Here is a 42,720-nt window from a genome sequence, read left to right as displayed (position 1 = left end):
TTCCCTGCATTGAAATGAAGAACTGCATTGCCTGGCAACCGATCTTCCTGAGAGCCTCTTGAACGGATCGCTCGGTCTGATCGAACGACTGTCCTTGCTTGGCAGCCTCACGAACCCCAGCACGCAGTTGATCGCCAAGTTGCTGCCGTTGCTCGGCAAGCTGCTCAGGTGATTGCGGGATATTTGTCGTGGAAGTGGGGTTGCCATTCGTGTTTGAATGCTCGACGCTCATCTTAGCGGCCTCCTGCCTATGTGATTCGGATGTTCAGAACCCAGATCATGGCAGGTTGGCCGCTTTTTCGTTACCCAGATTGCCAATCGCTTAAAAAGTGACCGGCGGAACGCCGGTCACACCCGTTCAAAAATGCGTCCCTGACGAACAAACGCTCGCCAGGGACCGACAACACCATTGGCGTACCGTCGACCGAGATATCCCTTGCCAAGTCAGCACCTCTGCAGAGCTCGGCTCCGTTTCTTCCGGCAGTGCCAGTCTAACATTGATAATCACATCCCACAAATAAATCCTTGGATACGGGAGCCATGCCTTGAAAACCTCGCGCACGCTTCCGTCGGATGAGTCTTAAAAACTGCGTGATTTGTGTCACCCGCTGGGGGAGCTACTCGGAGCCCTACGACCCTCGGCTCACCACTGCGGGGCCAACGTCGATTAGATCGACAAACAGTGACACCACCGGCAGGATGGTTAACGGTAACAAACGCAAAGTTGTTAGGACGCAATGGCGCAAGCTTCGAAGTATTGCCGTGTGGACGGTCTCAGCTGACGATTTGCTCCAACTTATCGAGAGCATGGGACTGCCGCCCTTTTTCTTGTCCCTTAGGGACGCAACTGTTGTGGCAGGAAGCGACATCGTGCTCGTGCTCCGATTCGAGTCGGGCACAGCGATGTCATGGCTAATCCCGGCGTCGAGTACAATACCGGGGCCGAGCACCACGTCAGGAGCAAGGCTTGGGGGAAGCGAAAGAAGTTTCCCCTGTCGCTTTGAGAGATCCCCACAAACTAGCTGGAAGACAAGTGAATCAAGCAGTAATCGCAGGCCTGGTGGCTGTGTTGACTTTGCTCAGTGTATTGGACGCCAATGCAGTCGACGACACGAGCAAGCCCAACATCCTGTTTGTCTACGTGGATGACCTGGGGTACGAGGCACTGAACTCCTATGGCGGGCTGGATTTCTCAACACCGAATCTTGATCAGATGGCGGCCGAAGGCATTCGTTTTACCCGGGCATACGCTAGCGGCGTCTGCACACCTTCACGCGTCAGCATGCACACAGGCCTCTATGCGAGTCGCCACCAGCAGACCGGAGTGTTACCGGTTCATCGCGGCACGAAAAAGATTGTTGACTTTCAGAGGATGCCGACGTTCGCCCAGCGGTTGCGTGCGAGAGGTTATCGCACCACCGTCACGGGAAAGTGGCAGCTGGGCACGCTCGAAATTCACCCTGAGCATCCTCGCGATTCAGGCTTCGACTCGTGGTGTCTGTGGCAGATTTGGAAGACCAATCCCGAGTCGGGCAGAGGGGAGAAGACGACGCGGTATTGGAACCCGACTTTTAACCAGGATGGCGTCATCCGCAATGACATTGCAGATAGCTTTGGTCCTGACGTGCTCGTTGACTATGCCATCGATTTCATGCGGCAAGCCCAGCAGGCTGACGAGCCATTTCTGATCGTGCACAACGAGATGATGCCCCATTGGCCGGTGATCCAGACACCTGACGACCGGGCGGCAACGCCACAACGTGAGGCCAGCCTGAGCGGCATGGTCGCCTACCTCGACAAGCTGGTCAAGCGACTCCTCGATGCGGTCGATGAGCTGGGGATCCGAGAGAACACCTATGTCGTTTTCATGGCCGATAACGGGACCAACGAGCCTGACTTTGCTAACCCGAAAGTCGGCCAACCCGGCGAACGGGCTCATACCCGGCATACGAAATTTGGAAACGTCAACGGTGGAAAGTTCTCGGTCACCGACGGTGGAACCCACGTTCCCATGATCGTTTGGGGGCCGCCGGCCGTTCCCGTCGGTACGATTTGTGATGACCTCGTGGACGTTGTCGATCTCTTTCCAACATTCTGCGAATTGAGCGGCGCGAAATCTTCCGACGGGCTCTCTCTGGACGGCCACTCGCTTGTTCCCCAGTTCCACGGTCGACCCGGCAGATCACACGCCTATACCTACGGTGTCGTCGACAGCAAAGAAGCGGTTTTTAACGGCCAGTGGCGCCTGAAGAAGACCGGGGAGCTGGTCGATGCGCGGAACCTTCCTGCCGAACCTATTGCAGACGAAGCAGACGGGGACGCGAGAGCCGCTCGGAGCGAACTTCAGGACATCCTGGATGAGCATCAGTCTGAGAAAACATCCGTCACTGCTGCACACTCGAAGCCTGAGAAGTCAAACGAGGCTGAGGCGCGAGCCGATGCCGCCGAGCCCACAATCGCTGGCGATGTTGCTGCCGATATCGTCGTTTATGGTGACGGCGCAGGCGGTGTTACGGCTGCGGTCCAGGCTGCGCGGATGGGCAAGGACGTCGTTCTGATTTCGGACCATCACGGCCACCTCGGCGGCCTGACGTCTTCCGGGCTGGGATGGACCGACATCGGCAACAGAGCCATTCTCGGTGGTCTTTCCCGAGAATTCTATCACCGCGTTTACCAGCATTATCAAGATGACTCGGCGTGGGTTCAGCAACAACGCAGCGAGTTCCCGACGCGCGGCCAAGGAGCCCCGACCTTCGATTCGTCAACGCAGCTCGCCAGTGTCTTCGAGCCGAAAGTCGCCGAGAAGGTATTCCAGGACATGGCTGCGGAAGCCGGTGTGGCAATCTTGTCAGGTCGTATCGACCAGGCACGCGGGATTCAAAAGCATGGCACGACGATCACACAACTCCGGCTCGAAGATGGCAGGACCATCCAGGGGCAGATGTTCATCGACGCCTCTTATGAAGGCGACCTGATGGCGGCTGCAGACGTCTCGTTCCGCATGGGCCGTGAATCAAACGCGGAGTTTGATGAGACTCATAATGGCTTTACCAGCACGAGCCACGGGAACCAGATCACGGTTAGGATCGACCCTTATGTCATTCCAGGCGATCGTGATTCGGGTTTGATTCGAGGTGTGACCAACTCCAACCCGAACGCACCGAAGACTGTCGCAGGTGCCGGTGACGACCGTTTTCAGGCGTACTGTTATCGTCTCTGTTTAACCGATGTGCCCCAGAATCGCATCACCATCGAGAAACCCGCAAGCTATGACGAAGCCGACTTTGAGCTGGTCCTTCGTGCCGCGGAGGCCGGAAAGTCAGCAAAGTATTTCAAGACTTCCCCCATCCCCAATCGCAAGACCGATGCCAATAACGCCTCGGGAGTTTCGATGGACTACATCGGAATGAACTATGGGATCGACGAAGAGGGGGAGCCGTGGAACTGGGCGACACTGACACATCGCCAACGCGACGCCCTCGCTGACCGACACGCGTACTGGCAACTCGGCCTCATCTGGACGATCCAAAATCACTCGCGAGTTCCCGAGGACGTCCGCAGAACGTGGTCCAAGTGGGGGCTCTCCAAAGACGAGTTTTCCGACAACGAAGGTGTCCCCTACAACCTCTACGTACGCGAAGCCCGCCGCATGGCGTCACCGTTCGTCATGACCGAGGCTCACTGTCGCAACGAGACACCCATCAGTGATTCCATCGCCATGGGGGCCTACACCATGGACTCGCACAACGTCCAGCGTCTGGTGGACAATGGATCCGTGAAGAACGAAGGCGACATCCAAAAGCCGCTCCGCAACAAGGGGCCGTACCCTATCTCTTACCGGGCGATCGTCCCGCCGCATGACGAGTGTACCAACCTGCTTGTACCCTGGTCGCTCTCTTCCACACACATCGCTTTCGGAAGTATTCGGATGGAACCAGTCTTCATGTGCCTCGGCCAGGCTGCTGCTACCGCCGCGGCTCAGGCCATCGACGCAGATATCTCAGTGCAGGACGTCCCCTACGACTTGCTACGGAAACGCCTGATAGAAGATGGTGCCCAGCTCGAGGTAGCAGCGGCCGATCCGACTGAGCAATCCGCTACGATCGGTCTGAATCCCGACAAACTTTCTGGGCTCGTCTTGGATGACGAACAGGCAGAACGCAGCGGCACTTGGACCCGCAGCACACGCACCGGGGAATCGCTGGGCCTCGGCTACTTTCACGACGGTGGTCTTGGAAACGGTCAATGCTCCGCCACCTACACCGCCCGGCTTCCCAAGCGCGGCCGATATGAGGTTCGTCTTGCCTACACGACCCATGACAACCGAGCCACCAACGTCCCCGTTTCGATCGTTCACCTCAACGGAACCGCCAACGTCCAGGTCAACCAACGTCAGAAGCCGCCTATCGAAGGACTGTTCATCTCGCTGGGGCAATTCGAATTCAGTCAACAATCCCAGCTTACGATCACCAACCGCGACACGGACGGACATGTCATCCTCGACGGTGTTCAGTGGCTACCGGTGGATTGAGCCGCTGCACACGCTAACTGCCCTTTTAGAAGAGCCCCCAGTGTTGGCCCGATTCAAATGTGGCTCCTGGGTGCGGGATCGTCCGACTGAAGAAATGAACCCATCCGACTATCTTCTGCCGAAGCCTGACATCAACTGGACCGCGGCGCTCGTCGAATGGGGCTGGCTGCTTCCACCGAAATGTATCCCGATATGCGTTACTTGTTTTGGTGACGTGTTCCTGACCGCTGAGTCTGGCGTCTACTTGCTTGATCTCGAAGAGGCGGCATTTGATCGCTACTGCGAAACCGAATCGTCACTACTTCGGACGCTCAGCCAAGACGACGATGCCGACGTGCTTTTGTACTCGAGCCTAGTCGACCGACTTCGCTGCGTCGGCCTCAGTATCGATCCCCTGCGTTGTTATCATTTCAAGATGCCGACAATTCTCGGTGGCGAAGTTGATGTGGATAACGTCGGTACGAACACTATCGACGAAAGGGTCCGATTCTGTGGTGATCTCCATCGTCAGATCAAGGACTTGCCCGACGGTACGCCTGTTCGATTCCGCGTGACCGACTCGTAGTTTGACATCTCCGACGGCGTTCGCGACGCTCGAGTGACCGGCTGTTTTGTAAAGCGTCTTCGGCGTAGAGCGGTTGGTGGGTGAACGACAGCGTCATCGCTGCGGGTTCCCACTGTCACGGCATCGGTCCCGTGGCCTGAGACCAATCCCCGGTCGCGGTGAGTTCGCTGGCGGGCCAGTTCTGGTAGCAGACTGGGCGTAGGAAACGTTGGAGGCTGGCGTATCCGACCGAGGTGCTGTTGCCGTCCAAGCTCGCTGGGTAGGGGCCACCGTGCTGCGTCGCGGGCCCGATCTCCATTCCTGTGGGCCAGCCATTGTGGATGATGCGGCCAGCGAAGCGTTCCGCGAGGGGCAGCCAATCCGCCGTGAACTCGCCGTCGGCTTCGCTGGCGTGCAAGGTCGTTGTCAGCGAACCGCTGAATTGTCTCGCCATCAAGAGCATCTCCGACTCGTCCTGGCAGAGAACCAATAAGGATGCCGGCCCGAAGGTTTCGCAGTGCAACAGCGATTCAGCTTGCAGGTCCGGGCAGCCGATCGCGGTCGCCGGATCGGTCGCGAACCAGTGTGGGCCGCGATGCCAGGGGCCGTCTGCTGGTCCGCCCCGTCCGCCGTCATAGAGCGTTTGCACGTCGGGCGTCGATCGGTACCTGGCGATACTTTGATCGAAGGCCTCTGCAATGGATTCACTCAGGAGTGGCAGTGGCGGTTGCTGCGACATCACGCGCGTGACCTGTTCGATCCAAGGGCCGCTCTGGCGCTCGAGCATGAGCACCACGCCGGGTTTGGTACACATGTGACCATTTCCGAAACGCAGCGACTCAGCAAACCCGGTCGCAATCGATTCGCCCCGGCTCTCGATCGCGCCGGCGGCCAAGAAGACTGGGTTGGTGCTGCCGAGTTCAGCGAACAGGGGGATGGGGTGCGGGCGATGCAGGACCGCGTCGGCAAGGGCCCGGCCGCCCTTGGGGCTGCCGGTGAAGCCCACTGCGGCAATCGCGGGGTGCTCGACGAGTCGCCGGGAAGTCTCGGGGCGGCGGCCGTGCAGGAGCGCAAACGTGCCGCTGGGGAAGCCAAGTTCCTTCACCGCTTCGGTAGCGACCTGGCCGAGCAGTTCACAGGTGCCAGGGTGGGAGGGATGTGATTTCACGATCACGGGACAGCCAACCGCGATCGCGGCGACAAACTCGTTGCCGATGACCGAGATCGCCAAGGGGAAGTTGCAGGCGCCGAACACGGCGACGGGGCCGACGGGCACGAGCCGTCGCCGCATTTCGGGTCGGGGGCGAGCGATGCCAGTACCGATGCCACGGTCGGGATCGGCGGGATCGACTTGACGCTCGTCCCACCATGATTGGCGGGCGAGCTGGGCGAAAAGTTTCAATTGCCCGGTGGCACGCTGGAACTCGCCAATCACCCGCTCGGCAAGGTATCCCGTTTCGAGTGCACAGCGTTCGACAATTTCCTGTTGTCGCTCGATCAGCCCCGCCGCGACGCGGTCGAGCAGTTCGCCGCGGCGGCGTGGCGAACTGCTACTCAGCCACAGCGAGGCGTCGGCGGCTGCCTCGGCGGCTGTCTCGATCTGCTGCTCGGTGGCTTCTGAGAATCCGGGGGAAATCGGTTCACCCGTGCCCGCGTTGAAGGCGTGGAAATCATCCGTATCGTGGGGTTTTTCAATCATGGGGGGCTCATTGAGGGGGGAAAACGATCAGTGGTGATCCATGGCTAGAAGACATTTCGGGCAATCGCTGTTAAACTCAGGTAACTACGCTAGCTTTTGCCATTCTATGAAGGAAACCAACCAGTGACTGCGGATTTATTCGGTGCACGCGAACAGTTCGAAACCGGCTCGGGCAAAGCGGCCCTGTATCGTTTGGAAACGTTGCAGAAACAGGGGTTGGGGCAAATCGACCGTTTGCCGTTTTCGATCCGCGTGCTGCTCGAGGCGGTGTTGCGAAATTGTGATGACTTCCAGATTTCGCAGGACGACGTCAAGAACCTGGCGAGCTGGCAGGCCTCGGAGGTCGCCCCTCACGAGGTGCCATTCAAACCCTATCGCGTGGTTCTGCAGGATTTTACGGGCGTTCCCGCTGTAGTGGACCTCGCCGCGATGCGATCGGCGATGCAGCGAATTGGTGGTGATCCGAACAAGATCAACCCGCTGATTCCCGTCGATCTGGTGGTTGATCACTCCGTCCAAGTCGACTTTTTCGGTAGCGAAGGGGCACTGATTCGCAATGTCGAAATGGAGTTCGAGCGGAACAAGGAACGCTACGAGTTTCTGCGCTGGGGGCAGAACGCATTCGATAATTTCACCGTCGTGCCGCCCAACGTGGGCATCGTCCACCAAGTGAACCTGGAATACCTCGCTCGCGTGGTCGCGATCTCCAATGACGACCAGGGCCCCGTCGCCGTCCCGGATACCTTAGTGGGAACTGATTCTCACACCACGATGATCAACGGGCTCGGCGTCCTCGGCTGGGGTGTCGGCGGAATCGAAGCCGAAGCCAATATGCTCGGCCAGCCGCTGTATATGCTGATGCCCGAAGTCATCGGATTCGAATTGACTGGCGAAATTCCTGCTGGCGCGACCGCGACGGATATGGTGTTGCGGGTCGTCGAAATCCTTCGCAACGAAGGGGTTGTTGGCAAGTTCGTTGAGTTCTTTGGAACGGGCATGAACGCGATGAGCGTGGCCGACCGGGCGACGATCGCAAACATGGCGCCGGAATACGGGGCCACGATGGGATTCTTCCCCGTCGATGATGTGACGCTCGAGTACCTGCGGCAAACCGGACGCAGCAAACAGAACGTGGAGCTCGTCGAGCGATATTGCAAGGAACAAGGTTTGTTCCGTGTCGATGACGGACCGAAATTGAACTACACGAAAACCCTCTCGCTGGACCTGTCGACTGTCGTGCCGAGCTTGGCGGGACCGAAGCGCCCTCAAGACCGCATTGAGCTGGCGAACATGAAGAACGAGTTTGAGAAATCGTTGACTGCACCTGTCGGCAAGTCCGGCTTCGGTTTGGATGCTGCTGCACTCGATCGAGTGGGCAAGGTGTCCGGCGACGGACAAAGCAGCGAGATCACCCACGGCGCGGTCGTGATCGCTGCGATCACTTCCTGCACCAACACGTCCAATCCATCGGTGATGGTGGGGGCCGGATTGGTTGCCAAACGGGCTGCCGAGCGAGGACTGAAAGTGGCCTCGCACGTCAAGACGTCGTTGGCACCAGGGTCCCGTGTCGTGACGGACTACCTCAATCGTGCTGGGCTGACCGAAGCCCTCGACCAGCTCGGGTTCAACACGGTCGGATATGGATGCACGACCTGCATCGGCAACTCCGGCCCCTTGCCCGAGCCTGTTGCCAACGCGATCAAGGAAGGTGATCTCGTCGCCTCAGCCGTGCTCAGTGGGAACCGCAACTTTGAAGGCCGCGTCAATCCGATGACCCGGGCGAACTACTTGGCGAGCCCACCGTTGGTTGTCGCTTATGCACTTGCCGGAACGACGGACATTGATCTCGTCAAAGAGCCACTCGGTCAAGGCACCGACGGCAAAGATGTCTTCCTCAGCGACATCTGGCCAACCGCCGATGAGATCCGCGACACCATCGCGGCCTGCATCAAGCCTGAGATGTTTACCAAGGAATACGACGCGGCGGTTAAAGGAAATGAGTTGTGGAATGCCATCGATATCGCTGGCGGTGCCCTGTATCCATGGCGTGAAGAGAGCACCTACATTCACCACCCACCATTCCTCGATGGGGTCACCGGAGAGGCGGTTCCAGACATTGGCCCGATCACCGGCGCCCGGGTGCTGGCTCTGTTGAACGATTCAGTCACGACCGACCATATTTCTCCCGCGGGCGCCATCGCGTCGGACGGGCCTGCCGGGCATTACTTGCAAGAGAACGGCGTTCCCGTTCGCGAGTTCAATTCGTTCGGTTCGCGGCGCGGTAACGACCGCGTGATGGTACGGGGCACATTCGCCAACATCCGGATTCGCAATCGGCTCGCACCGGGTACCGAAGGCGGCGTGACACGTTACCTGCCGACCGACGAAGTGATGAGTATCTACGATGCTTCGATGAAGTATCAGGCAGACGATGTCCCACTCGTTGTTCTGGCAGGCACGGAGTACGGTACCGGCAGCAGCCGTGACTGGGCTGCCAAGGGCACGATGATGCTAGGCGTCAAAGCCGTCATCGCTGCGAGTTTTGAGCGGATTCACCGTAGCAATCTCGTCGGCATGGGTGTCTTGCCGCTGGAGTTTGCCAACGACGCAACCTGGGAATCGCTGGGGATCACCGGTGAGGAAAGCTTCGATATTGTGGACTTGTCTAATGATCTCGAGCCGCGATCGCTGATTGCGGTGACTGCGACTGACCCTGCGGGCAAGAAAACGCAGTTCGATTGCCGTGTCCGGATCGATACGCCCGTGGAACTGCAGTACTACCGCAACGGCGGTATCCTGCCCACGGTCCTGCGAAACCTGCGCGGTTAAATCATAGCGCCGCATTCATGAGCGAACTTTCGATGCGCGCCTTGTTCGTGCCACTTTGGGAAAAAATCCGTGCCTCCTACTGGTTCGTTCCTTCGCTGATGGCCATCGGTGCGATCATTCTGTCGCTGGTCACGACGACCATCGACAGCCGGATCGGGGCGGGATGGATAGACGATATCGATTGGCTCAATGCGAACCAGCCGGCGGGGGCACGGGCGGTGCTGTCGACGGTCGCGGGGTCCATGATCACCGTGGCGGGCGTGACCTTCTCCATGACGATCCTGTCGATTTCGTCAGCCACGAGCCAGGTCGGTCCCCGACTGCTCAATAACTTCATGGCTGACAAAGCCAATCAGTTCACTCTGGGCGTGTTCATCGCCACTTTCTTGTATTGCTTGATGGTACTTCGTACGGTCCGCAATGCCGAATCGCTCCCTCCAGGGGTGCAGAGCGAAATGGATTTAGCCTCTGCCTTCGTGCCGCACCTGTCGGTGATCGTGGGCGTGTTGATGGCGATCGCGAGTGTGGGTGTATTGATCTTTTATATCCATCACATTCCCGAGACCATTCACGTTTCCAATATCATTGCCAATGTTGGAAGGGAACTCGATCGTCAAATCGATGGGCAGTTTCCCGCCCGCCTCGGCGATCCTCAGTCGGCCGATTCCGACGACCAACGCGTTGCCACGCTGCCGCCTCTGTTTGATGAATCGGCGGCACAGGTTTGCTCCAACGGCACGGGGTACCTTCAGTACGTCGATGGCGATCGGCTGATGGAGATTGCTCAGGAGAAGGATTTGGTTCTACATCTGCAGCCGAGTCCGGGCGATTTTGTCACCCGGTCGAGCGTCCTTCTACTGGCTTCGCCCTGCGATCGCGTCGACGAGCACTTGCAAGGGAAACTGGCAGCGTTATTTGTCTGCGGGGCCCAGCGATCGGCGACCCAAGATTTGCGTTTTCTGATCGATCAGTTGGTCGAGGTCGCCATGCGGGCGTTGTCGCCGGGCGTGAACGATCCCTTCACCGCGATCAGTTGCTTGGAATGGCTGCAATCGGCCCTGGAAACTCTGGCGGAGCGTGAGTTGCCTGAATCGGCTCGCTACGATGAGCAGGAGCGACTGCGGATCATCGTGGCACCGGTCACGTTCGCAGTCTTTGCCTCGCTCGTGTTTGACCAATTGCGAACCTATGTCGCCGCGGATCGAAACGCATCGGTCATGATGATGGAGATGATCGGCAATCTCACGGCCCTGGTTTCTAGCTCCAGCGATCGGCGACTACTGGCGCGTCACGCCTGCGCTCTGCGGCGGGCCTGTCGCCACCACCAAGTCGATACGCGAACGCTGGCTCTGATCTCCCAACGGTATCGCGGCTTACTGCGTTTGCTGATCGATGAGGATTTTCGGGATCGGGCTCGGCAGACCGGGCACTGGATTCGCTGAGCACTTGTTCGCATTGGCATACCGCTTGCATTAGAATGGCGGCGTCCTGTCCAACACCTAGCGGAGAGTTTCGATGAGTTTCAAGGTTTGCCTGCTACTGAATTCCTGTCTGGCCGCCCTGGTGGCCATGCCCCTTGCCCCGACGCACGCTCAAGACACCGGCCCGGGAACGGGAACGCGTCCGGCACAGCCGAGTGCCGCTTCCCCGAGCGGCGTCAGCGACTGGGCGTTGGCTGGAGTGGTCTGGAGCGATGCGAGCTTGACCCGAAAATTGGCTGCCGATTCGCTCCGCCAGGCCCAGAGCGAAGGCGCCGATCAATCCACTCAAGCAGCACTGCAACAGCTCGCCGACCAATCTCAGCAGATCATTAAGGCGCTCGAGCAATTCGGTTGGTCGCACAAGCAATCCGCTGGCTCGGAGGCGGCACCAGATTCTGCTGCTCCCACTGCCAATCCCGCTGCCGCCGCCGCTGAAAATGCTCCGGCGTCGACCCAGGAGATCATGGCAGAGAAGATGGAGGCGGCTCGAGCCCGGGGGCAAGCCCAGGCGGAGGCAGCCAGCCCGCTCAAGCCCCTGCCGCGGGCATCGAGCCGAATGAGCGAACGCGATGGACAAACTCTCTCCGACACGCTCCCCTATAGCGCCGGCTCGATCTATGATCACGGGAGCTACCAGCCGGGTGGCAATTATCTCGACGACGCTCCCATGTCCGTGGGCGCATCGAAAGTCTACAGCGGCGAGCTGGACGAGATCGAACGAGAGGTCAACCGAGAGGAGTCTGCTGCACAAGCTCGAGCCGAAAGTGAAAGCCAACCGAAGGTCGACCCACGCGTGACCGCCGGCCTGCTCCGCCGAATTGCAATGGACGATTACACGACCACTCCCCAGTCAGAGTCGGAATCGGGGGCGACGGGGACCTCCGATCACGCCGACGCCCGTTGGGTCCAGTTCCGTCTCGATGCCAATCAGTGGACCTATTCGCACGTCCAGCCCAACGAGCGAATGCCCGCGGCCCGGGCGGCTCTGCGTCAACTGAAATCGACCGCCATGGTCGCGGGACGATCGACGCAAGACGAATCGCTGAAACAGATCCTGGCGCCGATCTTGAAATTGTCGCTGTAGACATGGCCAGGATCGGCCGGGGCGACCGCCCCGGCGATCAAGATCCAGGCTCTGCGCAGGGAGGGTTCGACCGCATCGCTCGCGCTCGGTCTAGGAACGCGCTGACGTAGTCAACTTCCAAATCGGCCTGACGCAGTCCGAGAAAGATTTGCTTCGATAGCCCGTTCTCGCCCAATGGCAGGGGGACGAGGTCAAAGTGTTTGCCTTGTTCGACAACCAGCCAACGCGGGAGCGCCGCGACGCCGCGGCCGCTTGCGACCATCTGCAACATGATGTCTGTGGTTTCAATCCGCTTGTGACGCTTCGGAACCATTCCGGCCGGCGTTAAAAATCGGCTGAAGACATCGAGTCGGTCGGCTGAAACCGGATACGTGATGATCGTCTCGCCAGCGAGATGGGCGGGTGTGACGAACTTTTCCCCGCATAGCGAATGGTCGGGGCCGACAACCAAGACGTGTTCATAGTCGAATACCGGCTCGAATACCAAACCCGACCTCCGAACCGGGTCCGGTGTCACGAGCACGTCGATCTCGTGATCGTCGAGAGCATCGACGCCACCAAACTGGAACTTCTGCTTCACGTCCAGGTCGACCCCCGGCCAGGCCTCCAGGTACGGCGCAACGATTTTCAGCAGCCATTGATAGCATGGATGGCATTCCATCCCGATGCGCAGGACGCCTCGTCCGCCTTCGGCAAACTGCTCGAGTTGCAGTTCGAGTTGCTCGAACTGCGGCAATATGCGCTGGGCGACCGACAGCACGTACTCTCCCGCCTGGGTCAACCTCAACGATCTGCCTTCGCGCGTCCAGACCTGGAGGCCGATCGACTCTTCGAGCTTGCGAATCGAATGACTCAGGGCCGGCTGGGTGACATATAAACGCTCGGCTGCCGCTGTCAGCGACCCTAACTCGTCGACGGCGCGGACAATCTCTAAATGGATGCGTTCGATTGAATTCATGGTGTAGTTGTCTATGAGTAATATTCATGGATGTATCAAATCATATCATTTCTACTCATGCTAATGCAGTGATACTGTTTGCCCATCGACGATACTCATTACCGCTTTCAGAGAGATTTTCACGATGGTCAAGACGCACAACTTGGGATTCCCGCGTATCGGGGCAGCCCGTGAGTTGAAGTTCGCCTTAGAAGCCTATTGGAAGGGCCAATCTACGCTCAGTGAGCTAGAAGAAGTGGGTGCTGATCTCCGCCAACAGAACTGGCGGACCCAGTCGCGGCTGGATTGGGTGCCGGTCGGAGACTTTTCGTTCTACGATCAAGTGCTCGACATGAGTTTCCTCTTGGGTAATCTTCCCAGGCGTGTGCGGGATTTCAGCGGTGAGTCGCGAGATCTGTACTTCCGGGTTGCCCGTGGCCGGTCGGCACCATCGGCCGATCGACACGACGGTTGTTCCCTCGGCATCGCTGCGGGAGAGATGACGAAGTGGTTTGACACCAACTACCACTACATCGTCCCCGAGTTCGACACCGATACCGTGTTCTCACTTCATGCGGCCGAGTTGTTGGCTCAGGTTCGCGAGGTGCGGTCGCGGGTGTTCGACGCCAAGCCTGTCCTGATCGGACCGTTGACCTACCTCGCCCTGGGTAAATCCAAGGACGCGACGGACAAGCTCTCGCTGCTACCTCGGCTGTTGCCTGTGTACGCGGAGTTGCTGCGCACGCTCGCCGCCGAGGGCGTGCAGTGGGTGCAGATCGACGAACCGATTTTGGCGATGGATCTTGATCCGGAATGGAAAGCGACCTTTGCTGCCGCCTACGAATCGCTCCGTGGTACAGGTGTCAAGATGATGCTGACGACCTACTTCGGTCCGTTGCAGGACAATCTCGCGGCTGCTGCCGCTCTGCCGGTAGATGGCGTCCATCTCGACGCCGTTAATGCGCCCAGTGAGGTACGCGACTTAATCCGCCAGGCACCTGAGGATCGAGTTATTTCGCTGGGTGTTGTCAACGGCCGCAATATCTGGAAGGCAGATCTGAACGCAACCCTTGATTGGCTCGAACCCATCGCAGAGCAGTTGGGTAATCGACTGTGGATCGCTCCCTCCTGCTCGCTGCTGCACGTGCCTGTCGACTTGGCATTGGAATCGAAATTGGATAGCGAGGTCCAGTCTTGGTTGGCTTTCGCTACCCAGAAACTGGAGGAGCTCCAGATTCTACAGACAGCTCTCAACCGCGGCCGCAGCTCGGTGCAGGCTGCACTCGACGCCAACGCCGCAGCGGTGCAATCGCGACGGGGCTCACCTCGGGTGAACAGTCCAGCCGTCCGGGCCGCCGTTGCCAAGATCGATGCGCAGCTCGGCAAACGCAGCAGCGCCTACGCGGAGCGAGCGAAGGTTCAGGCAGGCGTGGTGCCGCTGCCACTCTTTCCCACGACCACAATCGGTTCCTTCCCGCAAACCCCTGAGATTCGCCGCGTGCGAAGACAGTTTAAGTCGGGAGCGATAACAGAGACCGCCTACCGCGACGTGATGCAAGCCGAAATCGCGCACTGCATCGCCGAACAGGAATCACTCGGACTCGACGTGCTGGTCCATGGCGAGCCCGAACGAAACGACATGGTTGAGTACTTCGGCGAACAGCTCGATGGTTACGCCTTCAGCGAGTTGGGCTGGGTCCAATCCTATGGCTCACGCTGTGTCAAACCACCGGTTCTCTTCGGTGACATCAGCCGCCCTCAACCGATGACGGTGGCGTGGACGACCTATGCCCAATCGCTCACCGACCAGCCCGTGAAAGGCATGTTGACCGGCCCGGTGACGATCTTGAATTGGTCCTTTGTGCGGGACGACCAACCGCGTTGGGTCTCTTGCCAACAGCTCGCGTTGGCGATTCGCAGCGAAGTGCAGGATCTCGAGAAAGCCGGCGTGCGTATCATTCAGATCGATGAAGCTGCCCTACGTGAGGGCTTGCCCTTGAGACGGTCCCAATGGAAGGTCTATCTAGACTGGGCCATCGAGTCTTTTCGAATTGCCGCGAATGGTGTCGCCGATGCAACACAAATTCACACGCACATGTGCTACTCCGAGTTCAATGACATCATCGAATCGATTGCCGAGATGGACGCCGACGTGATCACAATCGAAACATCGAGATCGGACATGGAGCTGCTCGAGGCGTTCCGTCGCTTCGATTATCCCAACGCCATCGGGCCGGGCGTCTACGACATCCATTCGCCCAACATCCCCACACAGGAACAAATCATCGGGCTGATGCAAAAGGCGGCCGAACGAATTCCTTATCAGCGACTGTGGGTAAATCCGGATTGCGGTCTGAAAACCCGTCGCTGGGAAGAGGTTGTTCCCGCTCTCGAGCAGATGGTCACCGCCGCAAAAGAATTGCGGGCGGCTGCTTCGTTCACGCGGAGATCGAGACCGCTGCAGTGAGTTCATGCTGGCGCGATTGACTACTGACGGCGGGGCCGGGACAATCAATCACGTTGTTGATCGATCCTGTGCACGAAGATGGACTGTCCGGCCACGTCATGAATATTTGCTCGCAGCTTCTTCGTTATGCTGGTATTGGTGTGTTTGTTTGCCTCGTCGGGATGCGGGGAGCCACCGCTGCAGGTCCAATTCCGCTATTGAAACTGCAGCTGCGCGATCCCGCAGGCCAGGCGATCACGTTGCCGCCGAGCGAGTTCACCGTCGTCTGCTTTCTGGGCACGGAATGCCCGTTGGCGAGACTATACGGACCGCGACTGGAGCGACTGAAGGACAGATTTGGCGATCAAGGAGTGACGTTTGTTGGCGTCGACAGCAACGCTCAGGACTCACCGGCTGAAATCGCTGACTATGCCAAGGACGTGGGTCTGACCTTTCCTATCGCCAAAGACGCCGATCAGTCGGTCCTTGCCGTCTTCGATGCCGAGCGGACGCCTGAGGTTTTCGTTGTCGATGCAGCGGGACGGGTTCGCTACCGAGGCCGCATCGATGATCAATACGAGCCGGGATTGGCTCGGGCGAAACCGACGCAGCATGACCTGCGTGAGGCGATCGAATCGTTGCTCGCAGGCGAAACCGTTGAGCATCCACAGACACCTGGTGTCGGTTGTTTGATCACGAAGATCCCTCACCCGAGCGGAAAGGATGCAGACGCAGCCACGGTGACTTTCACTGCGGACGTGGCACCGATCTTGAATCAGCACTGCGTGGAATGTCACCGCGACAGTGAGATCGCGCCATTTGCCTTGACCGATTATGACGAGGTCGTGGGATGGGGGCAGATGATGTTGGAGGTCATCGATCAGAAACGCATGCCGCCGTGGCATGCCGACCCGACGATCGGACATTTCGTCGGCGAGCGGAAGATGCCCGAGCAGGCCCGCGATACGATCGCCCGCTGGATCGACCAGGGCATGGCCGAGGGAGATGCGGACGACCTGCCGCCGACACCAACGTGGAACTCGGGGTGGCATCTGCCGACGGATCCGGAACTGGTGATCCCGATGCGGGACCGCCCTTTCCATGTTCCCGCAGATGACGTTGTCGATTACCAATACTATGTCGTGGACCCCGGATGGGAGGAAGATCGTTGGGTCCGGGCCGCCCAGGTCGTGCCGGGCAACGCCCGCGTGGTCCATCATGCGATTGTATTTGTCCGCCCACCCGACGGCAGTGATTCGCGCGGTATCGGTTGGCTCGGGGCCTACGTCCCCGGCCAGCGAACGGCGATATTGCCTCCTGACCATGCTCGCCGCATCCCAGCTGGATCAAAGCTGATTTTCCAGATGCACTACACGCCCAACGGACGCGCCAGCGACGATATCTCGCGCGTCGGCGTTTGGTTTGCGGAGCCGGCCGACGTGACCCATGAGGTGTTCACGCGCGTGGCTATTGATCACGACTTCGAGATCCCGCCGCGAACCGAAGACTACGACGTGCACATCTCACTCGATCGGTTCGATCCTGAGAGCCGGCTACTCGGAGTGACGCCTCACATGCACCTGCGTGGCAAGTCGTTTCAATTGAAAGCGCAGCGGCGCGGTGGCGAGGTAGAGGATCTGCTGCGGGTGCCTCATTACGATTTCAATTGGCAGCACTACTACCAATTTGCTGAGTCTCTTCCGCTTGATGAGATCGAATCCTTGGACATGACGGTGACATTTGACAACTCCGCGGCCAACCCAGCCAATCCCGCGCCGGAGGAGTACGTCACCTGGGGCGATCAAACCTGGGAGGAGATGGCGATCGCGTTTCTGGATGTCGCCCGGCCGCGACACCGCACCCGCACTGTTGCCCGGCGGGAGGAGGCTGGCGACGTGCCGACGGCGCAATCCGGTTCGTCGGCCGGTGGCCAGGATGACGATCGATTGGCCGCCGACCAGGCAATCCAAAGCCGGGTGCGGAAGTTCTTGGCGGCGATGGACCAAGACGGCGACGGCCGGATCCTCCGTGAAGAAACTCCGTTGACTTTTCAGAAGTTTGGGTTTCGCAAAATGGATCGAAACCGGGATGGTGTTTTGGATCATGAGGAAGTCGAGACCGCGGCGGCGGAGCGGTAATGCCTCCAAGTGAAAATGAAAACGCCGCAGGCCGCCCGGGTCTGGCCACTCGGTTGTTCTATGGATGGGCCGATCGCCCGATCTTACAAGTGATCGTCGTCGTCGTGATGTCGACGATCGCGTTGATCGGATACATCCAACCATCGCTCATCCTGGACTGGGTCACCCCACCGGTATCCCAGACCGAGCCGGCTGCTGAGACGCATCGCCGCAGTCAACCGAAGCCAAAGAATGTTTCGCGTCAGGCATCGAGAGTCAAACCGTTCCAGGTCGCTGGTGGTGAATGCGTACTGGTGGCGCGCAGTGACGGGTTCTTCACCGAGGCTGGATTGACGGCGATGCGCCATGTGACCGAGCAGTTGCAAGCATTGCCACAGGTGAGCAGCGTCTTGTGGCTCGACGACATTCCGGACTTCAACGTTTTCGGGCTTTCAGGAACTCTATTGCCGAGTTCGCATGCGTCGCCCCGCCAAATGCAAACCGCCCGCGACGAAGTCCTCCGCAATCCACTGGCCGTGGGGCAGCTGATCTCTTCCGATGGCAAAACCTTGCTGTTGCACCTGCAGCTCGATTGGTTTTTCGTCACCGACGATGCTGCGGCGACGACCGAGATTCGCGAGCAGGCCGAGCGGGCAGCGGCGCAGATTGCTGGCGCGGATATCGACGTCCAGTTGACCGGCCCGGTCCCGCTGCACCTGATGACCGTCGAGAATCACGTGGTCAATTCACGTCAGTATCAGTTGCTCGGCTATAGCATCATGCTGCTGTCGGCTTTGTTTCTCTTCCGCGGGTTCGCCGCTGTGCTGTTGGTCGCGGTAGCCCCGGCGATGGGGGTGTTCTGGACGATGGGTGTGCTGCACTTCTTTGACTTGCAGGACAATCCTTTTAACGACATCATCGTCCCGATCCTGATCAGCCTGGTGGGCTTGACCGATGCGGTGCATTTGATGGTGGAGATCCGTAGCCAACGCGCCGCTGGACTGAGTGTTCGCGACGCCACACGCCGGGGGCTCGCCCGCGTCGGATTGGCCTGTCTGTTGACCAGCCTCACGACCGCGATCGGATTTTTCTCATTGTCGTTCGCCCACCATGAGATCGTCCAAGACTTTGGTTGGTGCTGTGTACTGGGCGTGGCGATGACCTTGATCAGTGTATTGACGGTGATCCCCTTGGGATGCCGCTCGCCGCTGGGACGACGCCTGCACGTGGGTATCGGAAACAGTCTCATCGATGGGCAGCTCAAGCGGATCGATCCGCTCATTGCCTGGGTGTTGCGGCATGATCGGGCGGTGGCCGCAGCGGCGATCATCTCCACGACGATCTTGGCGATAATCGCCCTCAACCTACAGCCGGATGAGAAACGATACAGTGGGTTGAGCGAATCGGCCGAGGCGGCCCAAGCACTCCGCCATCTCGACCAGTCGCTCGGTGGACTCGAATTCGGTTTCGTCTCAGTGAACTGGAGCGAACAGGCCGACGATGGTGAGCTGCTGCAGGTTCTCAACGACGTCGACGAGACGCTTCGTCAGGAACCCCTCATCGGTCATCCGTTGGGGCTGCATCAATTGATCGCAGCTTTGCCTGGTGACGGTGACGCGGCGGAGCGAATGACGCTGCTGGAGCTGCTGCCGCCGCCTCTGAAGCGAGCGTTCTATCAACCTGAGGGCCGATTCGCATCGGTTCAGTTCCGTGTGCAAGACCTGGGCATCGCCGCCTACGGTGATGTGTTCTCACGCATCGAATCGCGACTTGGCGGCGTCATGCAGCAGCACCCGAACTTCTCGCTTTCTCTCGAAGGGGATGCGCCGTGGCGGTGGCGAAATGTCTACCGCATCGTCACCGACCTCGCGACCAGCCTGGGGACGGCCAGCATTGTCATTTGGCTGGTTCTGACGCTGGTGTACCGTTCGATTCGAATCGGATTGATTTCGATCGTACCCAACCTTTTCCCGCTGGCGGCAACCGGCGCGATGCTGATGCTCAGCGGACAGCATTTAGAGCTCGTGACGGTGTGTGTTTTCACGATCTGCATCGGCATCGCGGTGGACGACACGATTCACTTTTTGACGCGTTATCAAGAGGAGAGGCGAATCGGCGGCGATCATGAAGATGTGATCCGCCGCGCCTTCACCGGGGTCGGCTCCGCCTTGCTGATGACAACGATCGTGTTGGTGGCTGGGATGCTGACCGCCGTCTTCGCCGACGCCCGCGATGCCAGGCTGTTTGGGATCATGGGCTGTCTCACACTCACGACGGCCTTGTTCGCCGACCTCGTGCTATTGCCAGCCCTGCTGAGTCGATTCAGTGGGGCTGGCGCGACCGACAACCGTCGCAATACAGCACGTGTTTGAGCCGCCCCCCAATGAAGTTGCTTCACTGGGGGAGCGTGGTCATTCCCGGTGCCGCCATACCAGATGTTGCCGGCTTGCTGGTTCCCGGATTCAATTGAATCCGTAATGAACTTCACCGCGCCATCGCCCACCAGGACGTGAGCACCGCCTTGATGTCGACTGCTGGGGCTGTAGCTGCCGGGTTGTCATGTGCTGCCGCCGGTGCTGCAGATGGGCGAGTTCGGCGGCGTCATCGTCGTGATAGTAGAGAACACGGGAAAACCACATGCCCATTTCATACCACGTTGGATTTCAGCCGCCCCTGCCAGGGCCGTGGAATCACCTCTCCAAAAACTTGGGTTCATCCGACGGAATCGTGCGCAGAGCACAGCGGAAGGATTTTTGAGGCATGGCTCTCGTATCCAATGATCGTTCAGAAATGCGTCCCTGACGAACAAACGCTCGCCAGGGACCGACAACACCATTGGCGTACCGCTTTTGCAGGGAAACGCTGGCGACCGAGATATCCCTTGCCAAGCCAGCACCTCTGCAGAGCTCGGCTCCGTTTCTCCCGGCAGTGCCAGTCTAACATTGATAATCACATCCCACAAATAAATCCTTCGATACGGGAGCCATGCCTTGAAAACCTCGGGCGCACGCTTCCGTCGGATGAGCCAAAACTTGGACGGGGCGGATCGATCTCCGTTGACGTCGTGCACAGCGAGGGGTTGTTGATAATCGTTGCTGAAAACGAAGCGTCGTTTACCGCTTGCGTGGTGACTTGACGGTCACCGAGATCCGTATTGAACTCACCGGCTGCGATGGTATTGGCCAAGCCGTCCAACACATCCCGGAATCCCATCGCCACGCGCGAACGAAACATGCCACGATTCGCTTTGACGGCTCGCGGATAGACGGTGGCGTTGGCTTGTCCCGTTTCGTTGACACCACCTGTGTTCTGCTGGCCCAGTGCATCGCCGATACAAACACCATGGTTCGTTCGACCTTGAGCCGGCAGCCCCGTGCCGGGATCGCTCGGGCAGCGATAGGTCGCGACGTTTGTCATCCAAGGATCGTAGCGCGCCGATTGGTGAGCGCTCAAACCCATCTCGGGATTGGGTCCCATCGAACTGTAGAACTGCACAGGGGTAGCTGGATCGAGCACTTTGAACGGATTACTGATCTGTTGCCATAATGCCTGTTGTTCGATGAATGGCAGCAGGGGAACCAGGGCGCTCAAGTTGTTCCGGTTGTTTCCACCATACGGTCCGCTGGGTGAGCTTGCCGTGCCTAGCGAGCCGCCGCATCGTCAATCCAACGGACGAGTGTCCGGACCATCACCCCGGTTGCGCCAGCATCATGTGAGGCTTTGGCGGAGTCGGCGAACGCGGGGCCCGCGATGTCGATGTGCAGCCAAGGGGTATCCTGGACAAAATTCTCCAGGAATTTGGCAGCGGTAATCGCTCCGCCCCAACGCCCTTCGCCGACGTTCTTGATGTCCGCCACCTTGCTTTTTACTTTCTCGTTGTAAAGGGAGAACATTGGCAATTGCCAAACGGGTTCGTTCTCCTGTTCAGCCGCCGCGCTGACCTGTTCGCAGAGTTCCTGGTTGTTTGTCATTAGCCCGGCGACTTCATTTCCCAAGGCGACCATGCAGGCGCCGGTCAGGGTGGCCAGGTCGACGATCGCAGCGGGGGAATGTTCGACAGCAACATCGAGGGTATCGGCGAGCACGACCCGGCCCTCGGCATCGGTGTTGCGGATTTCGATCGTTTTCCCCGAGCGTGTTTCGATGACGTCACCGAGCTTGTATGCGTCGCCGCTGACCATGTTTTCGGCCAATCCACACAGCCCGATCACATTGCGGCGGATGCCCAGTTTCGCGATGGCCCGCATCACGCCGACCACGGTCGCGGCGCCGGCCATGTCGCACTTCATATCGACCATTCCATCACTCGGTTTGAGTGACAGCCCGCCTGAATCAAACGTGACCCCTTTGCCGACGATGGCCAGCGGCGCTTCGTCACCCCCGCCATTGTGTTTCAAGATCACCAGTCGCGGTGGGCTTGTCGAAGCGCGGCCAACGGCCAGAATTGCACGGCAATTTTCCGCTGCCAAGCGCTTTTCATCCCAGATTTCGCACTGCAACCCTTCGGTGGCTGCCATCGCGGCGGCCCGGTCGGCGAACTCGGTTGGGTTCATGATGGTCGGTGGCTCGTTGACCAATCGGCGTGTGTGGTTGATCGATCCGCCCAGGTTTTCGCCAGCGGCGGCTGCTTCGGCCGAAACGCCAACGAACGCGATCGCATCGGGGACATGGGTCGCGGGCTCGCTCTGATAGAGATGCTGGCCTTCGCAGGCGCTCACTGCGCCGGCTACCAGGGCGTCGTGGTTGGCGGCCACGGTCGTCTCACCGACAAGAAAGGTGACCTGCGAGCGCGGTTTGTCGGCGAGTCGGCGAATGACGGTGGCGGCGATGTCGTACGTGCCGCCGCGCGTCGCGTCCGAGGGTTTGCCAACTCCGGCCACCACGAGCAACGGGAATTCGCCATCTGCGGTGGCGAGGCATTGGACCTCACCCCGCTTCCCTTCGATCTCCCCTGACTCGATCAAGCGGTCGAGCGTGGCACACAATGCAGCGGACAATTCCGCACGAACGCTGGCGTCGATTTGCGCTCCCGAGACAGCGCCCTCGCTGCTCGGCTCACTCTGAGCGGAGAGAATGACCAACACGCCTGGATCGGCCGGCAATTGGCTCGGAGCGGTGATCTTGGGGGTGGGCAGTGGAAGCGGTGCGACCATGAATTTGTTCTCTCAGGGAGGTGGACGGTTCTAGAGTACGGTTAGGACGGAGGCGGCTCGGGATCGCCGGAGATGGTCCTATGTTTTAGCGGCGAGTTCTTTCGCGTAAGCCCGCAGTGGCTTGGGTAGCGGAAATTTCACATCTTCTTTGCGGATTTCGCGTTGCTCGAGCGTCGCATCGAAATTGGAAACGAGCCAATCGATCGTGGCTTGGACGACTGATTCAGGAGCGCTCGCACCGGCGGAGATCAAAACCGTGTCGGCGGATTCAAATTGCTGTTGCTGCAGATCCTGAGGTCCGTCGACGAGGTACGCCCGTTGACCTTTTTCGGCAGCGAGTTCGCGCAGCCGTTGACTGTTGCTGCTGTTCTGGCTGCCCAGCACAACGACGACGTCAGCGTCCTCGCTGAGTTGGCGAACTGCTTCTTGGCGATTTTGCGTGGCGTAGCAGATATCGTCCTTGGGCGGGCTGTGGATTTCGGGGAATCGTGCTCGGAGTCGTTTGATCACGCGGTTGGCGTCATCCACACTCAGTGTCGTTTGCGTGAGATAGGCCAGTTCGGTTCCGGCAGGGAATTCCAGCCCGTCGACGTCCGCATCGTTCTCCACCAGCACGATCGCTTCGGGGGCCTCCCCCATCGTGCCGAGGACCTCGTCATGGCCTTCGTGGCCGATCAGCACGATCGTGTATCCTGCCTTGGCATATTTAATTGCCTCCAAGTGGACCTTCGTCACCAGCGGACAGGTGGCGTCGATGGCGAACAGTTCCCGGCTGCGGGCGGCCTCGCGGATCTCCGGCGAGACGCCGTGAGCGGAAAACAGCAGCACGCTGCCGCGGGGCACCTCGTCGATGGAGTCGACAAAAACCGCTCCCTTGCCCTTGAACTCGCCCACGACATGCTGATTGTGGACAATTTCGTGGTAAACGTAGACCGGTGGCCCAAATTTCTGCAGCGTCAGATCGAGGGAATCGATCGCCATGTGTACCCCCGCACAGAATCCACGGGGCGCGGCTAAGAGGATCTTCATGGTGAATGTCGGATCACGGTGAAAGTTAGAACAAAAAACGCCGCCGAATGAAAAAACGCCCGCTTGAGGAATGTCATTCATCGCCGACCCGGTAGAATAACCGCAGACCGGCCATCGCGTCCAACGCCCTTGCGCACTTCCCGTTCTCAGCAGCGTCGAGAATGCCTGAGGATTCCTGTCACGGAACGATGAGCCCCCCGTTGTTGCCTGTTACGTACTCCCCCGTATCTGCGTTCCCCCGCCTCCGTCGGTTCCACCATCGCTCGCTCCTCAGTGCCACCACCGGACCACGAACTCGCCGCCGCGCAGAGGCGGTGTCGTCAGATCGCGCGCTCGCACCGAGAGAACTTTCTCGTTGCCAGCGTTTTGCTGCCGCGGCGGATGCGACAGCCGTTTTTCGACGTTTACGCGTTTTGCCGCACGGCTGACGATGCGGCCGACGAGTCGGCCAGTCCGGCGGAGGCGACGGAGGCGTTGGCGAAGTTTCGTCGCTCGATCGCCGGCCTCTTTGATGGTGGTGAGGTCGCCGGCCCGTTCCTAGCCTTGGCCGTCACGGTTCGGCGGTTCGATCTGCCGCGAAAACCATTCGACGATTTGCTAGATGCATTCGTCCAAGACCAATCGGTTCATCGCTACTCCGACGAGTCCCAGTTGTGGGATTATTGCCGTCGCTCGGCCAACCCCGTCGGCCGCCTCGTGCTGGCCATGGCGGGCTGCGATAGCGATGAGCACTACTGCCTGAGCGACGAGATTTGTACCGCCTTGCAGTTGGCAAATTTTTGGCAAGACGTCGGCCGTGATTACGCAATCGGCCGGATCTATCTCCCCGAGTCAGTGATGCAGCGGCACGGGTTCGACGAATCGGTGATTGCCAATACGATCGAGCGAGCCCAGCCGACACCGGGCCGTGTCCGCGAGGCGATTGCCGAGCAATGCGATTGTGCCCGCGACCGTTTTGAACGCGGTCGTCCGCTCGCCCGGATCGTGCCACCCTGGTTAGCGGCCGATATTGATTTGTTCGCCCTCGGTGGGTTGGCGACCCTCGACGCGATTGCGAAGTTGGACTACGACGTACTGCAGCACCGTCCCCAGGTTCCCAAACGCACGCAAGCCGGGTTCGTGATGCGAGCGTTGATGCGTCGATTGACGGCATGGTCGCATCCATCGTCTGAGCGGACGTCGCTGTCGGTGCCCGATCGGAGGCAGCCATCATGAGCGGTCGAGCCACCGGTGAAGTCGCTGCTAGCTATGCAGCGGTGCGTCGAATCTCGCGTCGCAGCGGCAGCAGTTTCTATCGTTCGTTCTGGTTGTTGCCCCGCGAGCAACGCGATGCGATGCTCGCGCTGTACGCCTTCGCCCGCATCACGGATGACCTCGGCGATTCGAGCGAGCCCGTTTTGCTGCGGCGCCGGGCTTTGGATTGGTGGCGTCAGACCACGGCTATGAATTTGATCGGTGACGCCCCCGACTCGCTCCGGTTGGCCGAAGGGATCGACGAATTCTCGCCATCAACGGCAATACTATTGAGCTCGCGGTCGAGTGAAATCATGCCAGCCCTGCGCCACGCTTCGGACCATTTTTCGATCCCCTCGCGGTATCTGCTCGAGATCATTGACGGGGTACTCGCCGATCAGCAGAAGAGCCGTTTCGATACCTTCGAGCAGCTCGAGCATTACTGTTACTTGGTAGCGTCGGCGGTCGGGATCGCTTGCTTGCACATTTGGGGATTCCGCTCGCCGCTGCCGATGCGAGCAGCGATCGATTGTGGGTTGGCGTTTCAGCTCACCAATATCCTGCGAGACGTCGCAGAGGACGCCGCTCGGGGGCGTATCTACTTGCCACGCCAGCATTTTGAACAGCATGGTTTAGAGGAAGACGATCTGCTCCAACCGCGGCGCGATGCGCGGCTGCGATGTTTAATCTTGGACGAAACCCGTCGAGCGTCAGAGCTCTTCGATTCCGGCTGGCGGGTCTGGGATTCGCTCGAAGAACCCGGGCGGCCGATGTTCAGCATGATGTGGCGGACCTACCGAGCGCTGTTGCAGCGGATCGCCGAGGATCCCGATGCCATCCTCAGTCGCCGGGTGTCTTTGGGGAAGCGGACCCGGTTGGGGATCGTATCGACGCATTTCATCGGCCCTTTGTATCGCAGGTTGCCGGTGCCGCCCGAGGAGGTCGGACGCGATCCCCGGCCGGCAGGGACGTCGACCGCCGAGACGAACGCGTGACAGGATCAGCAGCGAGTTCGGCGTCGCGTCACCCCCGGGTGGTCATCGTCGGTGGCGGGATCGCGGGCATGTCGGCCGCCATGGCGTTAGCAGGCCAGCGGTCCGCGGAGGATGATCGGCCGAGTTGGGAAATCGTGCTCGTCGAGGCGAAATCAGCGGCCGGTGGTCGAGCCGGTTCGTTCACCGATCCGGCCTCCCATGAAACGATTGACTACTGCCAGCATGTCGCGATGGGGTGTTGCACGAACCTGCTCAGCTTGCTGCGTGAAGCCGGTCTGAGCGAGTGTTTTACCCGCTACGACGAGCTGCATTTCTATCATCCCAGCACCGGGGCCTCACTGTTCCGGGCAAACGGTTGGTTGCCGGCGCCGTTGCACTTGCACTCGGCATTGTCCGGATTGAAGTATCTGTCACGTAGGCAACAGCGACGAATTCGTGGTGGGTTGTGGCGGTTGATGCGGACGACACACGCCGCCGTGTCCGACTTCGATGCGGCGACGTGGTTGTCTCGGCACGGGCAAGATGCCGAGTTGCGGGCGCGGTTCTGGGATCCGATCCTCGTCAGCGCCTTGGGAGACGTTCCTGAATGCGTTTCGATGGCGGCGGCGCGTAAGGTCATCGTGGATGGTTTCGCAGCGGCCCGCGGTGCCAGTGATGTCTGGGTACCCAACCGCACCCTCTCTGAGGTTTTCGGCACGACGCTTATACAGGTTCTCAAGGAGCGCGGTGTGCGGGTGCGAACGGGCAATAGCGTGCGGGAGATTCGCAGGGGTTTCGCGGAAGGTGATACCGGCGAAGCGAGTGTCGTGCTCGGAGACGGCGAAACGATAGCTGCTGATCACGTGATCCTAGCCACGAACTGGCGCGCCGCATCGCGTTTGGTTGACACACTTCGAAGGCAGTCGTGGCCGCTTGCGATCGCGAGATGGCATCGAGGGTTGATGGAAACGCTGGCATCGATCGAGCCCTCGCCGATCAGCGGTTTGCATCTGTGGTTTGATCGTCCGCTGACACCTCATCCGCATGTAGTGATGGTCGGCACCACCGCCCAGTGGCTTTTTCGTGATCCGGTACGACAAGGTACCGATCCGGCCGCGGGTCACTACCACCAGGTTGTGATCAGTGGCCGGCATCCATTTAGCGACGCGGCGAAAAACGCGCTTGTCGAGCGGGTTACCGGTGAACTGCGAGCCGCGTTTCCTGCGGCCAAGGACGCGGTGCTCCTGCACAGTCGCACGGTGACCGATCCCGCTTCCGTGTTCCGCATCAGTCCCGATTTGGAGTCTCGTCGTCCCTCCGCTGCCACACCACTGAGCTGGTTGCACCTGGCCGGTGACTACGTCCGCACGGGCTGGCCAGCGACCATGGAGGGGGCTGTGATCAGCGGCCGTCAGGCCGCCGAATCGATTCTCCGCCAATCCTCCCCGTCCTCGTCGTGTTCGCCACTGGTATTACCCGGTCTGCCGCCGGGGCGATTGGCTCGGCGGCTGATTCGCGAGTGCGGCTCGACTCCACCGAGATGAATATCTGTAAGTTTGCTCCCCCGTGTGCTTGTCACACGGGAAGCGACGTTTTGAAATTAGAAAACCGCGGCATCGACACGCGTTCCCCTGTCAGCTTGTCTGGCCGGAAACCAAGCCGCATCCAAATTTCGCTGGACTCAAAGGCTTAGGATTTGTTGCGGATTGGTCACCGTCAGCCGGGTCACGTCCTCGTCGGAGAGGTGGAGATGGTGTTTCAAATTGGCTGCGACCTGGGGCATCGTGCCTGATGATCCGACCAGGTGTGAGCGGTCTGCCGCCCAGGTGGCTCCATCGCTATCGACAACAACTTCGCGCTCGCCTAATTGATAGTGACCTGGCCCCAGTCCTGCCGCGCTGATGGCGTCGGTTACGATAAAGCAACGCTCCACACCGGCACAGCGGATCGAGTTCCCCAGCGCGGGCCACGGCACGTGCACGCCGTCAGCGATCAGGCCGATATGCAAATTCCTCGATCGACTGAGGGCGCGTTGGATGATGTTGTCATGGCGATGCATGCTGAGGGGGCATCCGTTGCCCAGGTGCGTGAACATCGAGAGACCGGCATCGATGGCGCCGTCGAGCTGATCGAGCGACGGGTTACAGTGGCCGCCCGAAACACAGATGCCTTGACCGGCGAGCATGCGGGTGACCTGAAAGTTCGGGTCGCGTTCGGGGGCGAGGGTGACGATTCGAGCGAGTCCCTCGGCGGCATCGAGAAGCCGCTGCATCGATTCGACGTCGGCAGGTCGTACCGCGTCCCGAGGATGGGCCCCGACGTAGCCCGTTTGTTCGTTGATGAAGGGGCCTTCGATGTGAAGGCCCGCAATGACCTTTGCCACCAACGGGTCTTGCTGCCGAATGGCAGCGATCCGGGCCAGCTTGCGTGACATCGCCTGTACGTCGGCGGTGATGATCGTGGCGAGTATTTTAGAAACGCCATCCTCGGTCAATCGCTCGCAAGCGGCATGGAGTGATTCGGCGGAGACTTCATCGCCGTTGAAGTCCACGCCGCCGTATCCGTTGACCTGCAAATCGATATAGCCGGGCGAGGTAGCATTCATGGCTAAACTTCCGCGTCGGCTGGAGCGAACTGGCTCGGGTCAATCAGACTCGCCGCGGGTGGATCGAGGTACAGTGTTGCCGAGGGGTGGGACTGCAGGACGGAGGCGGGTGTGGCCGAGGACACTGGACCGGTCAAGCTGTCGCGAACCGCGACCGCCTTCCTCTCGTCGGGGACGCTGCACACGATGTGCTTGGATTTGAGGATCTGCGAAACGGACATACTGATGGCTTGTCGCGGCACGTCGTCGAGCGTGTCGAACCAGCCTTCGCCGAGTTGTTGTTGTCGACAGGCCTCGTCGAGATCAACAATCAAATAGGATTGTTGCGTGTCCAGGTCGGCGGGTGGGTCGTTGAAAGCGAGATGGGCGTTCTCACCGATCCCGATGAAGGCGACGTCGATCTCATGATCGTGGATCAGTTCGCCGAGCCGTTTGCATTCGGCTGTCGCGTCGTGGTCACCATTGACGTAGTGGAATGCCCCGATCGGTACCCGGTCGACGAACCGTTCTTTGAGATAGTTGCGGAAGGAGGCTCCGTGTGAGCTGGGCAAGCCGATGTACTCGTCGAGGTGAAACCCCGTCACGCGTGACCAATCAATATCGGATGCTTGCACGAGGGCGGCGAGAGTTTCGAACTGCGAGGCCCCCGTGGCCACGAGAATGGTTGCTTGACCCCGGTCGCGGATCGCATTTCGGATTTTAGTGGCTCCCTCCTCGGCTGCATTTTGGCCGAGTGTGACGGGACTGGAACAAACTTGAACTCGCATCGGTGCTCTCTCTTGGCCCTTGGCAACGGAATATTTTGCTACAGTTCTATTCGACTCCCGCCCCGAAAACGACCCGCCTCGAGTGAAAGACGATTCATGACGTTGATTGATTATGCTGTATTGGCAGTCTATTTCGCGACCATGATCGCGATCGGAATTTGGGCAATGCGGCGTGTCCGGAACCAAGAGGACTATTTCATGGGCGGCCGCGGGTTTGGGAAATTGCTCCAAACCTTTGCGGCATTTGGTGCGGGGACCGGTGCTCATGAGCCGGTCACCGTCGGGCGGACGACGTGGACGAGCGGTCTGAGCGGGGTGTGGTCCGCGATGATGTGGTTGTTCGTGACTCCGGTGTACTGGATCACGGCGGTTTGGTACCGACGGATGCGGCACCTCACTCTCGGCGATTGGTTTGTTGAGCGGTATCAATCACGGGCTCTCGGCGCTGCTTACACGCTGTTCGCGATCGCATTCTACATGTTCTATCTGTCGACGATGTTGTCGGCGATCGCGAAGTTTGCGGCGCCGCTACTCGGGGTCGAGGTCGGTTTGTTCGGATACGAGTTGAAGTACACGATCATTCCAGCGATCGCGGCCATCGTGATTCTCTACGGCGTTCTCGGTGGTTTGACGGCCGCCTACTGGACCGACCTGATCCAGGGTCTGTTCATCATACTGTTGTCTATTCTGCTGATACCCAACGGCCTGTGGGCGCTTGCGGCCAAGTACGGTGGGGCGGGCGAAGATGGTTTGATGGATGGTTTTCGGATCATGCACGAGCGTGTTTCCTCGGACTATTTTCAATTGTTCTCGGGACCGAGCAGTGGTGAGTTTCCGGTTCAGTACATTGTTTCGCTCTCGATTCTGGCGTTGATTGGCATCGTGGTCCAACCCCACTTCATCGCCACCGGAGGCGGTTCGGCCAAGACGGAAGATGAGGCTCGCATTGGATTGGTGGTCGGTAACTTTTTAAAGCGACTGTGCACCATCGGCTGGGCACTGACGGCGTTGATCGCCTTGGCACTGCTCGCGGGCAACCCTGAGATCGCAGCGGATCCAGACCGCGTTTGGGGCGTGGCGGCTCGGGAGATCTTGGGGCCGCTCAATCTGGGATTGGTGGGATTGATGTTGGCCTGTTTGCTCGCCGCGATGATGAGTTCGGCAGATACCTACATGATCGTGACGTCGGCGTTGGTGGTGCGTAATCTTTATGCACCATACGTCAATCCGAATGCGGAGGAGCGGAAGTATGTGATGGTCGGACGGCTGACGGGGTTGCTGATTATCGTCGGCGCCTCAGCGGTGGCACTGCGGTTCTCCGACGTGTTCGCGCAGTTCAAGATGGCGATGGAGCTTCCGATTCTGTTCGCAGCCCCGTTTTGGATCGGGATGTACTGGCGACGCGCCAACCGCGTCGCGGTTTGGGGGACGATCGCGTTTTCATTGCTATTCTTTTTTGTCCTGCCACAAGTCGTTCCTCGATTGGCACCGTCTCTTTACGAATCACCGCGTCTGGCGGCGACCACTCAAATGGTGACGACAACGCTCGAGCGTCCGGCGACTGAATCGGATGTTGCCAAGCGTCAGGCGTGGGTAGCGGTCCGGGAAAGCGATCCTGAGGCGGCCGTCGAATCGCTTGGTCCGCCGCCTCCCGATGCGGAGGTGGGAGAAACCATCACCGTCGTTCATACCACAGGTGGCACGCCGATTTTTTGGAATGGGCCGATGACCGAGTCGGAAGACGTGCAGATCGAAAAGGTATCCGAATCGACTCAAGGTGAGATCCATCGGCTCGTCGAGAGAAAGGTCGGCCAACAGGTAGGTAGCGGCTCGTTGAACCTCGATTTCGTTCTCTATTCGGGATTGGGATTCGATCTCAGTGGAGTTTCCAAAGCGACGCTGGAGACGCTGCGTTTGCCGGCCCGGGTGTTGTTGCCGTTTCTGGTGTTGATTGGGCTGAGTTTCTTCACCCCCCGAGACGAGGAAGCCATGCTCGACCGATACTTTGCCAAGATGAACACTCCCGTGCTGGGCGATCCCGCTGCGGATGCTGCTCGGCTGCAGGCCGCTTATGACCAGCCACCGACAGCGCGAAAGATCTTTGCTAGCAGCGATTGGGAATTTACCTGGCCCACCCGCCGTGACCTGGCAGGGTTCCTGTTGGCCTGCGCCGCCTGCGTGGTGGTCATTGGTCTGCTCAGTTGGGTCGCCGGGCTGGGGGGGTGATCATCAGGCGGCGCGGCGTGCGTTTGCCATGCCGTTTACCTGGGGTCTGACGGCCCTCGGCTCAGTTTTTTGGGATGGGCTTATTTGAGAACCAGCTCGGGCCAGCCATTGGCACGGATGCTACCGGTGTGCATAATGCAGGGGCTAGCATTCCCTCCTCAAATCCTCCCTCCCCTGAGTCTCCATGACTATGAATCGTGTCACTCGACGTGAGTTTTCCGCATCCGCTACTGCCGCTGGCTTGGCCGCCGGGTTGGCAGCGGGCGTTCACACCAGTTCCCGTGCCGTCGCCGCTGAGACCGATCAGCTAGGCGTGGCAGTTTGTGGCGTCAACAGTCGCGGAATGGCTCACGTGGGCGGTTTTGTGAATGACCCACGCTCGACGATTCGAGTTCTCGTCGATGTTGATTCCAAAGTCGGTGAAAAGCGGGCCGACGAAGTTGAAAAGCGGCAGGGCACCCGCCCACGCGTGGTTCGCGATGTACGGGAAGTCCTCGATAATGATGATGTGCAGATCATCACCGCGGCGACCCCCAATCATTGGCACGCTGCGATCGGCGTGTGGGCGATGCAGGCGGGCAAAGACGTCTACATTGAAAAGCCCGTCAGTCACAACATCGACGAGGGCCGGGCCCTCGTTGCAGCCGCCGAGAAGTACGAGCGGATGTTTCAGACCGGCAGCCAGTGCCGCAGCAGCAAGGCGTGTATCGACGCGGTCGACTTCATGGCCGATGGTGGCATCGGTGACGTCAATCTGGCCAGGGGTCTGTGCTACAAGCGACGGAAATCGATCGGGCCGCTAGGCGATTATCCCGTTCCACCTTCGGTCGACTTCAATTTGTGGAGTGGCCCAGCTCAATACACGGCGCCCAAGGTCACGCGGCAGCGGTTCCATTACGATTGGCACTGGCAACGGCACTATGGCAACGGCGATTCGGGCAACCAGGGGCCGCACCAAACCGATATCTCACGTTGGGGATTGGGATTGGATCGCCATCCCAACGCGATCCTCAGCTACGCCGGGCGACTCGGCTATCAAGCCGAGCGAAAGGACCCGCAGTATGTCGACGCCGGCGACACGGCGAACACCCAAGTTGCTGTTTACGATTACGGCGACAAGACGATCGTTTTCGAGACCCGTGGATTGGGCGTTGATGACTCGGCCGATACGGAACTCAATGCCTTGTTCCAATCCAAACGAGGGAACAAAATCGGTGTCGTGTTCTACGGCAGTGACGGTTATGTCGTGCAAACGAGCTATGACCGCTGCCTTGTCTATGACCTCGACATGAAACAAACGCGAGCGTTCACGCATGATTCGCGCAAAGACGGCAACTTGGTCAACGTTCACGTGAGCAACTTCGTCGATGCCGTCGTTTCTCGAGACGCGTCCAAACTCACCGCGGATGCTCGCGTTGGTCATCTCTCTGCCGCGATGGCGCACCATGGTAATAACTCGTACTACTTGGGCGAGACGAACAAGTCCACACCGGACGAGATTGCCGCTGCTGTAGCGAAACTCGACTCGCGAGACGATGACAAGGCGACACTCGAGCGAACGCTGCAGCACCTTCGGGACAACGGTGTCGATCCATCGACGGATCAGTTGTCACTCGGTCCGGTATTGAAGTTCGACCCCAAGACGGAGCGATACATCGGCAACGACGCTGCTAATGAGATGTTGACTCGCAATTTCCGGGAAGACTTTTCCGTTCCGGCGCCTGAAGACGTCTGATGCCGGACGCCGAAACAATTCGCTACCGCGCCGCCGACAAGGGTGTGCCGGCCGCAGTCGATTTGCTCGACCAAACCCGCTTGCCGGGCGAGGTCAGCCGCTTGGTCTGCACCGAGTTGTCTGAGCTGCACGACGCGATCGTGCGGTTGGTCGTTCGCGGCGCGCCCGCGATCGGTATCGCGGCGGCGTATGGGGTGACCCTCGCCCGGGCCGACGCTTCGGCTACGCCGCAGCAGGTGCGGCAATCCTACCGCGATGCGATTGACTATCTCGCCACCAGCCGCCCGACGGCCGTTAATCTGTTCTGGGCTCTCGATCGGATGAGAGGCTTGGTGGACAGCGTTCGGGACGAGGCGATTTCAGAATTGCCCGGGCAGTTGGCAGCGGAGGCGGCGCGGATCCATGAGGAAGACCGCGTGATGTGCCGGGAGATGGGGCGGCATGGTGCCGAACTGCTCCGCGGTTGCGAAACGGTGTTAACGCACTGCAATGCCGGGTCGCTGGCCACGTCGGCGTATGGTACCGCGTTGGCACCGATCTACTACCTCCATGAGCACGGCCATTCGCTGCAGGTTTTCGCAGACGAGACCCGCCCGCTGTTGCAGGGAGCCCGATTGACGGCTTGGGAATTGTCGCAGGCGGGCGTTCCCGTGACCGTGTGTACGGACTCGATGGCTGGCGGATTGATGCGCCGCGGGATGGTTGATGCCGTGATCGTGGGCGCCGACCGGATCGCAGCGTGTGGTGACGTCGCCAATAAAATTGGAACATACCCGTTGGCGGTGCTCGCGCGATACCATTCGATTCCGTTCTTCGTTGTTGCGCCCACCAATACGTTTGATCGGGAGCTCGAATCCGGTGAATTGATTCCCATTGAGCAACGTGATGAAGCCGAGGTGAGGCACGCCAGTGGTCACGTCAGTGGCCCGATGACGGTGCCGCAGCAAGCGGCTGTGATCAATCCCGCATTCGACGTTACGCCCGCTGAACTCGTTACCGCAATCGTGACCGAGCAAGGTGTGATTGAGAAACCGAGTGCGGCAAAGATCCAGCAGCACTTTGCTGGGAACGCTTGATAAGCAGGGCAGGCGAAATCAACGTCGCAGTAGACGCGGCAACGAGTCCATAAGCCAATCGATCAAGCAAAGCGAAAGGACTCGTTGCCTCTTGTGGATTACCCACAGGTTTGCTTCCCCGTGTGCTTGTCACACGCCGAAGCGACGTTCCAAATGAGAAAACCGCGGCTACACCTGTACCGATACCCATGGCCGGGTGAGGATGGCAACCAACCTTGAACCGGTGGGACGACCTTTCACCACGAGACAGCCATGTGTTCAGCAGTTTCGATCCTTGCCGCAAGGCGATATCGCTGTCAAGCGATGGGGATCGATCTCAACGGGGCGAGCGAATCTTGCCGCGCAGCGGTCGATCATAAGACGCCTTTAGTTGCGATCGTATGCAGTCGGGTCGGTCACGATCCTCATCGCCATCGCAGCCTCTCACAGCAGATTGCTGCCTCGCTCGAGCAAGCACGGCGTGATGCCGCCACGGTTCTAGTCGCCGATGGCACGGCGATCGATCCGTGGCTCACGCACGCGGCCGCTGTCTTTCAGGTGCCTGTGATCCGGGTTGAGTCGTCTACGGGACGGGATCGTCAAGTGATTGCCATCGCCGATCGCGTCGACGCGGCTTACGTCCGTCAGGGCGGGAAGGTGACCGAGCTGCTGCGGATGCGTTCACGGCTACAGTCCGGAATTGTGCGTGTGGCAATCGACGGCGTAGCGAACGGCTCTCAGCGGAGAGATCGCCAGGCAGTGTGGGAGTTGCTCGATGCGGGCGCCGTCGGGCGATACTTGCCGGCCGAGGAGGTTGGCGAGAGCGAGCGCGGAGACGAGGCTCCCCTGGGAGTCGATCGCCCATCGATCGCTTGGTCGGAATTCCTGGTCCACTGCACGAGGGCTGCGGCGGGACCCTGGCCGGGGCAGACCTGGGCGAAGTACCGCGATGACTTGTTGTTCGCCAACCCTGCTTCGGCGGCCCGTGACGCGATCGATGCATTGTGCCGAATCGTGCGCGGCCAGCGTTTGGTTGCTGGGGCGGTGACATCGGAGCGAACCGAACCGGTCGTCTGTTTCTCGGCCGTAGAGCTGCCGAGGCTATTGGCAGGACGCGCCTATCGCAGCCACCTGCATCGTTGGGACTACGAACCTTATGGGATCGCGATCAAGAGAGATGCTGCGTCGCGGCTTGGGGTGCAACCGGTGATCTACGGTGACCGGGAGCTGCGGAACGAGCTCGACCTTGACCAGCGGTTCCGATTTCAATCCGTCGGTACGACCTACGATTGGACGAGCGAGCAAGAGTGGCGCTGTGGGGCAGATATGGATTTGAGCCGACTCGGCAAGAGCGAAGTGTTCATCTTTGTTCCTGATGAAAACTCCGCTCGCCGAGTCGGCTCATGCAATCCTGCGATGTGGCCGATTGTCCGGCTCGATCAGTTCCCTGCGGCAGAGAAGCCGGTTTGAGCGACTTCCTCTTCCTCCTGGATGATGATCCGTGGGGTGACCATCAGCATCAGGCTCTGGGACGTCCGGCCGACACCGGTGTTCCGGAACAGACGGCTGACGTAAGGGATTTTGCTCAAGAACGGGATGCCCGTTTCATTGCGTCCCTCGCTTTGACGCTTGATCCCACCGAGCAGAATCGTACCACCATCGGGAACGCTAACCGTGGTGCTAACCGAAGTCGTCGCGAAGGTTGGCTGTTGCACGGTGGTACCTTGGGTCACGGTATCTTCGGTATTCTCATCCTCGGCATCAATCACGCCGTCACCATTGGTGTCGACATTCGTGGTGCTCGATGAATTGGAGGACCGACTGCCCTCGTAGGTGAACGTGTTGACCTCGCCAATCTGGCTGAAGGTCGGCACGAGTGTCAATCGGACGAAGCGTTTGTCTTCACTAACGACGCCCTGCACGTTCAACCGGGTGCCTTCGTCGAGGACGACGATGACGGGCTGTTGAGCGACGGCGAAGTCACCGACAACAGGGACGATACTGGTCACGAATGGTCGCGAAACAGTGTCGTTGATCGTGGCGATCTGTCCATCGAATAGCGTCACCTTCGGTGCCTGCATGATATTGCTGCGGTTGTCACCCTGAGCAGCCTGCAGGAAGAAGTAAGCTTCGATATCGCTGAGGATGGCAAAGCCGATCGAGGAAACGGCACTGGGAGCATTGAACGGAGGAGTGGAGCCACCGAAAGTTTGGTTGTCCAGCCGAATGTCGAGGTCATTCGTAGGAGTCCCCACTCCATCGCTAAGTCCGATCGTCACTGCAGGACCCGAATCATCCGCGGGGATGGCTTGGGCGTTGTCGTCGAATTGCACATCAAAATCGATACCGATTTGCTCATAGAAGTTATCCGAGAGCGTGATGAATCGGACTTCGATGGTGATCTGCAGGTTTTGCAGTCGACGCAGTGATTCGAGCAAGTCGACGATTTGATCATGGACATCGCTCGTTGTGCTGATGACCAAGGACAGGTTCTGAGGATAGGGGGCCATCGTTCCGACGCCTCCCAGTGCTTCCCAGGAGTCAGGTTCGACAGTCGTTTGAATCAACTGGATTAGCTGGCTGAAGTTAGCGATCGATCCGCCCCCACGCCCGGAAGGCATGGGTCCGGCGGCCCCGAGGCCACTGCCGATACCGCCCGCGAATGCGGCGTTGCCGCCCATCGGGCTGTACTGGCCGAGCATATTCTTGCCGAGCTCTTCGGCAGAATTACTCGCCATCCCACCGCCGAGGCCGGCCATCGAAACGGGCGTTACCTGAACGTCCGTCGTCGGCCGGACCATCTGGTAGGCTGACTTCAGTGCTCCTGCTAGGCCATGTTCATACCCCGAGATGAAGTTCGGAATTGGAGTGACGAGGTCGGCCACACGGTAGGTTCGCGAGGTCGTCATCGTGCGTCGGGCCTCGCGGCTGGTGACGTTGAGAACATCGTTCTTGAGTACGTAGGTGAGATCGAGATCTTCGAGCAAGATGTTCAACGCACTCTTGAGCGGCAAGCGGCTGTTGACCGACTTGGAAACCGGTGTATCGCGATTGACACGGATCGCCGCCAAGGCGCGTTGGTCCATCACGATCGGTACGCCGGTGATGGCGGACAGCTCATCGAGGACTTCGCCGAGTGGGCTGTTGCGATACTTCATCTCGACACTGGTTTCGAGTTGACGCTTAATTTCTTGTTCGCGTGGACTCAGCCGAGTTTGTTGGTCCTTCGTCGCCAGGCGACGGCGTGAGAGTGCTTCCCAGTCCTTGGCGTCCTGGAACGAGAATGGGCGATCGGGATCGGGAGCGATCATCGCTCGGTCGAGGGACTGCATATTGCTAACGAAACCTTCCTCCGCCGCAGCGGTGATGTCGTTGCTCATTTGCAAACGAACCTGTTGCCGGCTGTTGTGAGCCATCGTCATCGCAATCGTCGAATCGGGTTTCAGTTCACCGACCTGTTTCGCGATCACCAGGGCTTCGTCGTAGCGTTTCTGGTCCATGAGGTCGTTAAAGCTATCGACTAACAGCGAGATTTCCTCGTCGACGCGAATCTCGCGAGCGTCCTCGGTGGCCATCTCGGTACGAATGCGTTCGTTGGAGAGATCGAGTTCGATCTTGGCTCGGTTGGCTGCGACGTACGCGTTTTGTTCACTGACGGCCCGTCCGACCATCGCCGTGAGCGATGCTTTGGAGGCTTCGTCGATGTTCGCCCCATCTACCTTGCGGGCCAAACGCTCGAGGTCGTCGATGGCTTCAAGTGGTGCGTTCTCGCGTTTTTCGTTGGCTTTGGCGAGTTCGGTTGTGACCTCACGGTAGAGCCGTTTGACCTGTTGCGCCGCTTCGAGATCCGCTTTTTGGATCGGGGTCAGTGGCTCGCTGGGTGTATTGGTGGCTGGCATCCGAGAAGGCTGCAGCAGGGTGAGTTTGTCTTGCAGGGCCCGCCGTGTTTCGGTGGGCAGTTCCGCTTCATACTCCCACGCTTTGACAAATTGGGCGCGTGCTTCGGCCTGCTTTCCGGTGGTGAGTAACTGCAATCCAGAGGCGTAGAGTCGTTCACCTTCCGATGCGTTCGCATTACCGCTCTCCGGCGCAGTGGCTTGCACTTGCTGGATACCGGAGGAAGCACCAGGGGTGAAGGCCCCTCCGGCCTGGGCGACCATGGACCCCGGTGAGTTTTGGCCTGCTTGGCCGATCGGCAACACACCCCCACCCGGCGAGGTCGCCGGTGTGGACGGTTTGATCTTGCTCAGATCGATTCCCTGGCGGCGGGCGGCGGACTGAACGTCAAGCAACAGTTGCCAGGGGCGAGCGTCTCCGGGTTGGAACTCGCTCTGAGCCACGCCGAGCTTCTGTGCCGCCGACGCGTACTCATAGGCTTTGGTAACGTCGCCACGATCCAGGGCGGTTCGGCCCATCGCGGTCCAACGTCGCGTTTCTTGTTGTCGACGTGCGAGCGGCCATGTGGCAGGATTGCTCGAGTCAGTTGTGGCACCGATCGGCTGGGCCGCGGTATCAGCATCGATCGTCTGTAAAGACGAAGGCGTTTGGGAGCTCGGCGCGAGGTCGAGAAGTTTGGCATCGATGCCGCGTGCTACCAAGCGAGCTCGTCGCTGCTGCAGATCCGCATTGTTCGGCGCCGCTTTGGATGCGGTGCGATAGAGCTGCACCGCACCGGTGTAGTTCTTCGCCGCGAGGGCTTCGTCGATCTTCTCGATCAGCGACCCGATGTCGGCAGCGTTGGGTGCTGACTTCGCACCGGCTGTCATCGAGTCGGGGAGGGAGAATTGGGCGTGGGCCGGTACTGCGTTGAAGAGCAGGCATCCGAGCAGACATCCGGGCAGCAGGGCTCGCCGAGCCATGCGTTTGCGTGATCGAGTCGCAGGCTGCGGAACGGATTCACCGTCAGCATCGAGGCGATCCCGGTGGGAATGGTCGAGAACCGATCGCGTCGACGTGGCGACTTGGCGGGCGGCGATACGGGGGGAACTCTTCTGCCTAGATGGCTGTTGTGAGCGGATCAACGCGACACTCCTTCTTCGCGTGAGGCATGGACAAAATTCGGAAAGCTCTCGAATCCTCTCGAAATCCTTTTCGATTTGATACGGAAACCTTCCGAGTGACTTGGCTGTACGATCTCGCGGGCGGCGACGTCAAGTCGGCTTTCGCTGTTTTTTGTTCTTCGTTCTCAGCATTCCTGACCAAACCTGGGCTTATGGCGTAGAATGAGAGCCCCGCGAAACCCTGGCCCGTCGCGTGGTACCTCGTTGAAACTGATGAATACGCGATGAATGATTGGAAGAATCAAACCTGGTTTGGCCGCGATGTCGCGGCAGGCACGTACCTGAATACCGAACTGGAGATTACCGAAAGCTATAGCGGCCGGAACATCACCATCCCTATCCGTGTTATCCGAGGTGCCGAGCCGGGGGCAACCCTGTTTGTGACCGGCGCCCTGCATGGCGATGAACTCAATGGAACCGGGGCAATCCGCTCGCTGATCAGTGACCCGCAATGGGGCCCTGCTCGGGGCAATTTGATCATGATCCCGGTCCTCAACGTGCTCGGATTCGAACGGCACTCCCGGTACCTGCCCGACCGTCGAGATCTCAATCGCTGTTTTCCCGGCCACGCCGGCGGCAGCATGGCGACGCGGATGGCCCGCGTGATCTTCGATTCGATCGTCTCGCGTTGCGATTACGGCATCGATTTGCACACCGCCGCCGTTCGCCGCACAAATTACCCTAACGCGCGGGCCGATTTCAACGAGCCCGAATGCCTGCGTTTGGCGACGGCCTTCGGAGCGGGGGTGATTCTGGATAATCGCGGCCCCAAGGGATCCTTTCGCCGCGAAGCCACCACGGCAGGATGCCCCACAATTGTCGTCGAAGGCGGAGAGGTTTGGAAGGTCGAGCCCTCGGTGTTGGAGTGCATGTCTCGCGGCATCGTCAATGTCCTCAAAGAACTCGATATGCTCGATGGCGACCCCGAAGTGCCCGAGAATCAGGTCAAATTACGGACGACGAAATGGGTCCGTGCCGAACGCGGCGGTTTCATGGAAATGCACGTCTCACCGGGTTCAACCGTGGTTGCCGGTCAACCGCTGGCGACAAATAGCAGCCTGATTCAAGAGGACCACAATCGTTTGGAGGCTCCCTTTGACGGAATCGTGATCGGCATGACGACGCTGCCAGCGGTTCAACCTGGCGAGCCCGTCATCCATCTCGGTCGGCTCTCGAGTTCTAAGACGGTGCGGCGAGTGCGACGGCAATCCCAAGCCGACGACATTCAGCGAACCACGCAAGAACACCTGTCAACAAACATCCAGGTCACGCCGCCGGGAGAGTCGCGGTCCTGAGCTCACGCAAGCAGTGAGAGACCGTCCAAAAAAGAGGCTGACCTAGAAGAAGCGGATGCTGCCGGGATAGTTCCAGGGTTCACCGTCGTTGGCTTTGATGCCGCCGATGATCGGATAGATCAGCGACAGGGCGGCAAGAATGATCACCCCCACGAACCCAATCAAAACGAGCGTTAACAGGGCGCAGACCATGTAATAGATCAACGATGAGAGCAGCCAATTGGCGACGATTCGGCCATGGATATCGAGCTCAGGAATCTCGTCTTTTTTCAATTGCCAGAACAGTATGGGGGCGGCAAATCCGAGCAGCGGAATCATGAACCCGAGGTATTGGGAGAAGTGCAGCAACATCGCCATTTGGTTGGCTGATGTGCCCGACATGGGGAACGGACCAGGCGCCCCGCTAGACGACGACCCGTCGATCGCCTTGGCTTTGGCGGCATGGAATTCATCTTCCGTGATCGCGCCTTGCTCACGAAGTTGGTTTAAACGAGCGATCTCTTCGGCCACAGACATCCATTCTCTCCCTTGGTTTGTCGGATACGACTATAAGAAATTGTAGCATATCGAACGATCGGCTAAGCTAGCAGGGGATCCGATGCTGTTCCCGCTTCCCTCACCGGTTCGGTCCATCGCCATCGATCGACTCTTCAAATCGCTCGATGGAGCTGGCCAGCCCTTCTGCGTTGGATTCGACGATTGCGCCACAGAGTCTCACGTCGCGGGTGGCGACGTAAAAGTGGCAGGGCTCGAAGGTGATCGTCGTCTTGGTAACGCGGCCCACATCGCGGCCGATGATGCTGTCGTAAGGTCCACACATGCCAACGTCGCACTGCATGGCGGTGCCATCGGCCATCACGTGAGCGTCGGCGGTTGGCACATGGCTGTGGGTTCCCAAGACGGCGGTCACCCGGCCATCGAGATAGCGGGCGATGGTTTGTTTTTCACCCGTTGCCTCGGCGTGCATGTCAACGAGAATGGCGTCGGTTTGCCCAGCCATGTCTTCGAGTGCCTGATCGACGGCGGAGAAGGGGCAATCCACTGGTCGGGTGAACACGCGGCCGAGGATCGAGATCACGCCGAGCCGGCCGGCCGGGGTGGGCACGATCACCCAGGGGCGACCGGCGGCCGCCGCGGGATAGTTGGCCGGTTTGACAATCCGTTCGCTTTCCTGCAATACGGGAATGATCTCGGCGCGACGATAGATGTGATCGCCCATGGTGATCGCGTCGACGCCCGCATCGATGAGGCGCCGGTACTGCCGCGGCATCAAACCGGCGCCGTCGGCTGCGTTCTCCGCATTGACGACGACCGCGTCGAGCCGGTGCTCTGTTTTTAGTGCCGCGGCGCGGTCGAGCACAGCCGAGTAGCCCGGCTTACCGACAACGTCGCCAAGGAACAAAAATCGCACTGCTGAACGTCACCTACCAACGCAGTCCGAAACGCTCGCCACCGGTGTCCCGGTTGTTGCCGCCCTTGAGCGGGCCGCTGTGCTGCGGTTGAATCGCGACTTCGCGTGGTGGCTCGTCGACTTCTTCTTCCGTTTTCGTCGCCACCGGCTCATGGGCGGCCTGGGCGGCTTTGATCGAGAGTCCAATCTTTTGAGCATCGCGATCGAAGCTCAGGACTTTGACTTCGACAACGTCTCCCGCGTTGACCACGCTGCTGACCTTGGACACCCGGTGGTTAGCCAATTCGCTGATGTGGACGAGTCCTTCGACGCCAGCGGCCAGTCGCACGAAACAGCCGAAATCGGCGGTTTTCGTCACTGTGCCCGCATGCAGGGAACCGACGGCGAATTCGCTCTCGGCGGTATCCCAAGGGTTCTCGAGCAGGTCGCGGTAGGACAGACCGATTTTGCCGGTCTGCTTGTCGATCTTATCGACCTTGACCTTCACTTTTTGGCCTTCCTGGATCACG

26 protein-coding genes and 3 pseudogenes (1 of these 29 running past the window's edge) are annotated in these 42,720 nt (G+C 59.6%); 16 read left to right on the top strand and 13 right to left on the bottom strand.

Annotation, left to right across the window (positions count from 1 at the left end):
• Positions 1–232, bottom strand: a pseudogene (locus CA85_RS18050) (ISKra4-like element ISRma1 family transposase); the annotation flags it as partial.
• An 801-nt stretch (positions 233–1,033) separates the two neighbouring features.
• On the opposite strand from CA85_RS18050, the gene CA85_RS18045 reads away from it, so the two are divergent.
• Entirely contained in the window at positions 1,034–4,531 is a 3,498-nt protein-coding gene (locus tag CA85_RS18045; RefSeq protein WP_146392736.1) for an FAD-dependent oxidoreductase, read from the top strand.
• Between the two features lie 94 nt (positions 4,532–4,625).
• Positions 4,626–5,096, top strand: a complete 471-nt coding sequence (locus tag CA85_RS18040) for a T6SS immunity protein Tdi1 domain-containing protein (RefSeq protein WP_146392735.1) — start codon at positions 4,626–4,628, stop codon at positions 5,094–5,096.
• 115 nt (positions 5,097–5,211) lie between these two features.
• Here the strand turns inward: CA85_RS18040 and CA85_RS18035 are convergent, their stop codons facing one another.
• The gene (locus CA85_RS18035; RefSeq protein WP_146392734.1) at positions 5,212–6,774 is read right to left on the bottom strand and encodes an aldehyde dehydrogenase (NADP(+)); all 1,563 of its coding nucleotides are present in this window, start codon (positions 6,772–6,774) and stop codon (positions 5,212–5,214) included.
• 123 nt (positions 6,775–6,897) lie between these two features.
• Between CA85_RS18035 and acnA the strand changes: the two genes are divergently transcribed.
• The 3 genes from acnA to CA85_RS18020 all read left to right on the top strand — a co-directional run bounded on the left by acnA (position 6,898) and on the right by CA85_RS18020 (position 12,168).
• Positions 6,898–9,603, top strand: coding sequence for an aconitate hydratase AcnA (gene acnA, locus CA85_RS18030; RefSeq protein ID WP_146392733.1), 2,706 nt, complete (start codon positions 6,898–6,900; stop codon positions 9,601–9,603).
• Between the two features lie 17 nt (positions 9,604–9,620).
• A complete protein-coding gene (locus CA85_RS18025; RefSeq protein ID WP_246112934.1) occupies positions 9,621–11,045 on the top strand; it encodes a DUF2254 domain-containing protein in 1,425 nt (474 codons plus the stop codon).
• A 73-nt stretch (positions 11,046–11,118) separates the two neighbouring features.
• Complete coding sequence (locus tag CA85_RS18020) at positions 11,119–12,168, top strand: hypothetical protein (RefSeq protein ID WP_146392732.1); 1,050 nt, start codon at positions 11,119–11,121, stop codon at positions 12,166–12,168.
• 37 nt (positions 12,169–12,205) lie between these two features.
• Here the strand turns inward: CA85_RS18020 and CA85_RS18015 are convergent, their stop codons facing one another.
• A complete protein-coding gene (locus CA85_RS18015) occupies positions 12,206–13,126 on the bottom strand; it encodes a LysR family transcriptional regulator (protein WP_146392731.1) in 921 nt (306 codons plus the stop codon).
• A gap of 124 nt (positions 13,127–13,250) precedes the next feature.
• Here CA85_RS18015 and metE point away from each other — a divergent pair, with 124 nt between their 5' ends.
• The 3 genes from metE to CA85_RS25790 all read left to right on the top strand — a co-directional run bounded on the left by metE (position 13,251) and on the right by CA85_RS25790 (position 20,040).
• Positions 13,251–15,572, top strand: coding sequence for a 5-methyltetrahydropteroyltriglutamate--homocysteine S-methyltransferase (gene metE, locus CA85_RS18010; RefSeq protein ID WP_146392730.1), 2,322 nt, complete (start codon positions 13,251–13,253; stop codon positions 15,570–15,572).
• A 98-nt stretch (positions 15,573–15,670) separates the two neighbouring features.
• Positions 15,671–17,689 (top strand): redoxin domain-containing protein, encoded by a 2,019-nt coding sequence (locus CA85_RS18005; RefSeq protein WP_222435476.1) that lies wholly within the window; start codon positions 15,671–15,673, stop codon positions 17,687–17,689.
• On the top strand, positions 17,689–20,040 hold the full coding sequence (locus CA85_RS25790) for an efflux RND transporter permease subunit (protein ID WP_146392728.1): 2,352 nt from the start codon (positions 17,689–17,691) through the stop codon (positions 20,038–20,040). The genes CA85_RS18005 and CA85_RS25790 overlap by 1 nt, the downstream gene beginning before the upstream one ends.
• Before the next feature lie 98 nt (positions 20,041–20,138).
• Here the strand turns inward: CA85_RS25790 and CA85_RS26035 are convergent.
• The 4 genes and pseudogenes from CA85_RS26035 to ispH form a co-directional block, all read right to left on the bottom strand.
• Positions 20,139–20,201 (bottom strand): annotated as a pseudogene (locus tag CA85_RS26035) (H-X9-DG-CTERM domain-containing protein); the annotation flags it as partial.
• 416 nt (positions 20,202–20,617) lie between these two features.
• Positions 20,618–21,274, bottom strand: a pseudogene (locus CA85_RS17990) (DUF1559 family PulG-like putative transporter); the annotation flags it as partial.
• 35 nt (positions 21,275–21,309) lie between these two features.
• A complete protein-coding gene (locus CA85_RS17985; RefSeq protein WP_146392726.1) occupies positions 21,310–22,821 on the bottom strand; it encodes a leucyl aminopeptidase in 1,512 nt (503 codons plus the stop codon).
• A gap of 78 nt (positions 22,822–22,899) precedes the next feature.
• Complete coding sequence (ispH, locus tag CA85_RS17980) at positions 22,900–23,850, bottom strand: 4-hydroxy-3-methylbut-2-enyl diphosphate reductase (RefSeq protein ID WP_146392725.1); 951 nt, start codon at positions 23,848–23,850, stop codon at positions 22,900–22,902.
• A gap of 273 nt (positions 23,851–24,123) precedes the next feature.
• On the opposite strand from ispH, the gene hpnC reads away from it, so the two are divergent.
• From hpnC to hpnE, 3 genes are read left to right on the top strand one after another with little or no spacing between them, the layout of a single operon-like run.
• A complete protein-coding gene (gene hpnC, locus CA85_RS17975; protein ID WP_246112933.1) occupies positions 24,124–25,065 on the top strand; it encodes a squalene synthase HpnC in 942 nt (313 codons plus the stop codon).
• Positions 25,062–26,078: a phytoene/squalene synthase family protein gene (locus CA85_RS17970; protein ID WP_146392723.1), complete on the top strand. Its 1,017-nt coding sequence runs from the start codon at positions 25,062–25,064 to the stop codon at positions 26,076–26,078. Before hpnC ends, CA85_RS17970 begins: the two co-directional genes overlap by 4 nt.
• Positions 26,075–27,601 (top strand): hydroxysqualene dehydroxylase HpnE, encoded by a 1,527-nt coding sequence (gene hpnE / locus CA85_RS17965; RefSeq protein ID WP_146392722.1) that lies wholly within the window; start codon positions 26,075–26,077, stop codon positions 27,599–27,601. Before CA85_RS17970 ends, hpnE begins: the two co-directional genes overlap by 4 nt.
• A gap of 137 nt (positions 27,602–27,738) precedes the next feature.
• Here the strand turns inward: hpnE and CA85_RS17960 are convergent, their stop codons facing one another.
• Positions 27,739–28,662, bottom strand: coding sequence for an N-acetylglucosamine-6-phosphate deacetylase (locus CA85_RS17960; RefSeq protein ID WP_146392721.1), 924 nt, complete (start codon positions 28,660–28,662; stop codon positions 27,739–27,741).
• A gap of 2 nt (positions 28,663–28,664) precedes the next feature.
• Entirely contained in the window at positions 28,665–29,429 is a 765-nt protein-coding gene (locus tag CA85_RS17955; RefSeq protein WP_146392720.1) for a glucosamine-6-phosphate deaminase, read from the bottom strand.
• 96 nt (positions 29,430–29,525) lie between these two features.
• On the opposite strand from CA85_RS17955, the gene CA85_RS17950 reads away from it, so the two are divergent.
• From CA85_RS17950 to CA85_RS17935, 4 genes are all read left to right on the top strand, one after another.
• A complete protein-coding gene (locus tag CA85_RS17950; RefSeq protein ID WP_146392719.1) occupies positions 29,526–31,655 on the top strand; it encodes a sodium:solute symporter family protein in 2,130 nt (709 codons plus the stop codon).
• 190 nt (positions 31,656–31,845) lie between these two features.
• Positions 31,846–33,390, top strand: a complete 1,545-nt coding sequence (locus CA85_RS17945) for a Gfo/Idh/MocA family protein (protein ID WP_146392767.1) — start codon at positions 31,846–31,848, stop codon at positions 33,388–33,390.
• Entirely contained in the window at positions 33,390–34,466 is a 1,077-nt protein-coding gene (gene mtnA, locus CA85_RS17940; protein WP_146392718.1) for an S-methyl-5-thioribose-1-phosphate isomerase, read from the top strand. The genes CA85_RS17945 and mtnA overlap by 1 nt, the downstream gene beginning before the upstream one ends.
• A 252-nt stretch (positions 34,467–34,718) precedes the next feature.
• Positions 34,719–35,915 carry a hypothetical protein gene (locus CA85_RS17935; RefSeq protein WP_146392717.1) on the top strand — a complete coding sequence of 399 codons (1,197 nt, stop codon included), beginning with the start codon at positions 34,719–34,721 and terminating at the stop codon, positions 35,913–35,915.
• Here the strand turns inward: CA85_RS17935 and CA85_RS17930 are convergent.
• A complete protein-coding gene (locus CA85_RS17930) occupies positions 35,885–39,304 on the bottom strand; it encodes a type II secretion system protein GspD (RefSeq protein ID WP_391564897.1) in 3,420 nt (1,139 codons plus the stop codon). The two genes, CA85_RS17935 and CA85_RS17930, sit on opposite strands and share 31 nt — an antisense overlap.
• A 425-nt stretch (positions 39,305–39,729) precedes the next feature.
• Here CA85_RS17930 and CA85_RS17925 point away from each other — a divergent pair, with 425 nt between their 5' ends.
• On the top strand, positions 39,730–40,800 hold the full coding sequence (locus CA85_RS17925) for a succinylglutamate desuccinylase/aspartoacylase family protein (protein WP_146392716.1): 1,071 nt from the start codon (positions 39,730–39,732) through the stop codon (positions 40,798–40,800).
• 42 nt (positions 40,801–40,842) lie between these two features.
• Here CA85_RS17925 and CA85_RS17920 read toward each other — a convergent pair whose 3' ends face one another.
• From CA85_RS17920 to CA85_RS17910, 3 genes are all read right to left on the bottom strand, one after another.
• A complete protein-coding gene (locus tag CA85_RS17920; RefSeq protein WP_146392715.1) occupies positions 40,843–41,316 on the bottom strand; it encodes a DUF4870 domain-containing protein in 474 nt (157 codons plus the stop codon).
• 100 nt (positions 41,317–41,416) lie between these two features.
• A complete protein-coding gene (locus CA85_RS17915; protein ID WP_146392714.1) occupies positions 41,417–42,211 on the bottom strand; it encodes a TIGR00282 family metallophosphoesterase in 795 nt (264 codons plus the stop codon).
• A 13-nt stretch (positions 42,212–42,224) separates the two neighbouring features.
• Positions 42,225–42,720 carry the end of a S1 RNA-binding domain-containing protein gene (locus CA85_RS17910; protein WP_146392713.1) on the bottom strand. 1,232 nt of this gene lie beyond the right edge of the window, so only the last 496 of its 1,728 coding nucleotides appear in the window; its start codon lies beyond the right edge, outside the window; the stop codon is at positions 42,225–42,227.

The sequence above is a fragment of the Allorhodopirellula solitaria genome (genome assembly GCF_007859855.1).
Lineage (GTDB): Bacteria > Planctomycetota > Planctomycetia > Pirellulales > Pirellulaceae > Rhodopirellula > Rhodopirellula solitaria.
This window is presented reverse-complemented; position numbering and strand designations above follow the sequence as displayed.

Excerpts from the sequence above, each read along its gene's own strand:
- CA85_RS17970 (WP_146392723.1), top strand. The coding sequence starts at position 25,062 with ATGAGCGGTCGAGCCACCGGTGAAGTCGCTGCTAGCTATGCAGCGGTG.
- CA85_RS17930 (WP_391564897.1), bottom strand. The coding sequence starts at position 39,304 with ATGGCTCGGCGAGCCCTGCTGCCCGGATGTCTGCTCGGATGCCTGCTC.
- CA85_RS25790 (WP_146392728.1), top strand. The coding sequence starts at position 17,689 with ATGCCTCCAAGTGAAAATGAAAACGCCGCAGGCCGCCCGGGTCTGGCC.
- CA85_RS17955 (WP_146392720.1), bottom strand. The coding sequence starts at position 29,429 with ATGCGAGTTCAAGTTTGTTCCAGTCCCGTCACACTCGGCCAAAATGCA.
- CA85_RS17985 (WP_146392726.1), bottom strand. The coding sequence starts at position 22,821 with ATGGTCGCACCGCTTCCACTGCCCACCCCCAAGATCACCGCTCCGAGC.
- CA85_RS17950 (WP_146392719.1), top strand. The coding sequence starts at position 29,526 with ATGACGTTGATTGATTATGCTGTATTGGCAGTCTATTTCGCGACCATG.
- CA85_RS17945 (WP_146392767.1), top strand. The coding sequence starts at position 31,846 with ATGAATCGTGTCACTCGACGTGAGTTTTCCGCATCCGCTACTGCCGCT.
- metE (WP_146392730.1), top strand. The coding sequence starts at position 13,251 with ATGGTCAAGACGCACAACTTGGGATTCCCGCGTATCGGGGCAGCCCGT.
- CA85_RS17960 (WP_146392721.1), bottom strand. The coding sequence starts at position 28,662 with ATGAATGCTACCTCGCCCGGCTATATCGATTTGCAGGTCAACGGATAC.
- ispH (WP_146392725.1), bottom strand. The coding sequence starts at position 23,850 with ATGAAGATCCTCTTAGCCGCGCCCCGTGGATTCTGTGCGGGGGTACAC.
- CA85_RS17920 (WP_146392715.1), bottom strand. The coding sequence starts at position 41,316 with ATGTCTGTGGCCGAAGAGATCGCTCGTTTAAACCAACTTCGTGAGCAA.
- CA85_RS18035 (WP_146392734.1), bottom strand. The coding sequence starts at position 6,774 with ATGATTGAAAAACCCCACGATACGGATGATTTCCACGCCTTCAACGCG.
- CA85_RS18020 (WP_146392732.1), top strand. The coding sequence starts at position 11,119 with ATGAGTTTCAAGGTTTGCCTGCTACTGAATTCCTGTCTGGCCGCCCTG.
- CA85_RS18015 (WP_146392731.1), bottom strand. The coding sequence starts at position 13,126 with ATGAATTCAATCGAACGCATCCATTTAGAGATTGTCCGCGCCGTCGAC.
- CA85_RS18025 (WP_246112934.1), top strand. The coding sequence starts at position 9,621 with ATGAGCGAACTTTCGATGCGCGCCTTGTTCGTGCCACTTTGGGAAAAA.
- CA85_RS17925 (WP_146392716.1), top strand. The coding sequence starts at position 39,730 with ATGAATGATTGGAAGAATCAAACCTGGTTTGGCCGCGATGTCGCGGCA.
- CA85_RS18040 (WP_146392735.1), top strand. The coding sequence starts at position 4,626 with ATGAACCCATCCGACTATCTTCTGCCGAAGCCTGACATCAACTGGACC.
- mtnA (WP_146392718.1), top strand. The coding sequence starts at position 33,390 with ATGCCGGACGCCGAAACAATTCGCTACCGCGCCGCCGACAAGGGTGTG.
- CA85_RS18005 (WP_222435476.1), top strand. The coding sequence starts at position 15,671 with ATGAATATTTGCTCGCAGCTTCTTCGTTATGCTGGTATTGGTGTGTTT.
- CA85_RS17935 (WP_146392717.1), top strand. The coding sequence starts at position 34,719 with ATGTGTTCAGCAGTTTCGATCCTTGCCGCAAGGCGATATCGCTGTCAA.